Raw genomic sequence first — 56,827 nt, forward strand, 5'->3', positions numbered from 1 at the left:
CCACGCCGATCACATCCTCTGTTATTTTCTTGGTCTTGCAATAATTTTAATTGGAGTTCCTTCGAATCCAAAAGCTTCACGAAGCTTATTTTCTAAGAAACGTTTATATGAAAAATGCATTAGCTCAGGATCATTTACAAACACAACAAAAGTTGGCGGCTTGATTGCTACTTGAGTTGTGTAATAGATTTTTAAGCGGTTGCCGTTGTGAGTAGGCGTAGGGTTCATTGCTACTGCATCCATAATCACATCATTTAAGATGCTTGTTTCTACACGTACCGCATGGCTTTCGCTTGCAAGATCAATCATTGGCAATAGCGTATGCGTACGTTTTTTCGTTTTAGCTGAAAGGAATACAATTGGAGCATATGTTAAGAACTGAAAATGCTCACGTATATTTTCTTCAAATTTTTTCATTGTTTTTTCATCTTTTTCTACTGTATCCCATTTGTTCACAACGATGACAACAGCTTTTCCAGCTTCTTGTGCATAGCCAGCAATTTTCTTATCTTGTTCAATAATACCCTCTTCAGCATTTAATACAATTAAGACAACATCTGAGCGCTCAATTGCCTTTAATGCGCGCAGTACGCTGTATTTTTCAGTACTCTCGTACACTTTTCCACGCTTTCTCATTCCAGCCGTATCAATAACAACATATTCTTGATCTTCTTTTGTAAATTTTGTATCAATGGCATCGCGTGTCGTGCCGGCAAGATCACTGACAATAACACGGTCTTCACCTAGAAGAGCATTAACTAATGAAGATTTCCCTACGTTAGGACGACCAATCAATGAAAATTTGATGACGTCTTCTCCGTAATCTTCGTCTTTTTCTTTTGGAAAGTGCTTAGCTGCCTCGTCTAGCAGGTCACCTAAACCTAAACCATGCGTTCCTGAGATTGGGAACGGTTCTCCATATCCTAGTGCGTAGAAATCATAGATTAATTCTCTCATGTCAGGATTATCTACTTTATTAACAGCTAGGACAACGGGCTTTTTGGATTTGTATAAAATTTTCGCCACTTCTTCATCAGCTGCAGTAATTCCATCGCGTCCATTCACTAGAAAAATGATTACGTCCGCTTCATCGATTGCAATTTCTGCCTGCTGTTTGATCTGTTCTAAAAATGGCTCATCCCCAATATCAATACCGCCAGTATCAATAATGTTAAAGTCCATATTCAGCCACTCACCTGAACTATAGATACGATCACGAGTTACACCCGGAATATCTTCTACAATAGATACTCGCTCTCCTACAATTCGGTTGAAAATTGTTGATTTTCCTACGTTGGGACGACCAACAATCGCAATAATTGGTTTTGGCATACGATTCTTCCCTTTCCTTGATCTTTTTTATGTATCGGCAACCAGTCTTTAATCGACTAAAGGTATTTATCTACATGTACAAATAAATAAGATCATTCTTTTTTCAAAAATTGAGGCCATGCAGCGTGGCATGACCTCTACTAATCGATCATAAGCGATAAAGCAGGCTTTTTATCAGCTTTATTTTACACCAAGCTGATTAACTGCCTATCCGCTGAATAAGCATTACTCTTTCAATCAAACAATTTTATCAAAAATCAACGGTAACAACAATATAATTTTACGAAATCTCTTCTTCTATTTGTAAGTACTTTGCTTTTGCCTGTGAGACTTCAGCACGTACAAATCTAAATAAGCAGAGAAATAAACCAGCATCTCCCAAATAAACATAGTTCCTACTGCTGTTGCTAAAACGTCGAGTGTCCGAAGAGACCCTACTTCATAAGATGCAATATCTCGAATGACAACTGCGTATAAAAAATCTCCTCCAACTACACCTAAAATGATCGCTGCGAATCTTTTTTCAGCATCTTTAATCACCATAAAGCAAATATATAAGATAAGTCCAGTCAAAATCCACTTACGATCAATAAAAATCCATACAGGATCATAGAGCTCAAGTAAACAAAAACCAGCATAGGCAATTATTATAATGCCGCATACAATAACATAATATAACTGCTGAAACCTGCTGTAGCCTGAAGCATACACACACGCTACCCCCACTAAAAACAAAGCGGTGTAGCTACATGAAAACTGAGCCATATGCATGTTCATTCCGCTTAGGAGTATACTGATTAATATAATGGCTGCTACCTTCCAACGCCTAGGTGTTTTGGGCATAAGAAAAGTCGCAACAATCCATCCCATCCACGAAAGCCAATAAAAGAAAATTCCGTCCACTGAATATGGCACCTCCTCTACCTGTCATCAGTATGTATCAATTTGCTAAAACTTAATCGGAGTTTTAGAATAGAACCCCTTATTTTGGACAACCTATCAGAAAAAAGGAGGGAATCTAAAATGGGAAAAGATCGTCAAGAGAAAAAATTAAAGGAATCAAAACGAGTTGAATCTGACCGTGATCAAGGACTTCACTATCCGGGAGCAACTAGCTTGCAAAGTCCTGAAGAAGCGCGCGAGTTAAATGATCATAAATAAAAAAATGCGCTGACTAAGTCAGCGCATTTTTTATTTTAAAACTGGATGTGAAACAGGATAGGAACGTTCTTTCTTTCCTGTAAACAAAAAGAGAACTCCTCCCACTAACAATAGTGCCCCTGACAAATAAAATCCGAATTCCATACTTCCAAGTTTATCTGCAAAATATCCGGTAATGTAAGGTGCAAAGATCGATGACAGCATGCCGCTGAAGTTGAAAAAACCGTACACTTTAGAGTACATAAACGATGGAGTAATATCCGCCATATACGAAATCAAAATCGGATCTAATGCTAATTTCCCTATCAGACCGTACACAATTAAGCCGATTAATAGCCAAGAATAACTCTCTGTATAGGGAATAAAAAATTGACATAAAGCGCCCGCTACTGACAAACTCACAATTAATGCTTTTTTATTTGCAATTCGATCAGATATATATCCAAAGAAGATTGCTCCTGGAATAGACGCCCAAGGTACTAAAGATGCTATGATGCCTGTTTGAGACCCTTCTAAGCCTCGCGAGTGCTGCAAATAATAAGGAAGCCACGTCAGCATCCCAAAAAATCCGTAAAGAGAGCAGAAGATTAAAATGTATACGAAAATATGATTTTTTGTAAATAATACTTTTAGCGACTGCTTTGTTTCTTTATTTAGCGCATTTTTTTCTTGATCCCTTTGCTTATCTTTTACAAAGAAAGCTATTAAAATAGCTATTACTATAGTCGGAATAGCAAATAAGTAAAAAGTAAACTGCCAGTCTTTTTCTAACGTATATGTAATGTATGTAGAACCGATAAAACCAAGTGATATACCAAAAGCCATTCCACTATTAATGAGCGCCGACACTAAACCTCGGTATCGTTCGGATGTGATGCTTGAAGAAATTCCGTATTGTGAACCATAATACGTTCCTTCTCCAAGTCCTGTCAGCGCCCGCATAAGTAAGAACATACCGAAAGTAGTTGTAAGTCCTGTAAAAAATGTGGCAACTCCAAACAAGATGTATCCAGCTACTAAGATCTTAACGCGACCAAATCGATCTGCCAAAAAACCCGTTGGAATTTGCATAGCTGCATACGCTGCAAAAAATACGGTAGACATTAACCCAAGTTCAGCTTTATTAAGATCCCACTGCGCACCGATATCTCCCATAACCGGAGATAAAATATTACGATCTGCATACATGAAAACCCAGCCTAAAAAGAAAAGAAAAATTGTAAATATAGGATGTCCCTTTTTCATTACGCCACCTCTTTTTCTGATTTTTCTGTTTATTTAACTTATTATAAGGAGCTAACGTTTGGGATTTCATGCTTTTTGTCACTTCTTCTGCCAACATTTTTTGTTTTTTTAAATGAAAGCGCGATCATTCATCTTTTAAAGAAATAAAAAAGCACGCAGTCAACTGCATGCTTTTTTATGATCTGTTATTAAATGTTTCTATAGATACATTTCGCTGAGTCAGCCAGCTATGGGTATCCCCTCTAATAACTAGAGGCATTTGCTGAAGCTTAGCAATAGAAGTTGCTCCTAGCGCAGCCATGATGAACGTTAACTCCTCATGCAGCTCGGCTATCTCTTCTACAACTGCTTCTAAACCAGACTTCATCAAAATGGACAAAAAATATCCTGCCATTCCCGTTGCAGAAGCTCCTAACGCAATAGACTTAGCAATATCCATAGAGGTTTGAATACCTCCTGAACCAATAATGGACATACCTTCTACGTGCTGAGATACTTCCGCTAAAGAAGCTGCTGTGGAAATTCCCCAATCATTAAAGAAGTGAAAATGTTTTGCTCGTCTTTCATTTTCGATTTTCGAAAAATTGGTACCACCGTACCCACCAATATCAACGATTTCAACACCAACATCTTTAAGTTTTTGCACTGCTTGAGCGCTCATCCCAAAACCTACTTCTTTGACAATTACAGGAACGGTTACTTCTCGGACAATGCGTTCAATACGACGTAATGCATCGGTAAAATCACGATCTCCCTCTGGCATGACCAGTTCTTGTATAACATTTAAATGAATTTGAAGTCCATTTGCTTCAAGCATATCAACCGCTTTTTTAGCTTGTTCAACTGTAGCTTCACTGCCTAGGTTGGCAAAAATAATTCCGTTAGGATTTTCTTGACGCACTACTCTGTATGATTGTTCTTCCTTTTCATCTTTAATCGCAGCCATCTGCGATCCAACGGCCATTGCTAATTGACCATGATGAGCAATTTGAGCAAACGAACGGTTAATCCGTTCCGTTTCTTGTCCGCCTCCGCCCGTCATAGCATTTATAAAAATTGGCGAACTTAACAAAAGTTCGCCAATTTTTGTATCAATATGAACATCGTGCACGCCAGTATTTGGTAAGCTATTATGAACGAAGCGAATATCATCTAGCCCGTGCAGCCGATGCTGTCCCGTTTGAATCGCATGATGAATGTGATCAATTTTACGTTTTGCTCTGCTCACAAATCATCACCATTACTTATCTTAATTTTTTTAATTGATCCCCAATCATATCACCTAATTGGAAACCTTTTGACTCTTCTTGTAATTCATAGTCACCGTAATCTTCTTGTTCTTCTTCCTCAAGATCACGAATGCTTAACGAAACGCGTCGTTCTTGTTCATTCACATCAAGTACTTTCACCGTCACTTTTTCGCCTTCAGAAAGCACTTCATGCGGTGTCCCGATATGCTTATGGGAAATTTGAGAAATGTGTACAAGTCCTTCTACTCCAGGTAGAACTTCCACAAAAGCTCCAAAAGATACAAGTCTTTTAACGGTTCCATCTACTACATCACCTTGGCGAAGCTTCGTAGAAATGTTGGACCATGGACCTTCTAACGTATCTTTAATAGATAATGAAACACGCCCCGTTGATTTGTCAACAGACAATACTTTGACTTTCACAGCATCTCCCTCAGCTACTACGTCTGAAGGTTTTTCTACACGCGTATGTGAAAGCTGAGAAATGTGCACTAACCCATCTACTCCGCCTACATCTACAAACGCTCCAAAGTCTGTTAAGCGCTGAACGGTTCCTTCTAAAACCTGACCTTCTTTTAATGACTCAAGAACATTTTCTTTTTGTTGTACAAGCTCTTCTTCTACAACTGCACGATGCGAAAGAATCACGCGATTTTTTTCTTTATCTAATTCCACTACTTTGACTGTAAGAGTTTGATCTTGATACTCTGCAAAATCATCAACGAAATGAGTTTCAACTAGAGAAGCTGGAATGAACCCTCTTACACCAATATCTACTACTAATCCGCCTTTGACAATTTCTTTGACTACCGCTTCAAACACTTCACCTGAAGAAAGTTTTGCTTCTAAACCATCCCATGCTTTTTCAGCATCTACAGCCCGTTTAGATAGCACAAGCAAATCGTCTTCCACTTTAATTACTTTCGCTTCGACTTCGGCACCTTCTTGGATTACATCGCCTGCTTTTTCAATATGTAAGCTCGCTAATTCACTAATTGGAATAATACCGTCTAGTTTGCTGTTAGGTACATCTACATACACTTGCTTTTCTTCTACTTTTGTAATAGTACCTTTTACTGTTTCTCCTACTTCTAATGACGTTACCTCTACTTGATTCATATCTTCTGTCATCGTCTTTTCCTCCTCCAATATCCATCTACAATATGTATTCCCTTGTAAGAGTTCTTCACTCTTTTAGCTCATCATTATTGTATATAGCTCTGTATAGAAAAAACTCTCTTTGTTACTAACTTCTAATAAATAGAATCTTTTGTCAAGTCATAAGGTTACAAACTATTGATATTTTTCAATTAATTCACCAATGCTTTTCATAATAACTTCGGTCACTTCGTCGGCTGATGCTTTTCGTTCGCGAAGCTCATCCATCTGAATTGGCGGTCCGTACACTACTTTTAACCTTGCAAAACGCTTATATGGACCAATAACAGCGCAAGGCACAACAGCTGCTTTTGAACGCAAAGCAAAAAAGCCTACTCCAGCCATCCCTTTTCCTAATTTCCCATTTTTACTTCTTGTTCCTTCGGGAAATAATCCAAGCACTTTTCCTTCTTTTAAAATCTTTAACCCTTGGCGCAAAGCTTCACGATCTGCCATCCCGCGCTTTACAGGGAATGTTTCTAACTTTGGCAGAACCGTCTTCAGAAAAGGTGCTTTAAACAGCTCTGCTTTTGCCATAAACGAAATAGGCCTTGGACATGTCACACCTACAGTAGGCGGATCTAAGTTGTCAATATGATTTGAACAAAGCAAAACTCCGCCTTCTGAAGGGATATTTTCTGCACCGATTACTTCATAACGATAAACTGGTGTTAAAATGCCTTTTACAATGGCACGTGCAAACATATAAAAGCTCAAAATCATCCAATCCTTTCTTTTGTAATAGAAAGTATTTTTTCTACAACTCCTTCAATCGATAAGGAAGTTGTATCGATTTCAATTGCATCTTCAGCTTTTTTAAGAGGTGCTACTTCGCGCTCAGAATCCAGCTTGTCTCTGCGGGCAATTTCTTCTTTTAAACGCTCTAAATTTGATTCAAAACCTTTTTTTATGTTTTCGTCATGGCGTCGCTGTGCTCTTTCATCCACAGACGCTAATAAAAAGATTTTAACTTCTGCGTGAGGAAGCACGTGTGTACCGATATCACGTCCATCCATTACAACGCCTCCATCTTTAGCAAGGCCCTGCTGTCTCGCTACCATCTCTTCACGAACTGCACGATGTTTCGCTACGATGGATACAGAGTTAGTTACTTCTGCGGAACGAATTTCACTTGTAACATTCTGTCCATTTAAGATGACTACCTGTCCAGATTCAGACGGTTTTAAATCGATTACTGTTTCGTTAAGCAAATGCAATAGCTCTTCTTCATTTTGCAAATCCACCTGATTTTTCTGCGCTTGATAGGTTAGAGCACGATACATCGCTCCTGTATCAACATAAATATATGATAAGGTTTCTGCTATAATCTTTGCCACTGTACTTTTCCCAGCAGCTGCAGGACCGTCAATCGCGATTGAAATTTGTTTTTCCATAAGTGCCTCCCTTAATTTCAAAACAGGAACAAACCACTTTCATCTTTTATACAATGAGCCATTTTATATGAAGCGTTTATAAACGAAAAAAAGAGCAGGGGGTCTTCTCCTGCCTGGTGTTCACTGCATGTTTCTTTCCTAGTTATTCTACCATACGTCCGACTACTGGTCGAATGTTTCAATAATTTTATTGAAATTATTTTTGCTAACTCCCTCATACTGAATAACCTTTGAGAAATATGTACTGTGACTGCTAGATAGTAAAATACATTGGGCAATTATTAAAAACACAAATTGAATAACTACTAATTTAATTAAAATTCGTTCTATTCGATTCACCTTTTTCTCCTTTTGTAAGAAGTAATACCTTTGCTTACAGTTTAGGAAAGAGAAGTTTTTTTTATACGCTAAAGAAGACCTTTTCTTCTTAAGTCGAGCTGACGCTTTAAGATATAACGAATCATCATCTCTTTCGTTTGTTTTTCCATATCCATAAATTTAATAGATAGCTGACCTACTTTACAAGAAGTCGGGGCGGTAATTCGTACAACTTCCCCTTTTAATTCAAGATGCTGCAAAGCTCCCTCACGATTAGGAAGACTTAATCGTACAACAACCGAATCTTTCTCATTAAAAAGCAGCGAGTGATGGAAGGAGCCGGCTATTCCACCTGCACTGATATTTTTAGTCATGATTTCCATTACATCCTGCTGTTCTTGTTCACTTTCTATCACCGCCTTCACTGTAAGCGGCACACGGAAAAAATTTCTTCTTTGGGTGGATTTTAACTTTTTATCGCCCGGGTAAAAGAGCTTCACAACAGGCATGCCTTTTATTTCACGCCCTGTTACTTCAGTTGTAAAGGTATATACATTTTGTATCATATCCAATAAACGTAGCAAGCAATTTTGTACCTTTTAGTAAAAAAGCACTTCGCTGCGTTTCTTCATTTAGCGGATAGCTAATATAAATCACGTCTTCCGTAAACTCAACTACTTTACATCGATATGTTTGTTGTAATGTAGACTCTCTGTGCCCGCTCTCTAACGTCAACCTCATTCCCGCTTTTATCATCTTCTCTCTCCTTCAGTTCCACTATATACACTTTTTCCCTTTTTTTAAACACAGTCAAATATGTTTATTTTGTAAATATAAATTAGTCATTTAGACTCAATAAAATATTACAAAACACAAAAACCGGTGTCTATAGACACCGGTTTTTATCAACTTTACACTTCATTATATAAAGGTTCTGAGTTTTGCAGTTTTTCGACTTTTTCTTCAAAACCCGTATCGGCATTGATGAAAATACGATACGTATCATTTTTTATTGTCCCTAAAAACTCATAGCATAGCACTTCTTCGTTTAAATCATTCGTAATAATTGCCAAGCGGTCTTCCATCACTTTTACATTCGGGTTCAGCTTAGTTTTTGCCTGTTCTTTCGAAATTTTAGGTTTTGGAATATCTCTTGTACGATGTTTTAATAAGAAGTCTTTAGCTGAAAAACCAATCACAGATCCATCTTCTAAAGACATTTTCATTTTAACTGAATCTGGATAAATCCGAACTCCACTTTCCGTTTGCTCTACGAATGTAAAGACTCCCATGTTATCATATTGAGCGCTCTCAGCCATCACTAGGCTTTCAAAACGATGATCTTTTAAAAACTTATTCGCTTTGTTCATAGCATCGTTTAAACTAATATTTTGTTTTTTAATATCTCGATCTTCGAGCACCCAAAGCGGATATCCACCTTTTTGTGTAATATCCATATACGTCTCTTGTTTAGTCTTTGGATCTGTAATGGTTAAGCTGTATACCTCATAATCGGCATCTTTTCCGCTCTTTACAATATGAATTTGTTCATTTCCTTTTAAATTCAAAAATGAACGCGCCACTTGTTTTGCAACATCTTCACTAACTTCTCTACCTTTTAATTGATGAAAAGCGTTTTTTTCCTGCTCATTCGTTGCATTCATAACGCCTAAATCTGTTTCGGCAAAAGAATCCATACTTTTTTCAACGGTTTTTAATCCGTCAATAATTGTATTGTCCCCTTGCTTTTCTTTAGTCGCTAACGCTAGCTCGACATCCATCCAGCGCAAGTTATTATCAATGACCAGATGCTGTACTTGGCGCATTTCATTTTGAATTTCGCCTGACTGATCATAAAGCGAATTTAACGTTTTATACTCTTTATCTGTTAAGGGTGATTTGCTTAAATCCCTTACCGCCACTTTGTACGTAAAGTCACCAACATCTGAAAGAAACTCTTCTGTTTTATTGAACGGTAAAAGCGATAAAGGCAGCTGTCCTACATTGTTATGAGCTTCAGAAGTTAAACGCCATACTTCCGCAAGCGCGGGCGAAAGCTGATCTCTCGAACTCATGGCGAGCGTGCCACCGATTTTATCATTTAATAAATCTAGCTGATATGACAAATCATGAAATGCTCGTTGATACGTATTCTCCGCTTGAAGCAGCACAGCATCTTTTTCTTGATGTTCGCTGTACCCCCAATATCCTACACCTACAACACCAATAGCTAATAATACAATTAAAATTGTTCGAATCATGTTTCCTTCACCTCTCTTTATCGACAGAAAATATGTTTCCCGATTTGCTTAATTTGAGGACGTGACCAAATCCATGCGCTTGTTGCTGTATCCGGATTAAAGTAATAAATAGCATTCCCAGTAGGATCCCATCCGTTAATCGCATCCATAACCGCTTTTTTAGATGTTGGATTGGGTTCAAGCCAAATTTGCCCATCTGCTACGGCAGTAAATGCACGCGGTTCAAAAATAACTCCAGCGACTGTATTTGGAAATGACGGACTGTTAACTCGGTTCAAAATAACGGCCGCTACGGCTACTTGGCCATTATATGGTTCACCCCGTGCTTCACCATGCACGGCATTTGCCATGAGCTGAATATCGTTTTGTGAAAAACCGCTTGGTACATTCACCGCTGTTGGCTTTTGTGCTTTTTCTTTCTGTTGTTCAGAATTTCCTTTAGCCGTATTACGTTGCGGCTGACTGGCAGGTTTTTTTGCTTGAGAAGATCCGCTTTGTGCTTTTTGCTGATCATTGTTCCCCCTGCTTTTCCCACTGCTACCGCTTCCTTTAGACTGTTGATCAAGAGGCTGACCGCCATAGTGCGTAAACTTACTCCCTTTTCTAATTTGATTTTTCACATAGTTTTCGTGATATTTTGTTGCGTTGGCTAATTTAATCTTTGTTTGCCAGCCTGCTAAACCGTCAATCTTTTTAATGCCAAATTCATATTGAAAATTGCGCAGTGCCCAGTATGTGCTCCATCCAAATACACCGTCAATTTTCCCATTATAATAACCTAAATACTGAAGTCTCGACTGCAGCTCAATAACGTCATCTCCAACTGCTCCGTGTTGAATGACTTGATTTGAAAACGCGTGAGCGGCCTTTGGACTCACAACGGACGCTGCAATAAATGAACATATGCATATAAGACATGCATACTTTTTAAAACATCGAAATGATAACATGACAAAACCTCCTACATCGTATGTAACTGATAAGATGATAGGAGTATTTTTTGTAAAGGTTGTTTTTTTATACAAGATGCGCAAAATTTACCGAAATGAAAAAAACTCAGCTCGTAAATCTCTCAAAAAAGATTTACAAGCTGAGCCTAGACAATCGATGGCTGTTTGGCCTTTTTTACTTTTCTTAACGCCAGCCACCATAAATAAATCATAAATGGAATAATAATAAATACCCAATGATCCATTGTTTTTAAAATATAATCATATGTTCCATGTAAAATGAGGGGCGCAAATAAGGAGTACAGCGTCCACTTCGTTTTTTCCTTTCCTTCAGAAAACTTTGCTTTCCCTAAATAATACCCCATAATGACGCCGAATAAAGCATGACTAGATACGGGTAAAAAGGCTCTTCCTAGCGCTGATTCTAAACCATTTGCAAATAAATATAAAATATTTTCAACGGTAGCAAAACCTAATGAAACAGCTGCCCCGTAAACAATTCCATCATAATGCTCATCAAATTCCACATGCTGATAAATCGTGAAATATAAAATGAACCATTTGAAAAATTCTTCTAAAAAGCTTGTCGTAAAAAATGCTTGAAGAAAAGGTGATTGAAAAACGTGTTCTTCACCAAATACATATTGAATAAACATAATTGGCAAAACAAGCATTGCTCCAAAAATAAATGTTTTTAATACCATTGAAATAGGCTCAGTTTCATATTCATCTTTCAAATAAAAAAAACTTAACAATGCCAATCCTGGCGCAATGCCTGCAGATACAATCGCCAACATAAATAGCGCCTCATCTCCTCTATTTTTTTTAATAGTAACATGTTATCTTTAGGATGAAAATCTCCGTCTATAATGTCCTTATCTTTATATGTAAATGCTCACATAACTTGCTGTCGATTTACAAAGCCTAACAAAGACCTTAAACAAGTATACCAAAAAATGTATCATACTTATATGAAAAATTGAAAGGAGCTCTCTATGAAAACTGTTTATATTCTTCACACCGGCGGCACAATCTCTATGAAAGAAGACATGGCAACTGGATCGGTAACACCAGATATTCAAAATCCGCTTCACCGCTCAACATCATCTGTTTCAGGTATGGCCAATGTAATCGTAGAAGAAGCATTTCATCTGCCTTCTCCTCACATTACTCCTAAGGAAATGCTTATACTTTCAAAAAAAATACGCGATAAAATTAATGAAGGCAAAATTGATGCAGTCGTGTTAACTCACGGTACGGACACGTTGGAAGAAACCGCTTATTTTTTAGATTTAACAGTGCATACAGATATTCCAATTGTCTTAACTGGAGCCATGAGATCAAGCAATGAAATTGGTTCAGACGGTCCTTATAATTTTATATCTGCGGTTCGGGTGGCTATTAGTGACGGTGCAAGAAGAAAAGGTGTCTTAGTTGTGATGAACGATGAAATTCATACCGCTGAAAACGTGACCAAGACCCACACAAGCAACGTGGCGACATTTCAAAGCCCTCAGTACGGGCCAATAGGATTAATCACAAAACGCGGCGTATCTTTTCACCACATGCCTACAGAACATGAATTTTATCCTGTCAATCAGATAGATAAACAAATCACTTTATTAAAAGCTTATGCAGGAATGGACGACCATTTATTTCAAGCAGTGGCTTCAATGAATGTTGATGGACTTGTAATTGAAGCCCTCGGTCAAGGAAATCTACCTCCTCTCACAATTCCAGGCATTCAATTGCTTTTGGAGCGAAAGATACCCATCGTGCTCGTTTCTCGCTGTTTTAATGGAATTGCTCAAGATGTATATGGATATGAAGGCGGTGGCAAGCAGTTGAAAGAGATGGGCGTTATTTTTTCAAATGGCTTAAATGGTCCTAAAGCACGCATTAAACTGTTAGTTGCTCTCCAAGTAACAACGAATCATGATGAACTGCAGCAGCTATTTAATCATTAGTAAAACAACGCATAGAAGCCTATGCGTTGTTTTTGTTGATAATATGAGAAGCAATTGATTTTCCATGAAAACGTCCATTTTCAATAAAAATCTCATTAGCATTGTTTCCTGCAGCAATCACACCAGCGATATAAATTCCTTCCACGTTTGTTTCCATCGTCTCTTCGTTAAAAGAAGGGCGGCCTGTTTCATCATCTAACTCCACACCCATTTTTGTTAAGAACGAATGATCAGGATGATACCCAGTCATGGCAAAAACGAAATCGTTACTAATCGTAGACTCTTTCCCTTCCTGTTCATATGTTACCGTTTCATCCGTTATCTTCGTTAAATGAGCATTAAAATGCATCTCAATTGTTCCATTTCGAACCAACGCCTCAAATTCAGGCAATATCCAAGGTTTTACGCTAGGGGAGTAATCTGAGCCACGATAAATAACCGTCACCCTTGCATCACACTTTACCAATTCCAGAGCTGCATCGACGCTAGAGTTTTTTCCGCCTATAACGACTACATCTTTATCAAAGTACGGATGCGCTTCTTTGAAATAATGAAATACCTTTGATAAGTCTTCACCAGGCACATTCATATAATTAGGATGATCGTAATAGCCCGTAGCTATAATGACATTCTCCGCTTCATATGTCTCTTTAGATGTTGTGACAATAAATTGGTTTTCCGCTTGTTTGTCTACTTGCAAGACACGTTCAAACGGCTGAATTCGAACTTGTCTGCGCTTCACCACTTCTCGGTAGTAAGCAAGAGCTTGGTTGCGCACAGGCTTACGATTTTCGGTAATAAAAGGGACATCCCCAATTTCTAGTTTTTCACTCGAACTAAAAAACGTTTGGTGGGTCGGATAGTTATAAATGGCATTCACAATATTCCCTTTTTCAATTACAAGAGCATCAATACCTGTATGTTGAAGCTCAATAGCTGCTGAAAGGCCGCATGGTCCTCCGCCAACAATAATTACTTTTTCTTTCTTCATGCCTGTCACTCCTTCAGTTGTAAACGCACCTTTTTTTTATTTTAACGCAGTGTAAAACAAAAAAATCTCCTCATTAATGATAGGAGATTTTTTCTATTTACGCAATTGTTCTGCTGTTCTGTTTTTAAATCCAGCCTCTGAAACGAGAGCCTTCTGCCATTTTTCTTACGCCTATCATATAAGCAGCTAGACGCATGTCGACTTTTCGAGTTGTAGAGGTTTCGTAGATGTTATTAAATGATTTAACCATTACTTTTTCAAGCTTTTCTTCTACTTCTTCTTCCGTCCAATAATAACCTTGGTTATTTTGCACCCATTCAAAATAAGAGACTGTTACACCGCCGGCACTTGCCAAAACGTCTGGAACTAATAAAATTCCTCTCTCTGACAAAATGCGCGTTGCTTCAAGAGTTGTTGGTCCATTTGCTGCTTCTACTACAATACTCGCTTGAATGTTATGGGCGTTTTCTTCTGTAATTTGATTTTCAATCGCAGCTGGAACTAGGATGTCACAGTCAAGTTCAAGCAGCTCTTTGTTGCTGATTGTATTATTGAATAATTTTGTTACTGTACCAAAGCTATCGCGTCGATCTAATAAATAATCAATGTCTAAACCGTTAGGATCATGCAGCGCTCCGTACGCATCGGATATCCCTACAATTTTAGCGCCAGCGTCGTGCATGAACTTAGCTAAAAAGCTTCCTGCATTTCCAAACCCTTGTACTACTACCCGTGCACCTTGTAATTCAATGCCTCTTTTTTTCGCTGCTTCACGAATACAAATAGTTACTCCTTTTGCAGTCGCTGTTTCACGGCCGTGCGAACCACCTAAGACAAGGGGCTTTCCAGTAATAAAGCCCGGTGAGTTAAATTCATCAATCCGGCTGTATTCATCCATCATCCAAGCCATAATTTGTGAATTTGTAAACACATCCGGCGCTGGAATATCCTTTGTTGGTCCAACAATTTGGCTAATCGCACGAACATATCCGCGGCTTAAACGCTCTAATTCTCCAAAAGACATATTTCGAGGATCACAAACAATTCCACCTTTTCCTCCACCGTAAGGAAGGTCAACGATTCCACATTTTAAACTCATCCATATAGATAGAGCTTTTACTTCTTTTTCAGTTACGTTTGGGTGAAAACGAATTCCGCCTTTCGTAGGACCAACTGCATCGTTATGCTGCGCTCGGTGACCTGTAAAAATCTTAACTGATCCGTCATCCATACGAACAGGAATTTTTACTGTCATCATTCGTAATGGCTCTTTTAATAGTTCATACACTTCATCAGGATAGCCTAGTTTTTCTAACGCTTTATGTATCACTGTTTGTGTAGATTTTAAAACATCATGCTTCTCTTCTTGACTATTTTTACTGTCTTGCATCTTGTCGGCTACCATCTGTAAACCTCCTAAAATGTATCGAAAATTATTCGTTTTTAATTGAATGGTGCTTCTTTCATGACATAGTATACACCCTTAGTTTTACATTGCAAAGGAAAATATCGAACTTTTAGTATTTTTTGTGTTCTTATAAGAAAACGCTTCCATTAACTTTACAAGGTATGCTACAATGTTTTAAGTCTACCTCTTTTCTAGTATGCTTTAATCGTCTAAAAAAAATAAAAAAACACCCGGTGATAAAGAGCACTTTCAACAACTTTGTACAAGCTGAAAGTGCAGCCACTCTTATTTTAATAAAAGTGCTTTATCCTTCACGGGTGTAATTATTTCAATTAAACAGTTAAGAAAAGACAGAGTTAATATACTCCAAAGCTCTCTTTTCTACTAACATTTTCCCATATTCATTTACGCGGTGCTTTGTAATTGTAGAGGGATTTCCATACTCCGCCAAAACCGCAATCATATTCCCAACTTCAGCCGGTGACAGCATGTGATAATCCAACAGCACGTAAAAACGTTTTTCAAATGAATAGAGCACACTATCCGTATCGTAAAAGTTTGGCATGCGTTTGGTCAGCTGAATGACATCTTCAAATGAATCAAACTCAAAAAACATGTCTTCGCTTTCATCTAGCATGACCTGCATTTCAATGAAGTCTTCGAACTCGTCTTCATCGAACTCACCGTAGCTGGTTTCTTCTTCATACTGCTTTGTCACAAATACAACCATTCCCTGTGCTTGAAGTGAAAAAACTTCTACAGAAAGAGAATTTGTAGGTTCAAAGTTCAGTTCTTGAGAAGCTTGCTCTATCATCTCACGAAAGAGCTGCTTTACTTTGAATGTATCTGTCCATAGATCTTCTTTTGTTAACCCTCTTTCTTTTAAATCATCGTAGGTCAAAAAAACTTTTAGCTTATTATAGTTTAATCGTTCAAGCCTCATTAGCGTCCCTCCCCGCTTGCACTCATAACCACATGGTTCGATAATGCAGTATATGTATTTTTTGGAAAACGGTTCGTGATGTTTACTTACGAGTTTACAGGTTTATGATAGGAAAGACAAGCTATTCTCAATCAATTTCTGCTAATTTTTTTGTTAGCCAGCTGTTCCACTCTTCTTTTGTATTTCCTAAAATAAACGGCTGGGCCTCGCCTTTTCTTTTGCTATCTAAACCATCAAACACATAACCGCCTAATCCTACTTTGAGATGCGGGAATTTCTTTATCATTTGGTTCGTCAAATTTAGTGTTTTCTCGGCATTTTCCATCATTGTGCATGACATAAATAAAAACGTTGGGTCTACTTCTTTAACAATTAACTCAACATCTTTATCTTCAATGCTGCTTCCTAAATAAATAACCTCAAACCCTTTACGGCGTAAAAATAGCGTAAAGACTAGGAGTCCCACTTCATGTGTCTCATTAGGTCCGCATACAGCAATCGCTTTAGGCAATAAGCCATTTGAAGGCAGCGAATAAAAAATCATGCTGATACGCGTTTTTAATACTTGAGTCGTATAATGCTCATGAGCACTTGTAATTTGCCCTTTTTCCCACATATCTCCAACCGTCACGAGTAGAGAACCCAAAATATCAATAACCACTTTTTCTACCGAATACAGGCTAAAAGCATGATTAATTAAATCCTGTGCTTTTCCTTCTTCAAAAGATAAAAGTATCGTTAACAGCTCATCCCTAATTTTTTGAGGGGAATCTACTTCTCCTTCTTCTTCAAACGTTCCTACTGTACTACTTTCCGTTTCTAATAACGAAACCGCTTGACTTATGGTAAAACCTCCGCTCACTTTTTCCGTGAGCCATTTTAATTTCCGCAAATCTTCCTCTGTATATAACCGATGCCCCGAATCGTTGCGGACAGGATTTAAAATTTGATAACGTCGTTCCCATGCACGCAAAGTTCCCGGCTGGATTCCGACCATATTTGAGATGGCTTTAATATTATACTTCCCTTCGTGAGCCATACGTAACCTCCAACTACTCTTCGTGAACTGTATCTATTAATTGAATTATAGGATAAGTTATCCTGTGTGTAAAATTTGTATATGCTATGTAAAGAGTTTGTTCAAGGCTATTCTTTCCTTTTTAAAGTGATATAATGCGTTTGGGCTCTAGCTTGTAAACGGAGAGGCAAAGAGGTTGTACCATATCCGTTACTGACAAAAAGAGGAATCTTTCTTTTTTCTTTCAGCCCTCCTAATTCATACATACCCAAATTAAATAAGCGTATCTGTCCCCCGTGTGTATGCCCGCTCAAAATTAAATCTACTTTTGATTCTTCATCTACATAATAGATAACATCAGGATTATGGCTTAGAAGAATGGTAAGCCGTTCAGTTCCAATGGAAGAAACAGCTCTCTTTAGATTCATCTGACCTTCTGATAAATCATCTACCCCCGCAAAGTGGCATGTAGTACCATATTTAGAAACGGCAAAGACATGCTCATTTTTAAGGGCAATAACTCCTTCATCTTTAAGCATCTGCTTCAATTGCATTTGACTTACTTCGTAATCATTATTTCCCCACACAAAATAGACGGGTCCTAGCGTTTTAAGCTTTTGAATATTTTGACGAGCCCGCAATAAAGGGACTCCTCCTTCTAGTAAATCACCGCCTATGATCACAAAATCTACTTCGCCCGGTATTTTTTCCAACAGCTTCGACGAAACTGTTCGCTTATGTATATCCGATATAAAAAACAGGCGCAAAGGCTGCTGATTTTCAGGAAATCTTGATAAATGAATCGTTCTTTCTTCGACATATGTACGATGGGCTTCTGAAAACATAAAAATCAGCAAGCCTATGCCTAACGCTAAAACAATTAAAAGAATAACCATATATTCTCCTTCTTTTCATTTTATACCCGATGTGTTTCTGTTAAAGAAGAAAGGGCATAAATTATCGCAATTGTTAACAAACCTACTACTTGATAAAGCGCAATTGCACTTAACGATAAAATTCCTATCACACATAGACATGAAACAAGGTATTCATGCCATTTTACCTTATAGCCTTTTAGAAGCAACCGACTTTGCAGAAACACTTTACGAACTGCCGCCGACAGGCAAAAAAGAGCCGTAAAAAACAAGATTATAACACTAAACACATCTAACGGATGTAAAATCATTTGAATAAGTAAATAGGTTAACGAAGCTTTTGAGCCTACAGCCGTTAAACTGCTGATATAATAACTGCATAACCACGCAGCCAGCAAGTTAAACCAATCCCTCACAAAAAAACCCCCTTCACTAAACTTCTATGTAAAAAGAGGCTTTTTCATGCGATTCTATTTGTTTTCATGATATAAATTAATTCCATAGGTTGACTGCATCCAGCGGAACGTTTCTTTTCGGTGCTCCCATGTTTCAGGCGTCGCCCATAGCTCTTTGCTTCTTTTAATAATCTCACAGCGCAAATCTTGAAAAGTCTTTTCTGCTTTCTCGCTTTTTTTCTGCAGCTGTACAGTATAAAAGTAAAGTGAGACGGTAAGCAATAGAAACATCAAATGTCCCATGTTGCCTAACAAAAATGAAAAAAATTCGCTAAACGTCGTAAAAAAACCGCTTTGAAATATGAAAAAAAAGTAGCTAATAACAGCCGTTACACTGGCTAAAAACAAAATCTTCCATTTTCCCTCTTTAGCTTTCAACTTATTGACTGTCTCTTTTCTTTTAATAACGCTCGCTAATATATATTGAAGTGTTTCATCGCTTTCAAAGTCTATCACTTTGTTTTCCATCATTCCACCCCCTCGTATGCTAGTACAACATATGAGGGAACATAAAAGATTATGTGGGTAGCACTGAAAATAATGGCTGTTTCCTTAACCTTTACTGCATTAGTTCTTCTGGCTGTGCAGATTCCCCTTTTGATTTTCGTATCTGCAGGCCTAATAAAAAATCAATGAGAAAATGATTAAAAATCGTGACATACAAATTTTCAGTCCACCAAAAAAGTAACCCTATTAAAAAGCTTAAAAACACAACCGAAATAAAAAGAAACCACTTTTTTAAATATCGAATGTGAACGAGTGCAAATACGATACTCGCCCAAAAAAGGTCAAACTGAACTTGTATAACCCCTCGAAATAATATTTCTTCTGAACATGCAACGATTAGGCAAATAAGGATCAGATGAGGAACAGAACGATTAGCAAATAAACGTTCATTGATCCCTCCGTCATCGTATAAATGCTCAGGTACGCATTTCATTAGAAGTATATCTCCTCCTACTACCAAGAGAGCTGTTCCTCCCCCGTACAATAAAATAGAAGACCAATCCAGCTGAAAAAACTGCAAAAAGGAATTCCACGAATCGAATGTAAAAAAACCGATGCCTAAAGCAATGAAGCAGATGAGCAGCTGTGTTACATATAAATTTTTAACTAGCTCTGCATCTGTCATGGATGAAATAAGCTCTTGCTGTGATTTTGCCATTATATCTCTCCTTGACGAAGCAAACGAGCTAATTCTAATTCCCAACCTTGAAATGTCCATTGCTCTTGCTCACCATTTGTTTTTTTATAGTTTTCTAAATCCAAGCCGCAGCAATCGCAACAATTCTCAGGCTCTGATTTTCCCGTTTCATTGAAATAGCCAAGCAGCACGTGACGACGGCATTCTTTTGTCTCAATAAACCCCTTCATCGCACGATACTTGTCATGTTTGTTTCGAAGACGTTTATTTACAGCTGCAATAATCGTCTCATGCAGCGGTTCAGGAATTTTCCAGGGTTCAACATGTTCATTTTTCACTACATTTTCTCTGTACAAGTAATAACGAATAAATCGCCAATGTGTTTCTTGAATACCCACTGTATAAAGAAAATGAGACTCTACTTGTTTTAAAGGAATGGCCTGATCATGGTTTCGTAAATACGACAAGCAGTATAAGATGATATCTGAAGAAGGAAGCTCAATTTCAAGTAAAGAATGAGCAAAATCATCGTCTCCTTCAGCATAAAGCAAGATCGCAATACTGTTTCGCTGATCGCGTCCACTTCTTCCAATTTCCTGTACATATGCTTCTAGCTGCGTAGGTGTATGAAAATGAATAACAAAGCGAACATTCGATTTGTTAACCCCCATTCCAAATGCACTTGTGCAGCAAATGATATCAAGCTGATTTTCTAAAAATTGCTGTTGAACAAGCATTCTTTCATTCGGTTCCATTCCTCCATGGTAATACTGCACTCGCTGTATCCCATTTCCCTTTAGAAGCTGTGTTAATGCTTCCGTCCAAGATCGGCTGGAACAATAGATAATTCCCGGACCTTGCAGTTCACTAACGTACATCAGTAACTTCTCTTTTTTTTCTTCAATACTTGCAACAAAATCAACTTTCATCGCAATATTACTTCGATTCATGGAATAGATGTGCTCGTTGACAGCAGGAAGCGATAAGTAGCGCTTAATATCTTCCACTACTTCCCTAGTCGCAGTTCCCGTTAGTGCCAGACATAGCGGACTGCCAAGTTCCTTCCATATATCTCCTAGCTGTAGATAATCTAAACGAAAATCATGTCCCCACTGAGAAATACAGTGCGCCTCGTCCACAACGAAAAGGCCTACCTTTGCCTGCTTTAATGCTTCTACTACAACAGCATTTTGCAAAATTTCAGGAGATGCATAAATAAAACGATAAAAAGCTAAATTTTTTAGTGCTCGTTGTTTTTCTTCTTGTTGTAGGAAACTATTTAAGGCAATAACTCGCTTTTCTCCGCTTGCCTTTAGTTGTTGAACTTGATCTTCCATCAGTGAAATTAAAGGAGATACAATCAGCACCGGTCGGTTCAACAAATAAGCTGGGAGCTGATAGCACAATGATTTTCCTGTTCCTGTAGGAAGAACCGCTAACACATTATGACCCGTTAAAATATCTTGAATAATCTCTTTTTGTCCTAGTCGAAATTGGCTATAGCCAAATTGTTTCTGTAGAAGTTGTTCTATCTTCACATCAAACACCACTTTTTTTAGTATCAGGTAAAATGTTTTGCTAATACGAGACGAATCTGAAAATAGGTAACGTCGTCTTTTACTTCTTCTTTTATCACCTTTAATTTATTTGTACGCAAACCTTCAAAGGCTGAGATAATTTCTTCCTGCTGCTTAGGCGATACGTATGCATCGATTGAAAAAGATGGAACAAACAGAGCTAATTCTGCAATATGATCTTCAATTGTACTTTCTTTTAAACGCCTTATATAAGCAATTTCTTCAAGCGTCTTGCCTTTTTGAAGCCAGCTATACGTTTTTAACGTCGAGCTTGTCAAAGGCAATTCTAAATATAGATCACGTAAAAAAGAAGAAAGTACATGAAAGCTTTCATTATTTTTACTCACTTTTTCAATGATATGGTGAATAACCCCTAAAAGCTGAATATGAACATAATGCTCATCGAGTTCATATTGATATGCTAACTGATTTTTTGTAAAGCCTACTCTTTGGTATCCAGTCAGTTGCAAAACAAAAAGAGACGCGTCCCGTTCCGTACAACCTTTCAAGCACGTTCGGAGCTCTTTGAATAGCTCGGCGGCTAACTCTTGACGCGTTTGCTTTTGAGACATAATATACGTTTTGACCCATTGAATCACCTCAGGATTTTTGGAAATGGGTAAAAACCCTTTTTGAAAATACTGTAGGTTTGATAAGGTCTGAATGAACAAAGTGATTCTTGCTAAAAATAATTGAGTACTGCTTGCGAATTTCCATCCGTCTAAAGCTGGATGAAAGGGTCGAGCCGTCAGTTCATCTTCAAGGCGTGCTTGTCCCTTATCTGTCATCACATACTTTTGATTTTCAGTTTCTTCAATATACTGCTGTTCTTTTAAATATGCAACGCAGGTTTCAAAAGACCGTTTATCTAAGTAAACAAATGACTGAAAAAGAAACGAAATTCCAAAAATTTTTCCGTCTTGAATCGTTTGAGCTGACTTTTTACCTGTTAATAAATGATAAATACCATAGGCGGTTCGCTCACCTTTTAACTGTTTTATACAAAATAAAATGCTAACTTGAATATAATTCAAAGGTGTCAACTTCCTTTCTCATTCATTGTACCAAAAGTGACCAATAGCATGTGAGATAAAGGCTTTTTAGCTCTTTCCTTTATGTATCAAAACGTTTGGGTAAGTGAAGAAACCTTGATTTGATAAGCATTCTCAGTGACTTTTCTATTGAAAAGTTTTATAAATCATTTTACAATGAATAAGGAGAAATTTCACTCTTGATTCGCGAAGAGATTATATAATGAGAAATTTTCGAACACTTTACAGGAGGTCTTGTTATGCCAAAATATACAATTGTTGATAAAGATACTTGCATCGCATGCGGCGCTTGCGGAGCAGCAGCACCAGACATTTATGATTATGATGATGAAGGTATTGCATTCGTAACATTAGATGATAACCAAGGTGTAGTAGAAATTCCAGAAGATCTAGAAGATGATATGATGGATGCAATGGAAGGCTGCCCTACGGATTCAATTCGCGTAGCGGATGAAAAATTCGAAGGCGATGCTAATAAATTCGAATAAGTATTGAACAAACCTGTAGTGTACACGCTGCAGGTTTTTTTATATATAAAAATCGCTCTCCCCGGGAGAGCGATTGAATTAAACAGCAATGCGACGCGTGATCCATTGCTTCATTTTTGAAAACAATAAGACAAAGATAACCCCTGTTGCTGCTCCTTTTATTAAGTTAAACGGCAAAATACCTGCAACGATATATTGACGTGCTTGTTCACTAGACATTTCTGGCGATTGTAAGAAGATTGTATACGCTGGTAAGAAGACATAATAATTTAAGACAGCCATGAGTACCGTCATTACCACCGTACCCGTAACCAAACCTATCGTTACGCCTTTAGCCGTTTTAAATCGGTTGAACATGTATGATACAGGAAGAACGAACAGTAAACCAGCCACAAAGTTCGCCACTTGACCAACTGGAACCCCTGTAGCGCTTCCTTGAATTAAATAATTCAATAAATTTTTTATTCCTTCTACTATAACAGCAGCCATCGGTCCAAATACAAGTGCTGCTACGAGTGCAGGAATTTCGCTAAAATCAATTGTTAAAAACGGAGGTAATCCAGGAATTGGAAAATTAATCATCATTAAAATATAAGCAATACTACTTAACATTCCTAGTATAACCAGCTTTTGAGTTTTCTTACTTTGTTGCATCTTGCCTCTCTCCTTCTTTGTGATCCACTCTTCAAAGAAGAAAGGTTCAACTTTATATCCCCACGCAAAAACCTCCCAACAAATGATTCGTTGAGAGGTGACATGGCAGGCATATTTAATAAACGTTCATCACATTAGGTTTTGAACGCTGAACCTCCACCTTCTCCCATCCAGACTGTACTGTCGGCTTTGGAATTTCACCAAATCTGCTCGTATGTATTACATATAAGCTCGCGGGCTCAAAACAATTTGTTTTTTACCGCCGGTCGGGAATTTCACCCTGCCCCGAAGATAGACCAATATTTAATTATGAATTTATTATATGTTATCTCGAATTAAAAGTAAATAAAGAAGTTTTTTAATCCCTATTAAACTGATGTCTTTTATAAACTTCATTACTGTTTTTATATGTGAAATAAGGAAATAAGTTCATAACCAACAGCATTATGACATATTTATAGTTTCAATTTTACGTTTATAATTGTGTATTTGATAACTAATCGTAAAGTTTGAAAAATATAATTGACAGAATTTTTTTAATATGGTAAATTATCAAATATTTGATGATAGTAAAATCCAAGGGAGATGTTCACGTCATGTATAATGTATTAGTAGCTGATTCAATTAGCAATGAAGGTCTTGCTCCACTACTTGAAGCTCCTCATGTGAATCTTACGCGAAAAAAAGTTGAAGAAGTTGAGAATGATTTGCATACGTACGATGCGCTTTTAGTACGGAGTGCTACGACGGTTACAGAGGATTTGCTGGCAAAAATGCTGAATTTAAAAATTGTTGCTCGCGCTGGAGTAGGGGTCGATAATATTGATATTGAAGCCTCAACCAAACGAGGGGTTGTCGTTATTAACGCGCCGAACGGAAATACCATTTCAACGGCGGAACATACATTTGCTATGATGGCTAGCTTGTTTCGTCATATCCCCCAAGGAAATGCTTCAGTTAAAGCGCGCGAATGGAACCGCTCAGCATTTGTTGGAACAGAGCTTAATCGCAAACACCTGGGCATTATCGGATTTGGACGAATTGGGTCAGAGCTTGCCAAACGCGCAAAAGCCTTCAATATGAGCGTTCACGTTTACGATCCTTTTTTAACCTCTTCCCGAGCTGAAAAGCTAGGCGTAGAATTATTATCCCTGGATGAATTACTAGCAGCAGCGGATGTAATTACCGTGCACACTCCGCTTACGAAAGAAACAAAGGGATTGCTCAATCATGACACATTAGCCAAAACAAAGAAGGGTGTGTTTTTATTAAACTGCGCACGCGGCGGGATCATTGATGAAAAAGCCTTAGTTCATTATTTAGAAATTGGCCATGTTCAAGGTGCAGCTATTGACGTATTTGAAGTTGAGCCGCCGATTGATAACCCTTTGTTACATTTTGATCAAGTTATTACAACTCCCCATTTAGGAGCTTCTACAAAAGAAGCCCAGCTTAACGTTGCTGAGGACGTGGCACATGACGTTTTGCGTTTTCTAGAAGGTAATCCTGTAAGCTCATCCATTAATTTGCCAACGCTTTCTAAAGAAGTTTTTGAAAAAATCCAGCCGTTTACGAGCCTTACTAAACAAATGGGAGCCATTTTATCACAATGCATGCGAGAACCTGTTCAGCATATCTCTATCTCCTACGGAGGTACAGTGACGGATTTGGAAACCACTTATATTACACGGAGCTTGTTATCAGGCTTTTTAACTCATCGGATCGACTCACCTGTTAACGAAGTCAATGCTTCTATGATTGCCAAAGAACGAGGAATTACATTTGGTGAAAAAACATCGGAAGATACGCAAGGATATTCCAATATGATTGACGTTACCGTAACAGGCGAACAGCGTACATTTACCATTACGGGCACCTATATAGCAGGCTATGGACCTCGAATTGTTAATATTGATTCGTTTGATATTGATTTTTATCCAGAAGGACATCTTCTTTATATCCGTCACAGTGATCAGCCCGGAGTTATTGGAAATGTAGGGAAAGTACTTGGAGATTTACGTATTAACATTGCTACCATGCAAGTGGGCCGTAAGCAAAAAGGCGGAGAAGCCATTATGATGCTTACGTTTGATAAACTTTTAGATGATTCTGTCATCGCTTCGTTAAAACAAACAAGCGAAATTGTGACCATACAGCGTATTGAATTGTGACATAAAAAAAAGAGCCTTAGCGGCTCTTTTTTATGGACTTATTTTTAACACTTGTCCTGCATTTAACATCGTATTTTCTAAATGATTCCACTTTCTTAGCTGATCCATATCTACTTCATATTTGACTGCGAGCTCAGATAATGTATCTCCTTGATGGATAAGAATACAGTTATCAGAAGTCTGATGTAACTGCTGAAAAACCGTGGCAGCTAAATCGCTTTTTACGTATGCCGATAGTTTTTGCTTGTCCAATTTGGCAAGTGGGTTTACTGCATTGGTTTTATCCGGATTCCAACTTCCTTGATGAACTTCAAAATGCAAATGTGCACCTGAAGATCGCCCTGTATTGCCAACTCGTCCAATATTTTGACCTGCGGCTACACGATTTCCTTCCGCAACAAAACGTTCCTCTAGATGAGCATAGACCGTTTCGTATCCATTTGTTTGTTTGATAAAAACAACTTGTCCATATGTATTTGAATAATAAGAGCGGTTCACCACTCCTTTTGCAACAGCATACACCTGTGTACCAACAGGTGCTGCTATATCAATTCCAAAGTGTTTGGCGTGACGAGAACCAAATATATCAGTTAAGACTCCTTCAACCGGCCACTCCCACTGCTTCTCTTCTGCTTTTACCATTTGCCCGCCCAAAAATAAAAGACCTATACACAATCCCATTACTAATACAACCAATATTCTTCTTAACACATCAATCATGAAGAAAGAACCTCCTATGTAGATCATTGCACACAAAACATACTATATGCCAATTCCTTCTCTTTTAGACTTGTTTATAGAAAAAATAAAGAGATGTGATTCTCTACTGAATCACACCTCTTTGCTATTCTTATTATTTCAGCCGAAAAAAACTGTTATTTAGCATGTGCTTACTTTGGCAGTTTGATAAAGAAAGTTGTTCCTTCATTTAATTCACTTTCAACCGCAATGATCCCTTGATGTGCCTCCACGATATTTTTGGCGATTGCAAGCCCAAGACCAGTTCCTGACTTCCCTCTCGTTCTGGCTTTATCCGCTTTATAAAATCGTTCAAATACAAATGGAAGATCTTCTTTCGGAATGCCTGCTCCTGTATCTTGAACAGAAAGATGGATTTCGGATTGACTTTTATCAAGATGCAGCTTTACTTCTCCGTAGTCATCCGTATGACGAATGGCATTATCAATTAAGTTTGTCAGCACTTGTTCCATACGGTCTGAATCAATCATCGCTTCAAATTCATCTTCTATTTTTCCATTAAGAGACAGTTTAATGTGTTTTTCTTTAGCTAACCCTTGAAACTTACGCAAAACACGTTCTGTAAATTCAACCATTGCTACAGATTCTAAGTGAAGCTGCACATGTCCCGCTTCCATTCGCGCCAAATCTAAAAGTTCATTTACAAGCCGGCCCATACGGAGTGATTCATCATAAATCACCTGTGCAATTTCTTTCTTTTCTTCATCCGTACTTGCAATATCGTCAATAATAGCTTCACTATAACCTTGAAGCATAGAAATAGGTGTACGCAATTCATGAGACACGTTTGCAATAAAATCTTTTCTCGATTTATCAAGTTTACGCTCTTCAGACATATCCCGTAGTACAGCTACAGCACCGCGAATTTTCGTTTGATTATAGAGCGGTGACATTAAAATGACCCACGTTTTCCCTTGAATTTTCAATTCTGCACTTCGCTCCGTTTCAGTCTCTACTACCGTTTGAAACAAATGGACGACGTTTGCTGGAAGCTCAGGCACCTGCTGATTGTTGACATCCTGCTCGTAATACCAAGTCTGAAGAAAATGCTCCGCTGGGGGATTGGTAATTAAAATCGATCCGTCTCTACTAAACGTAATAACACCGTCTGCCATACTGCTTAAAATACTTGAAAGCTGCTCTTTTTCCTGATTAAGCGCATTGAGGTTAAACTTTAACTGCCTGCCCATTTGATTAAAAGCAATCGCTAACTCTCCAATTTCATCGTGAGTTAAAATAGGTACTTTTGTATCAAAGTTGCCTTTTGTTACTTCAAATGCCGCCTGCCTCATTTTTCTAAGAGGCGCTGTAATTCGAGTGGATAAGAAAAAAGCAAAGATAGTAGTTAAAATAATAGCAATACCTGCAGCCAATAAAATGAACTTAGTCGTATATTGAGCGGGTTCTTCAATTTCAGAAAGAGATTGATACAAATAAACGCCGCCTGTCGGTTTGTTATCTTTCATTAAAGGTACACCGACAACAAACATTAAAGGCTCATCACTCGTGTCTTTCTTTGTAGTCATGTACATTTTTTCCCGTATTACTTTACCTTTTTCAACCACTTGATTTAGCTGATCGTTTTGTTTAACAATGGCCGAAATAGCTTTCTTATTTTCTTTATCAGGATGTGTGGAATGCCAATAAAAATCTTTGTCTTGAACAATAACTACACTTGCTTGGTCTGCAAGTTCACGAGCAATCGATAGTCCTAGTTTTTCATCGTCCGTTTCCTGCACAATGGTAGAGATTTTAGCAGCCGTTTTAGTTAAACGGTTTTCTGCATCTACAACATGATAATTTTCAAAAAACTGAAGCAGTAAAATGGTCAAAATAAATAAAACAAGCGTGACGAGCAATAGGATAGTAAACCATAGTTTACCAACTACACTTCTCCAAAACATCAGTTATTTTCAACCTCAAATTTATACCCTACTCCCCAAACGGTTACAATCATTTTCGCCGCTTGTGACGATACACGATTTAACTTTTCACGCAAACGCTTGACGTGCGTATCTACCGTACGAAGATCTCCAAAGAAATCATAATGCCATACTTCACGCAGCAGCTGCTCTCTGTCATATACTTTATCTGGCGTTTTTGCAAGGTAGCATAATAATTCATATTCTTTTGGAGTTAAGTTAACTTCTTTTCCGTCTGCTGTAACGCGATGTGCATCATTATCAATCGTTAAGTGATCAAAGACAATAAGATTTTTCACGCTCGTTTCTGGTTGAATAAACGTTGCTTGAGAAGAACGTCGAAGCAGTGCTTTTACGCGAAGAACCACTTCTCTTGGGCTAAACGGCTTAACGATATAATCATCTGTACCTACTTCAAACCCTTGGACTCTGTTTACTTCTTCCCCTTTAGCTGTAAGCATGATAATAGGAGTTGCTTTTTTCTCCCGAATTTGTTTACAAACCTCAATACCGTCTATGCCGGGCATCATTAAATCTAATACAATCAAATCATAATCTATGTGTAACGCTTTTTCGATTGCTTCATGCCCATCGGCTGCTTCTTCAATGATGTATCCTTCTTTTTCTAAGTACATTTTTAACAATCGTCTAATGCGATCTTCATCGTCTACTAGCAGTAATCTTTGTTCGTTTTGCATGTATTTTCAACCTCCTAGTCTTAGTGTACAAAAAAAAACCGGCGAGTTCTACTTATGATACCCAAACAATGTGACAATTCGTGAACACCTTTACGAAAAACAGCTTTTTTTACCCAAAAGAAGCTGAGACGCAACGAAATCCATGCAATCTACAGCTGAATAAATAAAATAAAGAAGCTAGTAGGGATCGCTTGTTCCACGGCTATAAGCACCTACATACATGAACCCTACGTTCACCATCTCAATGAAAAAATCCGAACGAATGAGATTCTCCATCAAGAATCTCATTCGTTCGGATCTTCCTTCAACTAAAATATCTTTGTTTCAGCCTCTATTCTACTTTTAAAGGTTACGCATATGAATGTAAACCTGCAATAATTAGGTTCACAGCCACTAAATTGAACATAATGATGGCAAACCCGCCAACTGCCAGCCAAGCTGATTTTTCACCGTGCCATCCTTTAGACAGCCGAAGATGAAGAAAAGCGGCGTAAAATAAAAAGGTGATCAGCGCCCATACCTCTTTAGGGTCCCACCCCCAAAAGCGCGTCCAGGCCATCTGAGCCCAAATCATAGCGAAAATAAGTGCCCCTAGTGTAAAAATAGGAAACCCAATTGCCACTGCTCTGTAGCTTACTTCATCAAGCAAGTCGCTGTTTACCTGCTTCACAAGCGGCTGCAGCGCGGCTCCAATTCGCTTCCGTAAAATGAAACGAACTAGCCAATATAATACAAAGCCACCGGCTAACGACCAAATAACCGTATTTAATTTTTTAGCATTGATAATAGCGGGCATATCAATAAGCGGCTGTATATCGTTCCCGTCTGTCCACTCACTTTGATGCGGCCCCACTAGCGGAACCATATGATATACGACTTGCTCTTGTTCTCCACTTTTATTAATCCAATTAAATGATGACTCGTAGTGAGCCGCATTAAAAGCCAGCGTCACCGCTACAAACCCAAGCGTACTAATAAGCGTATACAGGATGAATTCCAGCCAAAATGCTTTTTTATTTCGCTTGGATTGGTCAATTGTTTTGATTAAATAAATCAATCCTGCAACAAAGCTAATGGAAAGCACGGCTTCACCAGTAGCTGCAGTTGTGACGTGAATATGCAGCCAATTCGTTTGAAGAGCCGGTATCAGCGGCGTAATTTCAGTTGGAAACATGCTTGCATAAGCAATGATCAAAAGAGCCACCGGCAATGCAAACAGTCCAAGCATGCTAAGACGATAAATAAAGTAAATAACAATAAATGCGCCAACAAGCATCATGCCAAAAAACGTCGTAAATTCAAATAAATTACTAACAGGAGCGTGGCCTGATGCAATCCACCTTGTAATAAAGTAGCCAATCTGTGCAATAAAGCCGATGATGGTAACCGCAATTCCAAACGTTGCCCACTTTGTTTTCTTTTGAGCTGCTCGCTTATCTCGAATAGCTCCTCCGAAAAAAAAGGTTGCAACTAAATAAGCAATAAACGCCACATACAGTAAATTACTACTTATACTCGCGTAATCCATGCTTTTTCCTCCTATTTTGTTTCTTTATCATTTTGGTCCTTCAGCTGTGTAAGGGATGTTGATTCTAATAAACCATTTAGTTCTTTTTTAAGCCCATACCAGTTTTTATTTGTATGTGCGGCCAACCATATCTCATTATCGACTTTTTGAATCCACATGCGGCGATGATTCCAATACATCCCTTGAATCACACCAATCATAAAGATGGCTCCGCCAATTCCTAAAAACCAAAGCGTATAGTCTCTGCGAACGGTTAATCCCGTTACATTTTTCGTTTCCACACCAGCAAAGGTCATTTTATAATCGTTATTTCCTAGCGGCTCCAAGTTCTCTCTAATTCCCACAAAAGCAACTTCCCCTTTTTTATGCTGAGGCGTAATCATTTTAAATACAAAAGCCGGATTGTTAGGCACTCTGGTCTTTGTATTTGGATTTCCTTCATCATCAAAGAAAAAGTCTGGAAAGTAACTCATGAGCTTGACTTTATATCCGTTTTTTAAATCATATGTTTCTTTTGGATTATGTAAATCTACTGTAAGTGAACCAACGTTTCTATTTGCATTTTTATCTGTTAAATGGAAAGACATAGAGCTAAACTCATTTAACTTGAAGTCCACTTGGTACATGGCATATCCTTCAAACTTAAGCGGCTGATTCACACGAATCTCTGAATCTTTTATTTTCTTTAACTTTGGATCTGCTCCCGGTATAAGCTTTCCTCCGCGCTTATACAAACTAACATCCGCTTCATATTTTTTGGCTACTTTATTATTCCCTGCACGATCAATTGCTTCTTGAAACACGGCGCTTTCGCTATCTTTATCATACGTTTCAACAGTAAAACGATGGTTTTTCAAAAAATACTCTCCGTCCGTCCCAGGAATAACTTTTGTTTCACCTTCACGGATCCAAAGAACTTCATCTATATACATACCTGGTACAAATCTAAGCATAGCACCTAGTAAAAAGATAATGAGACCGATATGATTAACGTATGGACCCCATCTTGAGAAGCGTCCTTTTTCAGCCAGCAGATTGCCGTTTTCTTCACGAATAGAGTATCTTCTTTTTTTAAGCATGCTTTTTACATGTTCATAATCTTGATCCGTCCACGATGATGAAGTGCTATATAAACGCTGTCTTTTTAAGAAGTTTGGATGTTTTGTTACACTCTGCTTTTTTAGAGCTCGGTACAAAGGCACTACTCGATCTAAACTGCAAATGACTAACGACATTCCTAAAGCAGCAATTAAAAGCAAGTACCACCACGATTCGTAGAGATGATGAAAGCCTAACTTATAATAAAGCTCTCCTGTCCATCCATATTCCTTTTGGTAATACTCATCTGCTGTCACATTAGGAGGTATGTAAGCTTCTTGAGGATAAATGGTTCCGACTGCAGACGCAACAAGCGTCACAATAATGATCCAAATACCTACTTTTACAGAAGAGAAAAAGTTCCATATTTTATCGATAACTGTTTTATTGTACGTTTGCGATCGCCTTGCGCTTCCTTCATAACGCATATCTACTAATTTATCAGTTGTTTCTTCTGCAATCGGCTTACCACAGGCTTCACACAAAATCGTACCATGCGGGTTAACGTGTCCACATTCACATTTTACGTGTTTCATTGTCAACACTCCCTATGGTTTAATTTCTTCCATATATTCTTTTATTTTAGATTCTTCCAATCCCCCAATAAAACTATCTACAATCTTTCCGTTTTTATCAATTAAAAATGTAGTCGGTAGAGGATCTATTCCGTATGCACCCAAAACTTGTGAATCTTTATCCATCAAAATCGGAAAAGATAGCCTATACTGTTTAGCAAATTGCTCTACTGCTATATTCGTTTCTGCAACGTTAACAGCTAGAATTTCAACACCTTGCTTTTTATATGATGCATACTGCTTTTCCATAGCCGGCATCTCTTGTTTACAGGGCTTGCACCATGTTCCCCAAAAATTCAAAAAAACTCCTTTGCCTTTGTAATCTGATAGCTGATGAGTTTCTCCATTAACATCTCTTAATATAAAGTCAGGTGCCTTATCTCCTACTGATACCTTTTGTTTATCAGCAAAAAATTGAGCATAAAGGGTATATCCAACCGCGCACAGCAAAACTGCTAATATAACTGTTCGAATAATCAAGCGCTTTTTTTTCATGGCACGAACTCCTTTTAACCGCTTTCAATATGCTTTTTTCTACCATTATATCATTTTTGTGGTAGTGGCTTTCCAATAATATTTCGACGTTTCTGTGAAGTCTTCCTCTGATTCTACAAGTTCGACATTTTTTCAAAAAACCTTGCTTGTTTTTCTAATTCACGACATTTTTCATAAAAAAAAACAGGTAAGTGAAAATTACTTACCTGTTTGAGACATTGAATATAATTGTTTGACTTCATGCGCTGTAAGCTCACGAGCTTCTCCTGCATTTAATCCGCGTAAATCTAAAGGTCCGTAGCGTTCACGTTTTAATTTTAATACAGAATGCCCAATTGCATCGAACATGCGACGTACTTGACGATTTTTCCCTTCGTGAATCGTCAATTCCACAATCGCCGTCTGCTTGCTTTTATCAATAGAAAGAACTTTTGCACGAGCTGGTGCTGTTTTTCCGTCCTCTAGCATCACACCGCGCTGCAGCTGTCTGATTTTTTCACGACTTGGAATTCCTTTAATTTTAGCCACATACACTTTGTCCACTTCAAATTTAGGGTGCATTAGCTGATTAGCAAATTCACCGTCGTTTGTTAAAAGAAGTAAACCCGACGTATCATAGTCTAGACGTCCAATTGGATAAATTCTTTCTTCTACATGTGGAAAGAAGTCAACGACTGTTTTTCTTCCCTTGTCGTCGTTAGCAGCTGAAATTACGCCTCTTGGTTTGTATAACATAAAATAAACGGGCGCTTCGCTTTCTACCGGCACTTCATCTACTTCAATTTTATCGTTAGGACCTACTTTCGTGCCCAATTCTCTTACAACTTTTCCATTTACTTTCACTCGGCCTTGGCCGATTAATTCTTCAGCTTTACGTCTTGATGCTACACCTGCGTGAGCAATCACTTTTTGTAATCGTTCCATTAACACTTCACCTCTTGTAACATCTTACTTGTTTACGAAGTAATACACAAGTCTATTTGCCACTCAGAGGTAGAATTTTCGATTTCTTACCGACCAAACACAAGGATTACAATGACAACTGAGGCAATAATTCCTACCAAATCTGCCAGTAAACCAACCTTCAGCGCATCTCCCATTTTTTTAATGCCAACCGCTCCGAAATAAACCGTTAAAATATAAAATGTGGTATCTGTACTTCCCTGCATGGTCGATGCCAAACGACCGATAAAAGAATCAGGTCCGTATGTAGAAATTAGATCCGTCGTGATACCAAGAGCAGCCGTTCCAGATATCGGTTTGATAAGAGCTAAAGGTACAATTTCAGCCGGAACGCCGACTGCTTGCAGCATAGGTTTTAAAACAGATAAGAAAAAATCAAGCGCTCCTGAAGCTCGAAAAATAGAGATGCTCACTAACATGCCGACTAAGTAAGGAATGATGGAAAAAGCAATTTGTAATCCGTCTTTCCCACCCTCTACAAACTTTTCATACGTAGGAATTTTTTTATAGGTTCCATAAAGTAAAATGCATCCTACGATAAGAGGAATAAACATCAATGATACTTGATTAAGCATAGTCATTTTCGTTTTCCTCCTTTTCGTGTACGTCGATAATAAAAGAAGCGATCAATGATGATAGCTCCTATCGTAGCTACAACAGTTGCTAAAAGCGTGGTACCGACAATTTCAGTAGGATTAGCCGAGTTATACGTAATTCGAATTGCAATAACTGTGGTTGGTATAAGTGTTAAACTGGTTGTGTTAAGTGCTAAAAGTGTGATCATAGAACGGCTTGCTTCGTCTCTATCGCCGTTTAGCTTTTTAAGCTGCTCCATCGCTTTAATGCCAAGAGGAGTTGCCGCATTCCCGAGTCCAAACATATTCGCCATCATATTGGACAATATGTACCCTAAGGCCGGATGATCTTTTGGAACATCAGGGAAAAGTCTTGTAATGATGGGTCGAAACAATTTCGCTAACTTGTCGAGAAGCCCTGCACTTTGAGCAATATTCATCATCCCTAACCAAAAGACCAGCACGCTGATTAATCCAATGCTGATGGTCACTGCTTCGCCTGCTCCTTGAAAAATTGCTTTGTTTACATCACCAATTTTTCCATTTATAATCGCAAAAACAATTCCGATAATGGTCAGCAGCATCCAAATAATATTAACCATCTGTTTTGGCTCCAGACTGAATAAACATTAATCGCTTCACTCTATCAAAAAAACCTTTTTGCTGCTCGGACTGCTTTTCGAAATAAATTGGAACACTGTCAATCGTCTCTCCACTTCTATAAATATCGAGCTTTCCTACCACATTTGGAACTTCCCCTGTTTCTTTCCACTGCTTTTTAGGCTGAATTAACGTTGTTTTCACTTCTACAGAGCTTTTTTCTTTCTTTGTGAGCGGATAGACGACATTTCGTTTAATATACAACTGATCTTTATAGAAAGAATCCTTTATATCGGCCAATTCGCCTTTTTCAGCTAAACTGGTCATATCATATTTATCAAATGCATTTTCATACATGGAAATGTGATCGTTCCAATCATCTGGGGCATTAATCGTTACGGCGATTAAATCCATTCCATCCTTTGTAGCAGTTGTCACAAGCGTTCGTTTTGCTAATTTTGTATATCCTGTTTTTCCGCCAGTACAGTATGCATATAGTGTTGTCAGCAGTTTATTTTTGTTTTTCCACACTCGATCCCATTTCTCTTCAGGATGCTTCATTCGATAGACTTTTGTTCCTGAAATCTCTTTGAAAATTTTATTATTCATTGCATAGCGCATGAGCAGAGCCATATCGTGCGCGGTTGAGCGATGATTTTCATGATCGTCTAACCCATGCGGGTTTTGAAATGTTGTATTTGTCATGCCAATTTCTTCTGCTTTTTTATTCATCAAATAAACAAATCCATCTTCGCTTCCTCCAACCGCTTCTGCGATAGCTACAGCAGCATCATTACCTGAACGAAGCATCAAGCCATATACTAAATCTTTTAATTTTATTTTTTCACCTTCAACTAAATACACAGAAGAACCTTCAACACCAACTGCGTTGTGGCTAACGGTAACTGTTTTATTTATTTTGCCAGATTCAATCGCCAGTACTGCTGTCATAATTTTTGTAATGCTAGCAATTCGGCTAACTTGATCTGCATTTTTAGCATATAACACTCTCCCTGATTTCTGTTCCATCAAAATAGCACTATGAGCACTTACGCTCCCCGCTGCAGATGATGTGGAAGGCCAACCGCTGAGACATAGCAATACAATAAATAGATAGATGATACTTTTTTTGCTTCTTTTCATGTCATCCCCGTCCCTCTACCTGTTTGTACAAGTTTATGCTCGTCTTTTTTGGTTATGAATGAAAAGATTTGTCCATGCAAAAAAGAACATAGAAAAAATTCTATGTTCTTTTACATTTTCACTTCATTTCTTGAAACGATTGAAAAAACAAATCTGCTTCTTGATCGGTTCCTTCTTGTAATAAATCTTCTGGAAGCGGCGGCAGCTCTTCGATACTTTTAAGGCCAAAATAGCCTAAAAATTCTTTTGTCGTTCCGTATAAGATGGCCCGCCCTGCGCCTTCCGCTCGTCCCACTTCTTTTAATAAAACCTTTCCAATTAAAGTTTGAAGAGGTCTTTCCGTTTTCACTCCGCGAATCTCTTCGATTTCAGCTCTTGTAATTGGCTGCTTATACGCTACAATAGCTAACGTTTCAAGCGCTGCTTGTGATAATGATTGATTAGCGGGAGCTTCTACGAGCTTCTCAATATATGGTGCATAGTCTTTTTTTGTGACAAGCTGATAGGCCCCTCCTATTTCAACAAGTGTAACTCCTCTGAACTTACACTCTTGCTCTAAGCTCTCCAAAGCACCTTGAATGTCTTCATGAGGCTTTTCTATAATCTCAGCTAACCGGCTAATGGATAGACCTTCATCACCAGAAACAAAAAGTAAGCTCTCAATAATAGCCTGTAGATTATTCGTTGTCATTCCTCTTCATTCCTTTCTCGATACGATACATAAAGCTCGTCTAGATTGTGCTGCTGTTCCACAAAGATTTCATTTTCTTTCATTAATTCCAGCACAGCTAAAAACGTTACAACAATATGATCACGCTCTTGATAAGGAAACAGCTGATAAAAACTTTTTTTCCCTTTAAAGGCTTTTAATTCATTCACAATTTCACTCATGCGCTTGTCAATTGGAATGTCTTGCCTTGCTATTTTCGTCTGCATAGGCTTTTTGTTTTGCTTTCGTTTCATCAATTTTTGAAAAGCACTTAGCATATCATACAGTGATATATCCAATCCTTCATCCTGAGGCTGCGTACGTTCTTCTGCATTTATTTGCACATTACTTGGAGGTTTTGTATACACATGACTTTGGTCTTCTTCCAGCTTTTGAAGCTCTACAGCCGCTTCTTTAAACTTTCGATATTCAATTAAGCGCTGCATCAATTCTTCACGCGGATCTTCTTCATCGACCATTTCAATTTCATCCATATCTTCTTCATACGTAGGCAGAAGCATTTTACTTTTAATTTGAAGCAAAGTTGCTGCCATGACTAGATACTCACTGGCAACGTCTAGCTGAAGCTCATTCATTGTATGTATAAACATCATATATTGCTCAGTAATTGTCGCTACTGGGATATCGTAAATATCAATTTCAAATCGGTTAATCAAATGCAGAAGAAGATCTAAAGGTCCTTCAAACGCATCTACTTTTACACTATACTCCACTTTTATCTCACCAACACTTTTCAATTGCTTATCATTTCTGCTGCTTTATATAACGTTACTATCATTAGTATAGAGGATTATAGACACATGTCCAATACAAATTAACGTAAAAATAGGTCATTTGCCCATACAAAAAGTTTAAACATACATATGATGTCAAGGTAATAAGATTTTGAAATGGCTGAAGGAGGAACTCGCATGGGTGAAAAATCTTGTGGATACGGTAGCGGTTTCGCTTTAATTGTTGTACTGTTTATTTTATTAATTATTGTTGGTTGTTCTTGCTTACGCTTCTAACCACACATATTGAATAAAAACAAACGTGTTCGCCATACCTTGAGCACGTTTGTCTCTTTAAATGCACCGCGCTGATGAATAGCTAATTTTTGTGATACACTACATATAGAGTCTTACCAGGAGGGAACAAGATTGTATTCACAAGCCTATATTGATTATTTAGTTCATTTTCATGGCGACCGGGATTACTTTGAATGTCATGAACTGCTAGAAGAACACTGGAAAAAAGACGAAAGAGGACACCGCAATATTATTTGGGTTGGCCTTATTCAAATTGCTGTTTCACTCTATCATCATCGACGCCAAAATTTCGCCGGAGCCAAAAGAACGATGCAAAAGGCGCTGGCAATTTTAACGAAGGAAGAAGAAAATATTGCACAGCTTGGACTTAATTTTCCTTCACTGCTTAAACTTCTTCGCAAACAATTAACTTTAATCGATACCTATCAGCCATATAAAAGTATTAACTTGCCCATTGAAGATCCAGCATTATTACGAGCTTGCAAACAAAGAAGCACTGATAAACAGCTTGTCTGGTTATCAGCTTCTAATCTGCAAAATGATGCGATTGTTCATCGTCACAGCACGCGAGATCGCTCAGATGTGATTGCGGAAAGACAAGCGAACTTATTGGCAAAACAAAACAACAGGTAGCTAGAAGCTACCTGTTGTTTTATGATGACTAAGATGTGAAAGAAGCTTTCACACCTCACATAATCATGCTTTTCTTTATTCATCCGCCTGACACTTTTCATAAAACGGAGCGATGATTTCACTCGGCTTAATTTGTGCAGTCGTATACATTTCTTTAAGAGCTTTAATCATTTTTTTGCCAATGCCCTGTTGGCGGTGTGAAGGGTTTACACTGACGTGTTGAACCTCAATCAAACTTTTATCGATCATGGAAATGCCAACAATCCCAATAATATCTTCTTCTTGCTTCCAAAGATACAGCTGCCAATGTTCGTTTTGCTCATATTCTTTCATCGTTTGTTGAAGTTTTTTTAAATCTTTTTCCGTAGGTACAAACGATAGAAGACCCATGGCAATTTTTTCATAGTTTCGTTTATAGCGAATAAGCATACGATTCTCCCTCGTCCTCAAACTTTCCTACAAATTAATGCGCTGCGTTTTTTACTGCTTTTATCATACAAAATTTATAAGTAAATAGCAATATTACACAAAAGCTTGTCCTATGTCATGCGTGTATGAGAAACCTAATCTATTACGCTTTTTGAGCTGTTGCGCGAAGAAAAAACGCCGTAACCCCCTGTAAAAGGTTGTTATGACGTTTTATTAGCTAATATCCATTTATAGCAGTATGCTCTTATTCTTCCCAGACTTTTACTTCTTTCATTACGTCGCCATTTTTCATTTTTAACACTGTATCAAGTCCTTCTGTTACTTTTCCAAATACAGTGTGAACACCGTTCAAATGAGGCTGTGGCTCATGAACAAGAAAGAACTGACTGCCGCCTGTGTCTTTACCAGCATGTGCCATGGATAGAGAACCCGCTTCGTGTTTGTGAGGGTTTCCTTCTGTTTCACATTTAATTGAGTAGCCAGGGCCGCCAGCACCTGTACCAGTTGGGTCTCCTCCTTGAGAAACAAATCCAGGGATAACGCGGTGGAACGTTACGCCGTTGTAGAATCCTTCATTAGCTAACTTTTCAAAGTTTTCTACTGTTCCTGGTGCTTCGTTCGGAAATAAATCGATTAGAATTTTTTCGCCATTTTCCATTAGAATACTTGCTTTTTTCATATAAATGACCTCCAATATATGTATTAGTACCGCTATAGGCTCTGTTTTTTCCTATCAAAGCGGCAAAACGTAAAAGTTGTAAGTGCCACCTAGAGTAGAACACTTACATTTATAAGCTCACTCTATTCTACTACAAACAAGCTCATGAATTCAATGAATGCACTTCTTCACTTTCTTCTCGTAGGGCTCTAAATAAAAAATAGTAGTTGTGAGATGAAACTTTTTATAGTATCATCCGTCTAATACAGTGATAGAGATACATAGATTTCATTTCATATAGAAATCTACGCCTCTAGACTGATTTATGGGAAAATGATGAATTGACTCTGTTACTTCAGACCTGCCCGTATTATAATAGGGCAAGTATGGGATTAAAGGAGGAAAAAGGTTTGAAATTAACGATAAAAGCAATGATGGTGACATTAGGTCTTCTTCTATTCCTAACCGCACCCTTAAAAAGTTTTGCAGATGCTGCTCCGGGCGATGTTATTATTACATTAGGTCAGGACTTAACCAGCTCTCAGAAGCAACAGGTATTAAATGACCTTGATGCACCAAGCAATGCTCAAACAGTAACCGTGACAAACCAAGAAGAGCATGAATATTTAGGTGACTTTATTCCAAAGGCTACTATTGGATCTCGTGCTATTTCATCTTCTAGTATTACCCTTGGTTCAAAAGATTCAGGTTTAAGCGTATCAACTCAAAATATTAATGGTATTACAGACGACATGTATATTAATGCTTTGATGACCGCCGGCGTTAAAGATGCAAAAATCCAGATTACCGCTCCATTTGAAGTATCTGGTACAGCTGCTTTAACAGGTATTATGAAAGCATATGAAGTTCAAACAGATCAAAAAATCCCAGAAGAAGTAAAAAAAGCAGCCAATGAAGAGATGGTGCAGACATCTGAGCTTGGTGAAAAAATCGGTAAAGAAAAAGCAGCGCAGTTTATGGCAACGATTAAAGAAGAAATTGCCAAAGAAAATCCTCAAACAAAGGACGATTTACGCACGTTAATTCAGCGAGTGGCTGATGATTTAGGTATTAAATTAACAGATTCAGAGCTTAATACACTTGTTGACTTTTTCAATCGCTTAAAAGATATGAACATCGATTGGAATCAAGTAAAAGACCAACTTTCCGCGACAAAGGAAAAAGTAACAACATTTCTTCAGTCAGAAGAAGGCCAATCATTTCTTGATAAATTAAAGCAATTCTTTGTTGATATTATTAATGCTATTAAATCGTTATTCTCATAAAAAAAAGAGCCTCTTGAACAAGAGGCTCTTTTTTTACGTTAATCACCCGTTACTTTTTTACCGTCACTTTGTATTTCACGTCATTTTTTACAATGTCTTCATACGTTTCGCGTTTTACGACTAGCTGTGCTTCTCCATCTTCTACGAACACCACAGCTGGCTTTGGCAAACGGTTATAGTGACTTGCCATAGAATAACCGTATGCGCCTGTACAAAACATCGCTAATAAATCATCTGGGTTTGCTTTTGGAAGGTGTACATCCCACATCAGCATATCCCCCGATTCGCAGCACTTACCCGCAATAGATACGAGCTCATCACTCTCATCACTCATTCGATTGGCAATGACCGCTTCATATTTCGCTTGATACAGCGCAGGACGGATATTGTCGTTCATTCCTCCATCAATGGCTACATATTCACGTACATTAGGTACATGCTTACGAGAACCAATTGAATACAGGGTCGTTCCAGCATCTCCTACAAGAGAGCGGCCGGGCTCAATCCAAATTTCAGGGATTTCTACCTCTAACTGTTTAGACTGCTTTTTGACCTCTTCTATAATAACTTCCACATACTGCGAAACAGGAATAGGCTGATCTTCTTCCGTATAACGAATGCCAAAGCCGCCGCCTAAATTTAATACTTGCGGAACAAATTCTATACGTTGTTTCCACTCTTTCATTTTTGCAAAAAGCTTTTGAGTCGCCATAATAAATCCGGTTGTTTCAAAAATTTGAGATCCTATATGACAGTGAATACCTAAAAGTTCTAGCCCCTTGCTATTTTGCACAAGACGCACAGCTTCGTCTGCTTGACCGTTTTGAAGATCAAACCCAAACTTCGAGTCTTCCTGCCCTGTCAAGATATAATCATGTGTATGAGCTTCAATTCCGGGTGTTAATCTGAGAAGAACAGGCATCTTTTTTTGATACTGTTCCGTTATTTCCTGAAGCAATGTAATTTCATAAAAATTATCAACTACAATGCATCCTACATCTTCTTTGATGGCCATTTCTAGTTCTGCTCGGCTTTTATTATTTCCATGAAAATGAATCCGTTCTTTCGGAAAGTCAGCTGCTAAAGCCGTATACAGTTCCCCTCCCGAAACAACGTCTAACGAAAGACCTTCTTCATGAACAACTTGAACCATGGCAATTGTAGAAAAAGCTTTGCTTGCATAAGCGACCTGTGCTTTTACCCCATGCTTTTCAAATGTTTCTTTAAATCCTCTAGCACGCTGCCGAATTAAAGCTACGTCATATACGTAAAGGGGTGTCCCAAAATTTGATGCTAATTCAACCGTATCAACTCCACCAATTTCAAGATGACCCTGCTTATTTATGCGACTTGTTCCGTGTAAAAACATGTTTAGACCCCGTTCCTATGTATAGTGTAAAAAAGACAGTTAACGGCAATTCGCTGCTAACTGTCTAAATATTTATTATTTTCCATATTTAAAACAAATCTATCACATCTTCATACAGGTTTCAACCACATATTTTGTTTAAGGTTTTGCAGGCTGGCGGTCTTTGTCCTGCGGATGTACAATACTAGGACGCGGATTTGCTCCAGGAACCGGTGTGCGAATGATAATCTGCCATAAAGCCTGCGGGTTGAATGGAAGAAACGGCCACAAATAAGGCGTATTCAACGATTTTAATCGCGCCATATAGAGAAGGATACACGTTGTTGCAATAAGAAACCCTGGAGTATGAAAGGCCGCCACAAAAATTAACAGAAACAATCGCAGCATTTTATTTGCTACTGCTAACTCATAGCTTGGCGTTGAAAAAGAACCAATGGACGCAATAGCTACATAAAGAATAACTTCCGGAACAAACAATCCTACATCAATGGCAATCTGTCCAATGAGTGCTGCAGCAATTAAACCCATAGCAGTAGCAAGCGGTGTCGGTGTATGAATGGCGGCCATCCTCAGGAACTCAACCCCTAGATCGGCTAAGAAAATCTGGATAACTGTCGGAATATTTGTTGCTTCGTTTGGCCCAATAAATTGTAATTTTGCCGGCAGCAGATCTGGCTCAAGTACAAATAACAGCCATAGCGGTAATAAGAAAAGAGACGCAAGAATTCCTAAAAACCGTATCCAGCGTATAAAGGTACCTACAGAAGGAGACTGCCTGTATTCTTCTGCATGCTGCACGTGATGAAACAGCGTAGTTGGCGTAATAATAACGCTTGGAGACGTATCGGTAATAATGATCACATGCCCTTCTAGTACATGAGCTGCTGCTGTGTCCGGACGTTCTGTATAGCGTACCATTGGAAAAGGATTAATTCCTTGTTTGACTAAAAACTCTTCAATTGATTTGTCAGCCATCGGCAAACCATCTACATCGATAGCTTCCAGTTCATCTTTTATAAGTTTAACCAGTCCTGGATCAGCTACCCCCTTTATGTACCCAATCGCTACGTCCAGTTTCGATCGTTCGCCTACCTTCATAATTTCAAAGCGAAATCTTCCGTCACGAATTCGTCTTCTTGTTAACGCTGTATTAATAATGATGTTTTCCGTGTATCCATCTCTTGCTCCGCGAATCACTTTCTCTGTATCCGCTTCTTCAGGGGATCTGCCAGGATATGTACGCACATCGACTTCAAAGCCAACTTCTTCACCGTCAATTAAAACGAATAGCAGTCCTGATAAAACCGAAACCATTCCATCATCCAGCGTCTTTAAAGGCTTTACTTGCTGATGAATAAGACGGTTTTCAACAATATCCTTTAGCTTTGCTCGTTCAACTTCATTATCATTAATTTGAACGAGCACTTTTGTAATTTCAATAATAAATGAACTATCGCACAGTCCTGTTACATAGTAAACATGAACTTCTCGATCCAAAATAAGTAGTTTACGCACGCCCACATCAAAGCTTGTGTTCATACTAGCGTTTTCTTTGAACCACTGATCGTTTTTTTGTACTTTTGAAAAAATAGCTGTTTTCTGCTCTGCTGGCTTACCCAAACGAACCGCTCCTTTCTAAAATAAGTCTTGCTGCTTTTTCTGTAATAGGACATCCCAGTTTAACATCATCCATCCTAGCCATTTTGCCGATATCCCCTATTCCTACAACTAAGGGAATATCGAGCTGATCCAAGCAGTAAACTGTATCTCCATTAATTCGTCCGACTTCTAACTCTTGAATTCCGCTTTTATCCACGCCGTAATGCGATATTTCCCCAAAACGATCAATGGTCACATCCACTCTTGTCCATTCGCTTTGATGAGTACGTGATGCCACGGCGATCACTCCAAGAACTTCTACTTGAGGATGCTTTGCTACGTGCAGCAAAGCAATTTCCCCTGGTCCTTCCTCTAAGAAACCGCTATCGTCGAACATCACAAAGACGGGATCATATGGTGCTTGAAGGATTAAATCTACCGTTTGACTGCCTGTTAACGTAGTAGGGTTTCCATATGATCTCGAAATGCACCTGCCACCAACCGATTTAGCTACATGCTCAATTGCTTTGCGTGCATATTCATCGCCATCGGTTACAATAATGATCCTTCTTTTTGTCATAATCTTTTATCCTTTCGGTTTAAAGATTAACGCAATAATAAAAGCAAATAAAATAGCTGCTGAAATTCCAGCCGAGGTAAGTTCAAAAATCCCAATCCCAATCCCAATAAATCCATGGTCATCCGCTTGCTTCATCGCTCCGTGCAGCAATGAATGACCAAAGCTTGTAATTGGAACCGTCGCTCCGGCGCCAGCAAATTCAATTAACTTATCATAAAGACCAAATCCATCTAAAATTGCTCCTGCAACTACAAACGAACTCATAACGTGCGCTGGAGTAAGCTTAGCAAGATCAAGCAGCAGCTGCCCAATAACGCAAATGATTCCTCCTACAACAAAAGCTATTACATATTCCATTGATCATCCCTCCCCAATATGTTCTAAGACGACGCCATGAGCAATTGTTGGAATTGACTCTTTTTGCTGAATCATCGTTGGACTTAAAAGAGCTCCTGTTGCCACCATAAACACTTTCTTTAAGTTTCCGGATTTTAATTCATTTAAAATATGCCCATACGTGACAATAGCCGAGCAGCCGCAGCCGCTTCCTCCTGCAAATACATTTTGGTCAGGGCGATATACCATTAATCCGCAATCATTATGATTGGTTGATATATCGTAGCCTTCGTCCTTGAGCAGCTGTTTTAAGATTGGACTTCCTACACCAGATAAATCTCCTGTTAAAATAAGATCATACTCGCTTGGAGAGACGTTTAAGTCTTCCAAATGCCTTTGAATGGTATCTGCAGCAGCTGGTGCCATAGCGGAACCCATGTCGTTTGCGTTTTTAATACCATAATCCATCACCCGACCAATCGTTGCAGACGTCAGACGCACAATACCTTTTTCTTTCGAGACAAGCGCTGCCCCTGCTCCCGTAATGGTTGCCGTTGCTGTATCTGGTTTTTGTCCTCCGTACTCGGTAGGATTTCGAAATTGGCGCTCAGCCGTTGCGTTATGACTGCTCGCTGATGCAATAACACGATTAGCAAATCCCGCATCCACAAGAGCTGCTCCCGTTGCGAGCGTTTCCATTGATGTGGAGCAAGCGCCAAACATACATAGAAATGGAATTTGGTTATGCCGAGCTACAAAATTAGCCGTTACGTTTTGATTTAATAAATCTCCGGCCAAAAACAAATCAACGTCTTCATATGATAAATTTATTTTTTGCAAGCAGGAATCAATTGACTCCGTCATCAGTCTTCTTTCAGCTAACTCCCAGTTGTCTTCTTCACAGTGCAAATCTTTATGTGTAATATCAAATGTTTCTCCTAACGGTCCATCTGCTTCTTTTGGTCCTACTGCTGTTCCTGTAGCATTAATGTAAATAGGATTTTCATAAACCCACGTTTGCTTTCCAGTTTTTCTCATAATCCCCCTCTTTTCATAGCAAATAAGTTTTAAAAAGGTAGCGAATGATTCCTACAATGTAAGCGGAAACCGTTCCAAATACAATGACGTTTCCGGCCAGCTTGAACATGTTTGTCGCAACTCCGAGAACAATTCCTTCACTACGATGTTCAAGCGCTGCACTCGTCATGGAATTGGCAAAACCCGTAACAGGAACGGCTGAACCTGCACCTGCGAATTGACCAATACGATCGTATATCCCAAACCCCGTTAAGAGTGCGGATATTAAAATAAGTGTTGCGACGGTAGGATTACCTGCATTTTTTTCATTAAAGTCAAAAAATGCAATATAGAAATTTTGAATTACCTGTCCTAATGTACAAATGATTCCCCCTACCAAAAAGGCTTTTAGACAATTTGCCACATATGAAGGTTTAGGCTGAAATGGTTTAATGCTTTCTTGATAGTTATCTTTTAATTTTTGATTATTTGCCATATTACATACATCCTTTTCTTATTGATTAACAAAATAAATCCAATGAAATAATGATCCGCATACTTTGCCTAGTACAATGGCCATTAACAATAAAATAAGCTTGCCTTCCATTCCTATTCGTTTCGTTAACGTCGGCAATACATTAAGCACTTCTGTTAACGCTGCTGCCAGCATCCCGATAAAAATACCGCTCGTTAGACCTATGATCATAATAAGCACCGCAGGAAACTGCCACGTGTATTGATGAAGACTGCACCACCCGCCTGTAACAGCACCACCCACGACTCCCCATTCATATGCTTGAATGTATTTCATGGTTTTGGTCAGCTGCATCAAACGCGGAATGATGCCCAGCACCGTTAAAAATGCTACAAACCCAGCACCTGCAGCCAGTCCTCCCGCAAGTCCAATTACAATGGTCATCACAATGTTAATGATCATCAATTTTTTTCATACTTTCTTTATTCTCGTGCATAATGACGTATTGATCTAAGTCTTGCTGGTAATTAAACATTTCGACTTCGAGAGGACTAGGCTCTTCATTAATTCGTTTTCTAAAGACGTGGTTAAAAAACAGAATCATTCCCAGGCCTAAACCGATAGAGTAAGGCACTTGAATCAGCAAAGGCTGCTTATCTCTCAGGCCGGTCAGCATATAGAACAATTTTTGATGTACTTGTCTCATACTCACATCTTCGTGGAAGTTCATAATCGCTAAAGCAGCTCCGATGAAGAGAAGAAACCAAACAGCTAGAAAAAACAAAAAGGAATATTGTTTCTTTTTATACACGACTTCTACAATCGTTTGAGCAGGTCCAATCGTCTGAATGTCTAAATGCGGATACTGAGAGGCAACTTTTTCAATTACCTTCATTAAATCAACAATGATAATATTTCGATCACTCATACTTACTTGATATACAACTAGCTTTTCAATTTGCTTTTGAACGGAATCTCCTGCTATAACCATTGCTAATTGTCCAATATTTACAGCCTCATCAGGTTTTACTTGAATACGATGCCTCATTTTAAGATAAAGAACGTTTTCCATTCATATCACACCTTACGATTCATTATCTCCCTGTACGTGTAGTATGGATTTTCTTAAATTTTCTAATTCACGTTTCTGAACAGACCATTAATTACCAAATAAAAAAAGCAACCCGTTTCACTATTCTTCTTTGAATAGCAAAACAGATTGCTTCTTAAGTATTACGTATCATTCATATGCAGCTTCATTTGTTTTAAGATTTTCTTCTCAAGCCTCGATACCTGAACCTGAGAAATCCCCAGCCTTGCGGCCACTTCGGACTGAGTTTGATCTTTGTAATACCTTAAATAGACAATGAGCTTTTCACGCTCATCAAGTTCTTCAATTGCTTCTTTTAAGGCAATTTTATCAAACCACTTCGCTTCCGTATGATCAGCAATTTGGTCAAGAAGGGTAATTGGATCTCCATCATTTTCATAGACGGTCTCGTGAATAGACGAAGGAGCACGATTAGCTTCTTGAGCTAGCACTACTTCTTCAGGAGTGAGATCCAAATGTTCTGCAACCTCAGCGACTGTAGGGACACGTCCAAGTAATTTGGAAAGCTCGTCTTTTGCTTTACGTATTTTATTGCTCATTTCTTTCAGAGAACGGCTAACCTTTACCGTGCCATCATCACGAATAAATCGCTGAATTTCACCAATAATCATTGGAACAGCATATGTTGAAAATTTAACATCATACGATAAGTCAAATTTATCAACGGACTTTAATAGCCCTATACATCCAATTTGAAATAAATCATCGGGCTCATAACCACGGTTAATAAAACGTTGAACAACCGACCAAACGAGCCGCATATTTTTTTGGACGATTGTATCTCGTGCAATTTGATCACCTTGCTGACTGCGCTTGATGAGGTCTTTAACTTCATGATCCTTTAAATACGGTTCGTTTTTATTTTTTTTGACCTCCACATCCATTGGCAAGTCTCCTTAATTACATAGCGCTTTACTATTTGTTAAGTGCTTTTTTAAATATAAGGTCGTACCTTCTAATACAGTAGACTCCACTCGAATTTCGTCCATAAAGTTTTCCATTATGGTGAAACCCATTCCAGAACGTTCTAGATCTGGTTTCGTTGTGTATAAAGGCTGCTTGGCTTCATCCACGTTATCGATACCAATTCCTTCATCACGAATCATCAGCTCGACTAAACCGTCTTCATGAAGCGTCACAGAAATGTATACCACACCATCCGGATTGCTTTCATAGCCGTGAATAATAGCATTTGTTACTGCTTCAGATACGACTGTTTTAATTTCTGTTAACTCATCCATTGTTGGATCTAACTGCGTAATAAATGATGCTACTGTGACGCGAGCAAACGATTCATTTTGACTAAGCGCGGAAAATTGGAGGTTCATTTGATTTTTCATTATGCCACCCCCAATTTTTGAAGCGCGTTTTCTTCATTAGGTTCAAAACGAATAATTTTAAATAAGCCTGACATATTAAACAAACGTTCTACGGCAGGAGAAATAGCGCATACAACCATTTCCCCGCCGTTATTATGAACCTGTTTGTATCTCCCTAAAATAACCCCTAAGCCAGAGCTGTCCATAAAGGTTAAATGCTGTAGATTTAAAATCAAATGGCTGATAGATTCCTTCTCTATCGCTTCGGTGATTTTGCTTCTTAGCTCTTCTGCCGTATGATGATCTAATTCTCCTGTTAATCGAACCAACAAGACATCTTGTTTGAATTCCAATTCAATCGAAAGACTCACTATACAAACCTCCTCGGAAATCTTATAGTCAGTCTTTCGCTGCCGACAGAATAGAATCCTTCTCACCGACAAAACTAGTTCTATTTCGTCACATTTAGCTGTTTAAGATGTTTGAGAGAAAATAGAGAATGTACGTTTGAATATCTTCCACCAAGAAGCAGCATCGATATCCTCTTTTGCAAGAAGTGGTGAAGAACTAACTACTTTGTTATCCTTCTTAATGGTCAACGTTCCAATTTTGTCACCTTTTTGAATAGGCGCATTTAGCTTCTCGTTCATTTTCACTTCTGTTTTAACGGCTTTGGCTGCATTTCCTTTTTTCAATAAAACAGAAATAGGCTCGGACGTAACAGCTGTTACCTGATCTTCGCTACCCTTGTTTACATCTATCTTGGTAATAACGTCTCCTTTTTTGTATAAAGGCTTCGTTGTATATTGACTGAATGCGTAGTCTAACATTTTGGTTACTTGATTATTGCGATCTTTTGGCGTGCTTGCACCGAATACAACCGCTAACACACGCATATTTCCCTTTTTAGCGGTAGCTGTTAGGCAATACTTGGCTTGACCTGTAAATCCCGTTTTGAGTCCATCAACGCCGGGATAAAACTTCACTAAGCGATTTGTATTTACTAACCAAAACTTCTTATCCGTATCCGTGCGCAAATAAGCTTCGTATTTACTTGTATAGTTAATAATTTTTTCATACTTTAGCAGCTCTCTGCCCATCATGGCCATATCATGAGCTGTACTATAGTGATTTTCTACGGGCAGGCCTGTCGGATTTTGAAATTTTGTATGAGTCAAACCAAGCTCTCTCGCTTTTTGGTTCATCTTTGCTACAAATTTTTCTTCTGATCCAGCTAAATATTCAGCCATTGCCATAGAAGCATCGTTACCAGAACCTATCGCAATCCCTTTTAGCAAATCATTTACCGTCATTTCTTCTCCGGGCTCTAAAAAGATTTGTGAGCCTCCCATTGAAGCAGCATATTCACTTGCTCGCACTTTATCTTTTAAGGTAATTTTCCCTTTATCCAAAGCCTCCATAATTAAAATCATTGTCATAATTTTAGTCATACTGGCAGGGGGAAGTTCTTGATTACTATTTTTTTCGTATAGAATTTTTCCTGTATCCCGTTCAATTAAAATAGCTGACCTAGCACTGTCAGCAAGCTCAGAATTCTTTTTTTCTGCGGCTAAAACAGGTTGCGTCATAAGTGGAAATAAAAATATGACAACGAGTAACTTTACAATAGTTCGCTTCATCTCCACAAACCTCCATTCTTTATACAACCTATTTTTTCCAAGGTATAATCGATTTATACTAAGGGAAATAAAAAAAGCATCGAGAAATTCTCGATGCTTGAAGTCATATTTTCTTCTTATTTTTGATAATCTGGAAGCTGCTTTACTACTTCTTTTACAAGCGATAAAAACTGCTGTTTTACTTTTTCAGTCGTTTCAATTACTTCTTCATGATTTAACGGCTGATCTAAAATACCAGCTGCCATATTAGAAATACAAGAAATACCTAGTACTTTCATACCTGCATGGCGTGCCACAATAACTTCTGGCACTGTAGACATACCGACCGCGTCTCCCCCGATAATGCGAAGCATGCGCACTTCAGCAGGCGTTTCATATGTTGGACCTGTATTTCCGACATATACACCTTCTTGTAAGGCGATATTTAAATCAGCTCCTACTTTCTTCGCTAATTGACGAAGATCCTTGCAGTAAGCAGTTGACATATCCGGGAACCTTACTCCAAAATCAGAGTCATTAGGTCCAATCAAAGGGTTGGTTCCAAAGTTATTAATATGATCAGAAATAATCATTAAGTCTCCTGGATTAAAGGATTCGTTTACTCCCCCCGCTGCATTCGTTACAATCAACGTTTCTACACCGATTTCTTTCATTACGCGCACTGGAAATGTTACTTTATCAAGGGCGTACCCTTCATAAAAGTGAAAACGTCCTTGCATAGCTACAACCGGTACGTCATGAATAGTACCTATTACTAATTGACCTGCGTGACCTTCAACTGTTGAAACCGGGAACTCAGGAATGTCGTTATACGGAATTTTTACCGCGCCTTCAATTTCGTCAGCTAATACCCCTAGTCCAGAACCTAAAATAAGCCCAATTGTTGGTGTAACAGCTGATTGATTTTTAATATATGCTGCTGCTTTTTCGATATATTCTTTTTTCATACTCCATTCCCCCTGCTTAATTCAACTCTTTTAAAAAACTTTTTCCATGCTTAGGCATTGCTACGCCAAAATTTTCTGCTACCGTTGCGCCAATATCCGCAAACGTTTGACGAATAGAAAGTTCTTTTCCTTCTTGCATGCCTTTATTGTACACAAGAAGCGGCACGTATTCACGCGTATGGTCTGTCCCATGATGAACAGGGTCATTTCCATGATCAGCTGTAATAATCAATAAATCATCTTCTTTTAATAAATCAAATACTTCTTCTAAGCGTGCATCATATTCTTCAAGCGCTTGCCCATATCCTTGTGGATCGCGGCGATGACCATAGAGAGCATCAAAATCAACTAAATTTAAGAAGCTTAAGCCTGTGAAGTCCATGTTTAATGTATCAACTAGCTTATCCATGCCGTCCATGTTCGATTTGGTACGAAGAGATTTTGTTACCCCTTCTCCGTCGTAAATATCAGAAATTTTACCGATAGCAATAACATCAATGTCATTGTCTTTTAATTCATTCATTACTGTACGTCCAAAAGGCTTCAATGCATAGTCATGACGATTGGATGTACGTGTGAAATTGCCTGGTTCACCTAAAAACGGGCGAGCGATAACACGTCCAATCATATATGGATCATCAAGCGTTAATTCACGAGCAATCTCACAAATTTTGTACAATTCATCAATTGGAACAATTTCTTCATGAGCAGCAATTTGCAAAACAGAATCCGCTGATGTATAGACGATTAAGTCACCTGTTTCCATATGCTGTTTTCCTAGCTCATCCAAAATTTCTGTACCAGACGCTGGTTTGTTCCCAATGATTTTCCGACCTGTTTTTTCTTCTAATTGTGAAATCAGCTCTTCTGGAAATCCGTCTGGAAACACATTAAAAGGCGTATCAATATTAAGACCCATAATTTCCCAGTGCCCTGTCATTGTATCTTTCCCTGCAGAAGCTTCCTGCATTTTTGTATAGTAAGCCAACGGTTTTTCGGCTTTATCGATTCCTTTAATTTCACGGATATTGCTTAGGCCAAGCTTAGCCATATTAGGCATACGAAGACCGTTGCAGTGCTCTGCAATATGACCAAACGTATCAGCACCTTTATCATTGTATTTTTCAGCATCCGGTGATTCACCGATACCCACTGAATCCATGACAATTAAAAATACGCGTTTATATGTATGCGCCATTTTATTCCCTCCAAATATCAATTTATTTATTCTCTATAAAATTCCCTTTTGGAAATAATTTAACCATCTTCTCTTATTGGTCAGAAGTCTGACCTCTCTATTAGTATAGACGCTTTTTATTTTTTTGTACACATGAATGAAAGTGTTTTCAATCAAAAAAACCAATGTCTATGAACTCATTGGACATTGGAATCTTCCTACGCTCGCGGATGAAACTGATTGTATACATCTTTTAAACGTGCTTTTGTAACATGTGTATAAATTTGAGTGGTCGAAATATCCGCATGCCCGAGCATTTCTTGAACGGCTCTCAAGTCCGCACCGTTCTCTAACAAATGAGTAGCAAACGAATGCCGTAACGTATGAGGAGTTAATTCTTTTTCAATTTTTGCTTCAGAAGCTAACTTTTTTAATATTTTCCAAAACCCCTGCCTTGTTAAACGCCTTCCGTGATGATTAACAAAGAGTGCTTTGTCCTGTTCCTTTTGCTTTGTTAAAACACTCCGGCTATGCTGTAAATACTCTTCGATAGCCTCCGTTGCCAACCTTCCTATGGGGACAATTCTTTCTTTATTCCCTTTTCCGATACAACGAATAAATCCCATCGTCAAATGTGCATCATCAATATTTAAGTTAACGAGTTCAGACACACGAATTCCAGTAGCATAAAGCAACTCAAGCATCGCTCTGTCTCGTATGCCAAAAGGCATCGAAGTATCAAACACATTTAACAGCGCCTCTACTTCTTCTGCATTTAGCACTTTTGGCAGCTTGCGCTCAAGCTGCGGAGTATCAATATGAACGGATGGATCTGTATCCGCTGCTTTTTCTCTTAGTAAGAATTGATGAAAAGATCTAGTTGAAGCCACATGTCTCGCAATCGTTTTAGATGACTTTTGCTGATCACTTAAATATTTCAAAAAATTAACGATGTGGAGTCTTGTTACTTCATTAAATGATTTCAGCTGCTCTACATGCTCTAAATATTGAGCATACTTTTTTAAGTCTCGTTCATATGAATCAATCGTATTTTTTGCCAGTCCCCGCTCTACTACTAAATAATGAATAAAATCTTGAATTTGATCATTCAATAGCCTCTACTCCCCGTTTTGATAAAACATAAATAAACGCTCTAGCCACGTCTGATCTTTGTTCACACTTGCTTGCATGACCTTAACTGCTGAACCCGACGGCTCATCATAACGTTTATAATTTTGATACTCTTGAGATACCCATATCATTCCAAAATAAAACAAAAGAGTAAACCCGGTAAATAAGATAAATACTTTACATGTATTATATACCATTTCAGCCCATGATTTCACGAAACAATTCCTCCAATTTTTGATTCTATTAGAAGATATGCCAATTGGGACAGGTTTTATACATGTTTCTTGCCTTTACACGCTGAGTTCTCTCCTGGTCATTTCCTTTCTTTCTATAAAACCATGTAGCTTGTAACCTCGTTATTTTTTTCTATTTATGTACAACAAAAAACCTTCTCCATTAGGGAAAAGGCTTTTACTGCTTGTCTTCTTTATCCTGACAGCGATGGCAAATGCCATGAAATGTCAAGCGGTGATCTTTAATTTTAAAATTCCATTGCTTTTCCACAATTTCTTCAACGTCTTCAAGCAAATCTTCTTGAATTTCGTCCACAGATCCACATTCCATACACACAAGGTGATGATGAAAGTGTGCGGCTCCTTCTTGTCTTAAATCGTAGCGAGAAACGCCATCGCCAAAGTTTATTTTATCAACAATTTTAAGTTCAGTTAACAATTCTAACGTACGATAAACAGTTGCCAATCCAATTTCCGGAGACTTTTCCTTGACGAGGAGATATACATCTTCGGCACTTAAATGATCCTCTTCATGTTCAAGAAGTACTCTTACAGTCGCCTCACGTTGAGGTGTCAATTTATAGCTAGCTGAGTGCAACTGCTGCTTAATTCGCTCAATTCGACTTTCCATAATTATTCCCTCCCTCGCCATTCACTAATCCATTATATCAGATGTGTCGAGGGTGTCAAAATAAAGTTATTATTAATAAGAAAAAAGAATTCTTTTTACTTAATACTTATTCTTACTTATTTAATAGAGCCATTACACTTTTCATTAAAGTAGGTGATACGTAGGCTTCAACTGTAGCCGCACAGGCAACCAAACATATCATTGCAATCATCGTGCCGCTATAGCGTAAAAAGGATGCGGAAATTGGCTCCGCTGCTTTTTTAAAGAATTGCTGCCGCACAAGCTTCAAAGAAAAGGCAACTGAAGCTGCAGACAAGATCAGAAATGCCGGTATGAGAAAGATATTTTGCGGCATAACAGATACAAAAGATAGCGCAAACCCAGAGAGTCCCATTTGATTGACTAAAAAGCCTACGGTAAAACCAATCACCATTCCTTTTAAAAACAGCAGAATTAACACTACAGGCAAACCAATAATGGCGATTCCTAATATCCAAATGAGCCCTAAGTATTTAACATTATGAAAAAAACTTTGCTGAAACATTTCAACGCTGCTTGCTACTTCTCCACTCTTTACCTGTCCGAAAAACCGGTTTAAATAGAAGTACAGGTCTTCTTTTTGATCAAGCGTCAAACTATTTACAACAATAGCCCCAAAAATGATTCCCATTAAAAACAGCACGGTCACAAACAAATAAATAGAACTGTTTTCTTGAAAATGTCTTGCATATGATAATGGCAATTGTTTTTTTCTCATTGTCTTCCTCCTATTAATCGCTTAATAGAGTGTATGATAGAGTACAAAAACTATGCCAAGAATCTTTTGAATCTATCAAATAAAAAAAGAGAATGAGACATAATGAAATCAATCCAATCTAAATAAGAACAAATGAGATAGTATGGATGGCTTGTGACACCACTATTGATTTCCATGCAAGGCTTCGCTTTCCGCGGGCGGCCGGTGAGCCTCCTCGTCGCGTACGCTCCTGCAGGGTCTCACCTATTCCGCTTTTCCCGCAGGAGTCTTCGCCTTGCTCTCCAATCAACCGCTAGAATTAACTATATAAATGAAATCTACAATCACCATAACTTTAAAAAAATCCGAACGAATTTGATTCTCCATCAAGAATCTCTATTCATCGTTCGGATTTTCCTTCAACTAAAATATGGTTGTCACACATTTTTTTAAATTAGAGATACACGCATGCCTGTTTTTTCTCATATCAAATGACGTTTCAATGTAAACCTCTAAATTGCTAGATTGCCGTTCGTATGTAAAAGAAAAAAATCTCTTACTCTCCTAATCCGCTTTTTAACTGTAAGTACTGCACAGCATAGGCTGTTTTTGCATCATAAATTTCCTTGTTTTGAATAAGAGTAAGGGCCTCATCTACCGTAACTTCCATTACTTCAACAAATTCATCTTCGTCTAATTCCGCTTTGGTGGTCATCACTTTTAAATCTTCCGCTAAATAAAGGTGCACCAACTCATCCGCAAAACCTGGTGATGTATAAAAAGAAATAATATGGCTAAGCGAATCTGTCGTATAGCCTGTTTCTTCTTCTAACTCACGTTTTGCCGTCACAATCGGCTCTTCTCCTTTTTCTAGCTTGCCGGCTGGAATTTCGACTAAAATACGATCCATCGGCCTGCGATACTGTTTGACCATAACCATTTTATGATCGCTTGTTAATGCAATGACAGCTACGGCTCCAGGGTGCTTAACTACTTCTCTTGTACTCGTTTTTCCGTTTGGAAGCTCTACTTCTTCTAAGTACAAATCAATCACTCTGCCTCCAAACAGCTTTTCAGAAGACAGCATTTTTTCTGTTAAATGATCCATTTTCTACACCTCGTTCTATTTTTTTGACTCTTACATATATTCTATCATACGAATCTTGGGAGGTAGAAAAAATGAAAGTTTATGTTCACGAGAAGCAAATCATTTTGGTCGGTAAAGCATGGGAAATCAAGCAAAAGTTAAAAGAATACGGTGAACAATTTCAGTATGTTGATGAGTGGACGAACGCTATCTCTCAAAATTTCAATTCTTACAAACAAGCAGACTGCAGACACTAATTGTGCTGCAGTTTTCTAATCTTCTTATTTGAGTTTCCCTCTATCATAGCGCTACAATAGATAGAAACAAGTAAAAAATAAGGAGTGACATATATGGAAAAAAGACGCTTAGGTACTTCAGGCTTGCTTGTCAGTACATTAGGTTTAGGGTGCATGTCTCTTGGAACGGAACAAAAACACGCTGTCAATATGATTGATGAAGCTCTCGAATATGGCATTAATTATTTCGATACAGCAGATTTATATG

At 38.3% G+C, this 56,827-nt stretch carries 68 protein-coding genes and 1 riboswitch (2 of these 69 cut by a window edge); of the genes, 9 read left to right on the forward strand and 59 right to left on the reverse strand.

Annotated elements, in window-relative coordinates; genetic code table 11:
- The 3 genes from ACN6NE_RS06270 to ACN6NE_RS06280 form a co-directional block, all read right to left on the reverse strand.
- Positions 1-4 carry the 5' portion of an NAD(P)H-dependent glycerol-3-phosphate dehydrogenase gene (locus ACN6NE_RS06270; RefSeq protein ID WP_129704612.1) on the reverse strand. Its footprint begins 1,028 nt before the window's first position, so 4 of the gene's 1,032 nt are visible here — the first part of the coding sequence; the start codon lies at positions 2-4; the stop codon falls past the left edge of the window.
- Between the two features lie 17 nt (positions 5-21).
- On the reverse strand, positions 22-1,332 hold the full coding sequence (der, locus tag ACN6NE_RS06275; protein WP_045292905.1) for a ribosome biogenesis GTPase Der: 1,311 nt from the start codon (positions 1,330-1,332) through the stop codon (positions 22-24).
- A 297-nt stretch (positions 1,333-1,629) separates the two neighbouring features.
- The gene (locus ACN6NE_RS06280; RefSeq protein WP_013059023.1) at positions 1,630-2,235 is read right to left on the reverse strand and encodes a YphA family membrane protein; all 606 of its coding nucleotides are present in this window, start codon (positions 2,233-2,235) and stop codon (positions 1,630-1,632) included.
- Positions 2,236-2,355: 120 nt separating this feature from the next.
- Here ACN6NE_RS06280 and ACN6NE_RS06285 point away from each other — a divergent pair, with 120 nt between their 5' ends.
- On the forward strand, positions 2,356-2,493 hold the full coding sequence (locus ACN6NE_RS06285) for a YpzI family protein (RefSeq protein ID WP_016765475.1): 138 nt from the start codon (positions 2,356-2,358) through the stop codon (positions 2,491-2,493).
- Positions 2,494-2,523: 30 nt separating this feature from the next.
- Here the strand turns inward: ACN6NE_RS06285 and ACN6NE_RS06290 are convergent, their stop codons facing one another.
- The 11 genes from ACN6NE_RS06290 to prsW all read right to left on the reverse strand — a co-directional run bounded on the left by ACN6NE_RS06290 (position 2,524) and on the right by prsW (position 11,866).
- Complete coding sequence (locus ACN6NE_RS06290; protein ID WP_474324899.1) at positions 2,524-3,738, reverse strand: MFS transporter; 1,215 nt, start codon at positions 3,736-3,738, stop codon at positions 2,524-2,526.
- A 175-nt stretch (positions 3,739-3,913) separates the two neighbouring features.
- Entirely contained in the window at positions 3,914-4,966 is a 1,053-nt protein-coding gene (fni, locus tag ACN6NE_RS06295) for a type 2 isopentenyl-diphosphate Delta-isomerase (RefSeq protein WP_474324901.1), read from the reverse strand.
- A 16-nt stretch (positions 4,967-4,982) separates the two neighbouring features.
- Positions 4,983-6,119, reverse strand: a complete 1,137-nt coding sequence (rpsA, locus tag ACN6NE_RS06300) for a 30S ribosomal protein S1 (RefSeq protein ID WP_013059027.1) — start codon at positions 6,117-6,119, stop codon at positions 4,983-4,985.
- Positions 6,120-6,281: 162 nt separating this feature from the next.
- A complete protein-coding gene (locus ACN6NE_RS06305) occupies positions 6,282-6,869 on the reverse strand; it encodes a lysophospholipid acyltransferase family protein (RefSeq protein ID WP_474324904.1) in 588 nt (195 codons plus the stop codon).
- Positions 6,866-7,540, reverse strand: coding sequence for a (d)CMP kinase (cmk, locus tag ACN6NE_RS06310; protein WP_013059029.1), 675 nt, complete (start codon positions 7,538-7,540; stop codon positions 6,866-6,868). The genes ACN6NE_RS06305 and cmk overlap by 4 nt, the downstream gene beginning before the upstream one ends.
- 162 nt (positions 7,541-7,702) lie before the next feature.
- A complete protein-coding gene (locus ACN6NE_RS06315) occupies positions 7,703-7,879 on the reverse strand; it encodes a YpfB family protein (protein ID WP_013059030.1) in 177 nt (58 codons plus the stop codon).
- A gap of 68 nt (positions 7,880-7,947) precedes the next feature.
- On the reverse strand, positions 7,948-8,424 hold the full coding sequence (locus ACN6NE_RS06320) for a flagellar brake protein (protein WP_474324906.1): 477 nt from the start codon (positions 8,422-8,424) through the stop codon (positions 7,948-7,950).
- Positions 8,393-8,614, reverse strand: coding sequence for a flagellar brake protein (locus ACN6NE_RS06325; protein ID WP_240702473.1), 222 nt, complete (start codon positions 8,612-8,614; stop codon positions 8,393-8,395). The genes ACN6NE_RS06320 and ACN6NE_RS06325 overlap by 32 nt, the downstream gene beginning before the upstream one ends.
- 155 nt (positions 8,615-8,769) lie before the next feature.
- On the reverse strand, positions 8,770-10,119 hold the full coding sequence (gene ypeB, locus ACN6NE_RS06330; protein ID WP_129704620.1) for a germination protein YpeB: 1,350 nt from the start codon (positions 10,117-10,119) through the stop codon (positions 8,770-8,772).
- Positions 10,120-10,136: 17 nt separating this feature from the next.
- Positions 10,137-11,069 (reverse strand): spore cortex-lytic enzyme, encoded by a 933-nt coding sequence (sleB, locus tag ACN6NE_RS06335; protein ID WP_129704622.1) that lies wholly within the window; start codon positions 11,067-11,069, stop codon positions 10,137-10,139.
- Between the two features lie 146 nt (positions 11,070-11,215).
- The gene (gene prsW / locus ACN6NE_RS06340; RefSeq protein WP_129704624.1) at positions 11,216-11,866 is read right to left on the reverse strand and encodes a glutamic-type intramembrane protease PrsW; all 651 of its coding nucleotides are present in this window, start codon (positions 11,864-11,866) and stop codon (positions 11,216-11,218) included.
- Positions 11,867-12,064: 198 nt separating this feature from the next.
- Between prsW and ACN6NE_RS06345 the strand changes: the two genes are divergently transcribed.
- Complete coding sequence (locus tag ACN6NE_RS06345; RefSeq protein ID WP_474324908.1) at positions 12,065-13,036, forward strand: asparaginase; 972 nt, start codon at positions 12,065-12,067, stop codon at positions 13,034-13,036.
- Between the two features lie 19 nt (positions 13,037-13,055).
- Here ACN6NE_RS06345 and ACN6NE_RS06350 read toward each other — a convergent pair whose 3' ends face one another.
- The 10 genes from ACN6NE_RS06350 to ACN6NE_RS06395 all read right to left on the reverse strand — a co-directional run bounded on the left by ACN6NE_RS06350 (position 13,056) and on the right by ACN6NE_RS06395 (position 22,481).
- A complete protein-coding gene (locus ACN6NE_RS06350) occupies positions 13,056-14,027 on the reverse strand; it encodes a YpdA family putative bacillithiol disulfide reductase (protein ID WP_129704628.1) in 972 nt (323 codons plus the stop codon).
- A gap of 124 nt (positions 14,028-14,151) precedes the next feature.
- Positions 14,152-15,417 (reverse strand): Glu/Leu/Phe/Val family dehydrogenase, encoded by a 1,266-nt coding sequence (locus ACN6NE_RS06355; RefSeq protein ID WP_370506064.1) that lies wholly within the window; start codon positions 15,415-15,417, stop codon positions 14,152-14,154.
- Positions 15,418-15,775: 358 nt separating this feature from the next.
- A complete protein-coding gene (locus tag ACN6NE_RS06360; RefSeq protein ID WP_474324910.1) occupies positions 15,776-16,378 on the reverse strand; it encodes a genetic competence negative regulator in 603 nt (200 codons plus the stop codon).
- 127 nt (positions 16,379-16,505) lie between these two features.
- Positions 16,506-17,417, reverse strand: a complete 912-nt coding sequence (locus tag ACN6NE_RS06365) for a MerR family transcriptional regulator (protein WP_474324912.1) — start codon at positions 17,415-17,417, stop codon at positions 16,506-16,508.
- 107 nt (positions 17,418-17,524) lie between these two features.
- Complete coding sequence (locus ACN6NE_RS06370) at positions 17,525-18,292, reverse strand: metallophosphoesterase (protein WP_474324914.1); 768 nt, start codon at positions 18,290-18,292, stop codon at positions 17,525-17,527.
- 20 nt (positions 18,293-18,312) lie between these two features.
- Entirely contained in the window at positions 18,313-18,687 is a 375-nt protein-coding gene (locus ACN6NE_RS06375; protein WP_013059041.1) for a hypothetical protein, read from the reverse strand.
- A 54-nt stretch (positions 18,688-18,741) separates the two neighbouring features.
- Entirely contained in the window at positions 18,742-19,197 is a 456-nt protein-coding gene (locus ACN6NE_RS06380; RefSeq protein ID WP_474324916.1) for a DUF2663 family protein, read from the reverse strand.
- Between the two features lie 88 nt (positions 19,198-19,285).
- Positions 19,286-19,891 carry a lysostaphin resistance A-like protein gene (locus ACN6NE_RS06385; RefSeq protein WP_474324918.1) on the reverse strand — a complete coding sequence of 202 codons (606 nt, stop codon included), beginning with the start codon at positions 19,889-19,891 and terminating at the stop codon, positions 19,286-19,288.
- Entirely contained in the window at positions 19,891-21,408 is a 1,518-nt protein-coding gene (locus tag ACN6NE_RS06390) for a RecQ family ATP-dependent DNA helicase (protein ID WP_474324920.1), read from the reverse strand. The genes ACN6NE_RS06385 and ACN6NE_RS06390 overlap by 1 nt, the downstream gene beginning before the upstream one ends.
- A gap of 23 nt (positions 21,409-21,431) precedes the next feature.
- Positions 21,432-22,481 carry a YpbB family protein gene (locus tag ACN6NE_RS06395; RefSeq protein ID WP_129704637.1) on the reverse strand — a complete coding sequence of 350 codons (1,050 nt, stop codon included), beginning with the start codon at positions 22,479-22,481 and terminating at the stop codon, positions 21,432-21,434.
- 257 nt (positions 22,482-22,738) lie between these two features.
- Between ACN6NE_RS06395 and ACN6NE_RS06400 the strand changes: the two genes are divergently transcribed.
- A complete protein-coding gene (locus ACN6NE_RS06400) occupies positions 22,739-22,987 on the forward strand; it encodes a ferredoxin (RefSeq protein ID WP_013059046.1) in 249 nt (82 codons plus the stop codon).
- Positions 22,988-23,065: 78 nt separating this feature from the next.
- Here the strand turns inward: ACN6NE_RS06400 and ACN6NE_RS06405 are convergent, their stop codons facing one another.
- Complete coding sequence (locus ACN6NE_RS06405) at positions 23,066-23,641, reverse strand: ECF transporter S component (RefSeq protein ID WP_013084915.1); 576 nt, start codon at positions 23,639-23,641, stop codon at positions 23,066-23,068.
- Positions 23,642-23,795: 154 nt separating this feature from the next.
- Positions 23,796-23,938: riboswitch (FMN riboswitch) on the reverse strand.
- Between the two features lie 299 nt (positions 23,939-24,237).
- Here ACN6NE_RS06405 and serA point away from each other — a divergent pair.
- The gene (gene serA / locus ACN6NE_RS06410; protein ID WP_474324923.1) at positions 24,238-25,812 is read left to right on the forward strand and encodes a phosphoglycerate dehydrogenase; all 1,575 of its coding nucleotides are present in this window, start codon (positions 24,238-24,240) and stop codon (positions 25,810-25,812) included.
- Between the two features lie 30 nt (positions 25,813-25,842).
- On the opposite strand, the gene ACN6NE_RS06415 is transcribed toward serA, so the two are convergent.
- From ACN6NE_RS06415 to ACN6NE_RS06470, 12 genes are all read right to left on the reverse strand, one after another.
- Positions 25,843-26,532 carry a peptidoglycan DD-metalloendopeptidase family protein gene (locus tag ACN6NE_RS06415; RefSeq protein ID WP_129704641.1) on the reverse strand — a complete coding sequence of 230 codons (690 nt, stop codon included), beginning with the start codon at positions 26,530-26,532 and terminating at the stop codon, positions 25,843-25,845.
- A gap of 170 nt (positions 26,533-26,702) precedes the next feature.
- Positions 26,703-28,475, reverse strand: a complete 1,773-nt coding sequence (locus ACN6NE_RS06420) for an ATP-binding protein (RefSeq protein WP_028410715.1) — start codon at positions 28,473-28,475, stop codon at positions 26,703-26,705.
- On the reverse strand, positions 28,475-29,191 hold the full coding sequence (locus ACN6NE_RS06425; RefSeq protein WP_013059051.1) for a response regulator transcription factor: 717 nt from the start codon (positions 29,189-29,191) through the stop codon (positions 28,475-28,477). Before ACN6NE_RS06425 ends, ACN6NE_RS06420 begins: the two co-directional genes overlap by 1 nt.
- Positions 29,192-29,540: 349 nt before the next feature.
- On the reverse strand, positions 29,541-30,719 hold the full coding sequence (gene ccsB, locus ACN6NE_RS06430; protein ID WP_129704643.1) for a c-type cytochrome biogenesis protein CcsB: 1,179 nt from the start codon (positions 30,717-30,719) through the stop codon (positions 29,541-29,543).
- Positions 30,720-30,730: 11 nt separating this feature from the next.
- Positions 30,731-32,353, reverse strand: a complete 1,623-nt coding sequence (gene resB, locus ACN6NE_RS06435) for a cytochrome c biogenesis protein ResB (RefSeq protein ID WP_474324925.1) — start codon at positions 32,351-32,353, stop codon at positions 30,731-30,733.
- A gap of 12 nt (positions 32,354-32,365) precedes the next feature.
- The gene (gene resA / locus ACN6NE_RS06440; RefSeq protein ID WP_129704647.1) at positions 32,366-32,887 is read right to left on the reverse strand and encodes a thiol-disulfide oxidoreductase ResA; all 522 of its coding nucleotides are present in this window, start codon (positions 32,885-32,887) and stop codon (positions 32,366-32,368) included.
- A gap of 198 nt (positions 32,888-33,085) precedes the next feature.
- A complete protein-coding gene (locus ACN6NE_RS06445) occupies positions 33,086-33,811 on the reverse strand; it encodes a pseudouridine synthase (RefSeq protein WP_013059055.1) in 726 nt (241 codons plus the stop codon).
- An 86-nt stretch (positions 33,812-33,897) separates the two neighbouring features.
- The gene (locus ACN6NE_RS06450) at positions 33,898-34,431 is read right to left on the reverse strand and encodes a spore maturation protein (RefSeq protein ID WP_013084923.1); all 534 of its coding nucleotides are present in this window, start codon (positions 34,429-34,431) and stop codon (positions 33,898-33,900) included.
- Positions 34,428-35,027: a nucleoside recognition domain-containing protein gene (locus ACN6NE_RS06455; RefSeq protein WP_013059057.1), complete on the reverse strand. Its 600-nt coding sequence runs from the start codon at positions 35,025-35,027 to the stop codon at positions 34,428-34,430. The genes ACN6NE_RS06450 and ACN6NE_RS06455 overlap by 4 nt, the downstream gene beginning before the upstream one ends.
- A complete protein-coding gene (locus ACN6NE_RS06460; RefSeq protein ID WP_474324926.1) occupies positions 35,020-36,168 on the reverse strand; it encodes a D-alanyl-D-alanine carboxypeptidase family protein in 1,149 nt (382 codons plus the stop codon). Before ACN6NE_RS06460 ends, ACN6NE_RS06455 begins: the two co-directional genes overlap by 8 nt.
- A gap of 118 nt (positions 36,169-36,286) precedes the next feature.
- Entirely contained in the window at positions 36,287-36,859 is a 573-nt protein-coding gene (scpB, locus tag ACN6NE_RS06465; RefSeq protein WP_013084925.1) for an SMC-Scp complex subunit ScpB, read from the reverse strand.
- The gene (locus tag ACN6NE_RS06470) at positions 36,856-37,611 is read right to left on the reverse strand and encodes a segregation/condensation protein A (RefSeq protein ID WP_129704653.1); all 756 of its coding nucleotides are present in this window, start codon (positions 37,609-37,611) and stop codon (positions 36,856-36,858) included. Before ACN6NE_RS06470 ends, scpB begins: the two co-directional genes overlap by 4 nt.
- A 198-nt stretch (positions 37,612-37,809) precedes the next feature.
- Between ACN6NE_RS06470 and ACN6NE_RS06475 the strand changes: the two genes are divergently transcribed.
- A complete protein-coding gene (locus tag ACN6NE_RS06475) occupies positions 37,810-37,908 on the forward strand; it encodes a YjcZ family sporulation protein (protein WP_170836726.1) in 99 nt (32 codons plus the stop codon).
- A gap of 132 nt (positions 37,909-38,040) precedes the next feature.
- Positions 38,041-38,562, forward strand: a complete 522-nt coding sequence (locus tag ACN6NE_RS06480) for a DUF309 domain-containing protein (protein WP_129704655.1) — start codon at positions 38,041-38,043, stop codon at positions 38,560-38,562.
- Positions 38,563-38,637: 75 nt separating this feature from the next.
- On the opposite strand, the gene ACN6NE_RS06485 is transcribed toward ACN6NE_RS06480, so the two are convergent.
- Both ACN6NE_RS06485 and ACN6NE_RS06490 read right to left on the reverse strand, forming a co-directional pair.
- Positions 38,638-38,991 (reverse strand): GNAT family N-acetyltransferase, encoded by a 354-nt coding sequence (locus tag ACN6NE_RS06485; protein ID WP_115654886.1) that lies wholly within the window; start codon positions 38,989-38,991, stop codon positions 38,638-38,640.
- Positions 38,992-39,235: 244 nt separating this feature from the next.
- Positions 39,236-39,670 carry a peptidylprolyl isomerase gene (locus tag ACN6NE_RS06490; protein WP_013059064.1) on the reverse strand — a complete coding sequence of 145 codons (435 nt, stop codon included), beginning with the start codon at positions 39,668-39,670 and terminating at the stop codon, positions 39,236-39,238.
- 389 nt (positions 39,671-40,059) lie between these two features.
- Between ACN6NE_RS06490 and ACN6NE_RS06495 the strand changes: the two genes are divergently transcribed.
- Complete coding sequence (locus ACN6NE_RS06495) at positions 40,060-40,935, forward strand: DUF1002 domain-containing protein (RefSeq protein ID WP_013059065.1); 876 nt, start codon at positions 40,060-40,062, stop codon at positions 40,933-40,935.
- A 49-nt stretch (positions 40,936-40,984) separates the two neighbouring features.
- Here the strand turns inward: ACN6NE_RS06495 and lysA are convergent, their stop codons facing one another.
- From lysA to ACN6NE_RS06595, 20 genes are all read right to left on the reverse strand, one after another.
- Entirely contained in the window at positions 40,985-42,304 is a 1,320-nt protein-coding gene (lysA, locus tag ACN6NE_RS06500) for a diaminopimelate decarboxylase (RefSeq protein WP_474324927.1), read from the reverse strand.
- Between the two features lie 138 nt (positions 42,305-42,442).
- The gene (locus ACN6NE_RS06505) at positions 42,443-43,924 is read right to left on the reverse strand and encodes a spore germination protein (RefSeq protein WP_474324928.1); all 1,482 of its coding nucleotides are present in this window, start codon (positions 43,922-43,924) and stop codon (positions 42,443-42,445) included.
- Entirely contained in the window at positions 43,917-44,483 is a 567-nt protein-coding gene (gene spoVAEA, locus ACN6NE_RS06510) for a stage V sporulation protein SpoVABEA (protein ID WP_057233562.1), read from the reverse strand. The genes ACN6NE_RS06505 and spoVAEA overlap by 8 nt, the downstream gene beginning before the upstream one ends.
- Before the next feature lie 6 nt (positions 44,484-44,489).
- A complete protein-coding gene (gene spoVAE, locus ACN6NE_RS06515) occupies positions 44,490-44,840 on the reverse strand; it encodes a stage V sporulation protein AE (RefSeq protein WP_016765503.1) in 351 nt (116 codons plus the stop codon).
- A 3-nt stretch (positions 44,841-44,843) separates the two neighbouring features.
- Entirely contained in the window at positions 44,844-45,857 is a 1,014-nt protein-coding gene (gene spoVAD, locus ACN6NE_RS06520; RefSeq protein ID WP_116073541.1) for a stage V sporulation protein AD, read from the reverse strand.
- A 13-nt stretch (positions 45,858-45,870) separates the two neighbouring features.
- Complete coding sequence (spoVAC, locus tag ACN6NE_RS06525) at positions 45,871-46,332, reverse strand: stage V sporulation protein AC (protein WP_097824563.1); 462 nt, start codon at positions 46,330-46,332, stop codon at positions 45,871-45,873.
- Positions 46,333-46,350: 18 nt separating this feature from the next.
- The gene (locus ACN6NE_RS06530; RefSeq protein ID WP_014458301.1) at positions 46,351-46,773 is read right to left on the reverse strand and encodes a stage V sporulation protein AB; all 423 of its coding nucleotides are present in this window, start codon (positions 46,771-46,773) and stop codon (positions 46,351-46,353) included.
- Positions 46,763-47,383, reverse strand: a complete 621-nt coding sequence (locus tag ACN6NE_RS06535) for a stage V sporulation protein AA (RefSeq protein ID WP_014458300.1) — start codon at positions 47,381-47,383, stop codon at positions 46,763-46,765. Before ACN6NE_RS06535 ends, ACN6NE_RS06530 begins: the two co-directional genes overlap by 11 nt.
- Before the next feature lie 161 nt (positions 47,384-47,544).
- Positions 47,545-48,306 (reverse strand): RNA polymerase sporulation sigma factor SigF, encoded by a 762-nt coding sequence (gene sigF / locus ACN6NE_RS06540; RefSeq protein WP_013059074.1) that lies wholly within the window; start codon positions 48,304-48,306, stop codon positions 47,545-47,547.
- Positions 48,307-48,318: 12 nt separating this feature from the next.
- Positions 48,319-48,762 (reverse strand): anti-sigma F factor, encoded by a 444-nt coding sequence (spoIIAB, locus tag ACN6NE_RS06545; RefSeq protein ID WP_474324930.1) that lies wholly within the window; start codon positions 48,760-48,762, stop codon positions 48,319-48,321.
- Positions 48,762-49,112: an anti-sigma F factor antagonist gene (gene spoIIAA / locus ACN6NE_RS06550; protein ID WP_013084936.1), complete on the reverse strand. Its 351-nt coding sequence runs from the start codon at positions 49,110-49,112 to the stop codon at positions 48,762-48,764. Before spoIIAA ends, spoIIAB begins: the two co-directional genes overlap by 1 nt.
- Positions 49,113-49,214: 102 nt before the next feature.
- Positions 49,215-50,381 (reverse strand): D-alanyl-D-alanine carboxypeptidase family protein, encoded by a 1,167-nt coding sequence (locus ACN6NE_RS06555; RefSeq protein ID WP_474324932.1) that lies wholly within the window; start codon positions 50,379-50,381, stop codon positions 49,215-49,217.
- 116 nt (positions 50,382-50,497) lie between these two features.
- Positions 50,498-51,328 carry a purine-nucleoside phosphorylase gene (locus ACN6NE_RS06560; RefSeq protein WP_129704665.1) on the reverse strand — a complete coding sequence of 277 codons (831 nt, stop codon included), beginning with the start codon at positions 51,326-51,328 and terminating at the stop codon, positions 50,498-50,500.
- 16 nt (positions 51,329-51,344) lie between these two features.
- Positions 51,345-52,526, reverse strand: coding sequence for a phosphopentomutase (deoB, locus tag ACN6NE_RS06565; RefSeq protein ID WP_013084939.1), 1,182 nt, complete (start codon positions 52,524-52,526; stop codon positions 51,345-51,347).
- A gap of 197 nt (positions 52,527-52,723) precedes the next feature.
- Positions 52,724-53,617 carry a site-specific tyrosine recombinase XerD gene (gene xerD, locus ACN6NE_RS06570; RefSeq protein WP_474324934.1) on the reverse strand — a complete coding sequence of 298 codons (894 nt, stop codon included), beginning with the start codon at positions 53,615-53,617 and terminating at the stop codon, positions 52,724-52,726.
- Between the two features lie 6 nt (positions 53,618-53,623).
- On the reverse strand, positions 53,624-53,851 hold the full coding sequence (locus ACN6NE_RS06575) for a YqzK family protein (protein ID WP_013059081.1): 228 nt from the start codon (positions 53,849-53,851) through the stop codon (positions 53,624-53,626).
- A 196-nt stretch (positions 53,852-54,047) separates the two neighbouring features.
- On the reverse strand, positions 54,048-54,500 hold the full coding sequence (gene fur, locus ACN6NE_RS06580; protein WP_013059082.1) for a ferric iron uptake transcriptional regulator: 453 nt from the start codon (positions 54,498-54,500) through the stop codon (positions 54,048-54,050).
- A 112-nt stretch (positions 54,501-54,612) separates the two neighbouring features.
- A complete protein-coding gene (gene spoIIM, locus ACN6NE_RS06585) occupies positions 54,613-55,257 on the reverse strand; it encodes a stage II sporulation protein M (RefSeq protein ID WP_025750451.1) in 645 nt (214 codons plus the stop codon).
- A 118-nt stretch (positions 55,258-55,375) separates the two neighbouring features.
- On the reverse strand, positions 55,376-55,546 hold the full coding sequence (locus tag ACN6NE_RS06590) for a hypothetical protein (protein WP_474324936.1): 171 nt from the start codon (positions 55,544-55,546) through the stop codon (positions 55,376-55,378).
- Between the two features lie 246 nt (positions 55,547-55,792).
- Positions 55,793-56,344 carry an NUDIX hydrolase gene (locus ACN6NE_RS06595; RefSeq protein WP_013059084.1) on the reverse strand — a complete coding sequence of 184 codons (552 nt, stop codon included), beginning with the start codon at positions 56,342-56,344 and terminating at the stop codon, positions 55,793-55,795.
- 71 nt (positions 56,345-56,415) lie between these two features.
- On the opposite strand from ACN6NE_RS06595, the gene mciZ reads away from it, so the two are divergent.
- Together mciZ and ACN6NE_RS06605 are read left to right on the forward strand one after the other, a co-directional pair.
- Positions 56,416-56,580 (forward strand): Z-ring formation inhibitor MciZ, encoded by a 165-nt coding sequence (gene mciZ, locus ACN6NE_RS06600; RefSeq protein ID WP_013059085.1) that lies wholly within the window; start codon positions 56,416-56,418, stop codon positions 56,578-56,580.
- Positions 56,581-56,673: 93 nt separating this feature from the next.
- A protein-coding gene (locus ACN6NE_RS06605) for an aldo/keto reductase (RefSeq protein WP_474324938.1) crosses the window boundary here: on the forward strand, positions 56,674-56,827 show its start. 764 nt of this gene lie beyond the right edge of the window; the window shows 154 of its 918 coding nt (coding positions 1-154); the start codon lies at positions 56,674-56,676; the stop codon falls past the right edge of the window.

The sequence above is a fragment of the Priestia sp. 53B2 genome, from assembly GCF_056099005.1.

Excerpts from the sequence above, each read along its gene's own strand:
- sigF (WP_013059074.1), bottom strand. The coding sequence starts at position 48,306 with ATGGATGTGGAGGTCAAAAAAAATAAAAACGAACCGTATTTAAAGGAT.
- ACN6NE_RS06370 (WP_474324914.1), bottom strand. The coding sequence starts at position 18,292 with ATGGTTATTCTTTTAATTGTTTTAGCGTTAGGCATAGGCTTGCTGATT.
- ACN6NE_RS06365 (WP_474324912.1), bottom strand. The coding sequence starts at position 17,417 with ATGGCTCACGAAGGGAAGTATAATATTAAAGCCATCTCAAATATGGTC.
- ACN6NE_RS06445 (WP_013059055.1), bottom strand. The coding sequence starts at position 33,811 with ATGGAACGATTACAAAAAGTGATTGCTCACGCAGGTGTAGCATCAAGA.
- ACN6NE_RS06320 (WP_474324906.1), bottom strand. The coding sequence starts at position 8,424 with ATGATACAAAATGTATATACCTTTACAACTGAAGTAACAGGGCGTGAA.
- spoVAE (WP_016765503.1), bottom strand. The coding sequence starts at position 44,840 with ATGGAATATGTAATAGCTTTTGTTGTAGGAGGAATCATTTGCGTTATT.
- ACN6NE_RS06455 (WP_013059057.1), bottom strand. The coding sequence starts at position 35,027 with ATGGTTAATATTATTTGGATGCTGCTGACCATTATCGGAATTGTTTTT.
- deoB (WP_013084939.1), bottom strand. The coding sequence starts at position 52,526 with ATGGCGCATACATATAAACGCGTATTTTTAATTGTCATGGATTCAGTG.
- ACN6NE_RS06420 (WP_028410715.1), bottom strand. The coding sequence starts at position 28,475 with ATGTTTTGGAGAAGTGTAGTTGGTAAACTATGGTTTACTATCCTATTG.
- spoIIM (WP_025750451.1), bottom strand. The coding sequence starts at position 55,257 with ATGAGAAAAAAACAATTGCCATTATCATATGCAAGACATTTTCAAGAA.
- ACN6NE_RS06555 (WP_474324932.1), bottom strand. The coding sequence starts at position 50,381 with ATGAAGCGAACTATTGTAAAGTTACTCGTTGTCATATTTTTATTTCCA.
- ACN6NE_RS06360 (WP_474324910.1), bottom strand. The coding sequence starts at position 16,378 with ATGAGGCTTGAACGATTAAACTATAATAAGCTAAAAGTTTTTTTGACC.
- spoVAEA (WP_057233562.1), bottom strand. The coding sequence starts at position 44,483 with ATGACAAAAAGAAGGATCATTATTGTAACCGATGGCGATGAATATGCA.
- rpsA (WP_013059027.1), bottom strand. The coding sequence starts at position 6,119 with ATGACAGAAGATATGAATCAAGTAGAGGTAACGTCATTAGAAGTAGGA.
- ACN6NE_RS06285 (WP_016765475.1), top strand. The coding sequence starts at position 2,356 with ATGGGAAAAGATCGTCAAGAGAAAAAATTAAAGGAATCAAAACGAGTT.
- ACN6NE_RS06490 (WP_013059064.1), bottom strand. The coding sequence starts at position 39,670 with ATGAAAAAAGCAAGTATTCTAATGGAAAATGGCGAAAAAATTCTAATC.
- prsW (WP_129704624.1), bottom strand. The coding sequence starts at position 11,866 with ATGTTGGCGATTGTATCTGCAGGCATTGCGCCAGGATTGGCATTGTTA.
- der (WP_045292905.1), bottom strand. The coding sequence starts at position 1,332 with ATGCCAAAACCAATTATTGCGATTGTTGGTCGTCCCAACGTAGGAAAA.
- lysA (WP_474324927.1), bottom strand. The coding sequence starts at position 42,304 with ATGTTTTTACACGGAACAAGTCGCATAAATAAGCAGGGTCATCTTGAA.
- ACN6NE_RS06560 (WP_129704665.1), bottom strand. The coding sequence starts at position 51,328 with ATGAAAAAAGAATATATCGAAAAAGCAGCAGCATATATTAAAAATCAA.
- ACN6NE_RS06325 (WP_240702473.1), bottom strand. The coding sequence starts at position 8,614 with ATGATAAAAGCGGGAATGAGGTTGACGTTAGAGAGCGGGCACAGAGAG.
- ACN6NE_RS06450 (WP_013084923.1), bottom strand. The coding sequence starts at position 34,431 with ATGACTATGCTTAATCAAGTATCATTGATGTTTATTCCTCTTATCGTA.
- ypeB (WP_129704620.1), bottom strand. The coding sequence starts at position 10,119 with ATGATTCGAACAATTTTAATTGTATTATTAGCTATTGGTGTTGTAGGT.
- spoVAC (WP_097824563.1), bottom strand. The coding sequence starts at position 46,332 with ATGGCAAATAATCAAAAATTAAAAGATAACTATCAAGAAAGCATTAAA.
- cmk (WP_013059029.1), bottom strand. The coding sequence starts at position 7,540 with ATGGAAAAACAAATTTCAATCGCGATTGACGGTCCTGCAGCTGCTGGG.
- ACN6NE_RS06415 (WP_129704641.1), bottom strand. The coding sequence starts at position 26,532 with ATGATTGATGTGTTAAGAAGAATATTGGTTGTATTAGTAATGGGATTG.
- ACN6NE_RS06535 (WP_014458300.1), bottom strand. The coding sequence starts at position 47,383 with ATGGAAAACGTTCTTTATCTTAAAATGAGGCATCGTATTCAAGTAAAA.
- ACN6NE_RS06530 (WP_014458301.1), bottom strand. The coding sequence starts at position 46,773 with ATGATCATTAACATTGTGATGACCATTGTAATTGGACTTGCGGGAGGA.
- sleB (WP_129704622.1), bottom strand. The coding sequence starts at position 11,069 with ATGTTATCATTTCGATGTTTTAAAAAGTATGCATGTCTTATATGCATA.
- scpB (WP_013084925.1), bottom strand. The coding sequence starts at position 36,859 with ATGACAACGAATAATCTACAGGCTATTATTGAGAGCTTACTTTTTGTT.
- ACN6NE_RS06425 (WP_013059051.1), bottom strand. The coding sequence starts at position 29,191 with ATGCAAAACGAACAAAGATTACTGCTAGTAGACGATGAAGATCGCATT.
- ccsB (WP_129704643.1), bottom strand. The coding sequence starts at position 30,719 with ATGGATTACGCGAGTATAAGTAGTAATTTACTGTATGTGGCGTTTATT.
- ACN6NE_RS06380 (WP_474324916.1), bottom strand. The coding sequence starts at position 19,197 with ATGATGGAAAACAAAGTGATAGACTTTGAAAGCGATGAAACACTTCAA.
- ACN6NE_RS06485 (WP_115654886.1), bottom strand. The coding sequence starts at position 38,991 with ATGCTTATTCGCTATAAACGAAACTATGAAAAAATTGCCATGGGTCTT.
- ACN6NE_RS06355 (WP_370506064.1), bottom strand. The coding sequence starts at position 15,417 with ATGCAAGACAGTAAAAATAGTCAAGAAGAGAAGCATGATGTTTTAAAA.
- ACN6NE_RS06350 (WP_129704628.1), bottom strand. The coding sequence starts at position 14,027 with ATGAAGAAAGAAAAAGTAATTATTGTTGGCGGAGGACCATGCGGCCTT.
- spoIIAB (WP_474324930.1), bottom strand. The coding sequence starts at position 48,762 with ATGAAAAATCAAATGAACCTCCAATTTTCCGCGCTTAGTCAAAATGAA.
- ACN6NE_RS06405 (WP_013084915.1), bottom strand. The coding sequence starts at position 23,641 with ATGCAACAAAGTAAGAAAACTCAAAAGCTGGTTATACTAGGAATGTTA.
- ACN6NE_RS06385 (WP_474324918.1), bottom strand. The coding sequence starts at position 19,891 with ATGGCAAAATCACAGCAAGAGCTTATTTCATCCATGACAGATGCAGAG.
- fur (WP_013059082.1), bottom strand. The coding sequence starts at position 54,500 with ATGGAAAGTCGAATTGAGCGAATTAAGCAGCAGTTGCACTCAGCTAGC.
- ACN6NE_RS06400 (WP_013059046.1), top strand. The coding sequence starts at position 22,739 with ATGCCAAAATATACAATTGTTGATAAAGATACTTGCATCGCATGCGGC.
- ACN6NE_RS06595 (WP_013059084.1), bottom strand. The coding sequence starts at position 56,344 with ATGGATCATTTAACAGAAAAAATGCTGTCTTCTGAAAAGCTGTTTGGA.
- serA (WP_474324923.1), top strand. The coding sequence starts at position 24,238 with ATGTATAATGTATTAGTAGCTGATTCAATTAGCAATGAAGGTCTTGCT.
- mciZ (WP_013059085.1), top strand. The coding sequence starts at position 56,416 with ATGAAAGTTTATGTTCACGAGAAGCAAATCATTTTGGTCGGTAAAGCA.
- ACN6NE_RS06290 (WP_474324899.1), bottom strand. The coding sequence starts at position 3,738 with ATGAAAAAGGGACATCCTATATTTACAATTTTTCTTTTCTTTTTAGGC.
- ACN6NE_RS06475 (WP_170836726.1), top strand. The coding sequence starts at position 37,810 with ATGGGTGAAAAATCTTGTGGATACGGTAGCGGTTTCGCTTTAATTGTT.
- resA (WP_129704647.1), bottom strand. The coding sequence starts at position 32,887 with ATGAAAAAAAAGCGCTTGATTATTCGAACAGTTATATTAGCAGTTTTG.
- resB (WP_474324925.1), bottom strand. The coding sequence starts at position 32,353 with ATGAAACACGTAAAATGTGAATGTGGACACGTTAACCCGCATGGTACG.
- ACN6NE_RS06305 (WP_474324904.1), bottom strand. The coding sequence starts at position 6,869 with ATGATTTTGAGCTTTTATATGTTTGCACGTGCCATTGTAAAAGGCATT.
- ACN6NE_RS06460 (WP_474324926.1), bottom strand. The coding sequence starts at position 36,168 with ATGAAAAGAAGCAAAAAAAGTATCATCTATCTATTTATTGTATTGCTA.
- ACN6NE_RS06345 (WP_474324908.1), top strand. The coding sequence starts at position 12,065 with ATGAAAACTGTTTATATTCTTCACACCGGCGGCACAATCTCTATGAAA.
- spoVAD (WP_116073541.1), bottom strand. The coding sequence starts at position 45,857 with ATGAGAAAAACTGGAAAGCAAACGTGGGTTTATGAAAATCCTATTTAC.